This window comes from Gemella sp. 27098_8_92 (genome assembly GCF_041433685.1).
Lineage (GTDB): Bacteria > Bacillota > Bacilli > Staphylococcales > Gemellaceae > Gemella.
This window is the reverse complement of record NZ_JAPWBZ010000005.1, coordinates 115,343-162,007: the sequence shown is the minus strand read 5'-3', so window position 1 is coordinate 162,007 and position 46,665 is coordinate 115,343. Positions and strand designations below refer to the sequence as shown.

Genomic DNA, 46,665 nt, shown 5'->3' with positions numbered 1-46,665 from the left:
TAAATTTTTTAATTTTATATCTCTATTTCCTATAATCATCAATATTAAATAAAATAAAATAAAACCTAATATTAATATTCCTTTCTCTATATTTAAAGCTATTACTTCTCTATTTAATACATCATTAACTTTTTCATTTAATAAATATATAATCCTCCGTATTCTTGATGTTATTAATACAGTAGCAAAACAAGATATAAATAAAACAACTAATATTTTTAATAATCTATTACTATTTATTATTTTTTGAAACAATTTTTATCACCCTAAAATATTATAACATAATTTATATCAAGCTTCACTTCCTTACGATAGTAAATATACACAAAATAAAAGAAATTAAACTAATTACTATTAACACTAAAATCAATATTTTACCACTATACATATTATAAATAAGATTTATATTCATCAAAATATAAATATAAAATAATACGTAATATATAATAACTAAACATAACTTTATCTTATCGCTATTCTTCATTTTAAAACCTCTTAAGATACTAAGCATACCTTTCTTCTGCATAAGCAACTTCTGATTTTTCAACTGTTTTAAATGCTTGTGTCCACTCACTAAATAATGAATGTACGCTTAATTTTGCAACTCGACCGTATATATCTTTAAACAAACATTGTCCTTTTACCATGTTTGATAATATATCCATATTTACATTATTATTTTCTAATCCTAAATGTTCTAATATGTGTACTCTTTCTTGTTCTTCATCAAATGCAAATATACTACCATAGTTACCTGCTATATTATTTTCATCTTTTATATCAAATACTGATTGAGTAATAAATACTAAAGCATTATTCATACTTCTTCCTACACGTTCTAATGATTTTTTAGTTGCTTTACCTATTTTACTTGTATTAAGTACCCATGCTTCATCCGTATAAATTATTGTTTCTTCATCTGGATTACTTCCAAATAAAGACATGAATTTTCCTAATACTTGCATTACTACTAAACTTTTTTCTTGTGAATCCGTATATGTATCTTTACTATCTTTAGCATCAGGTAAATCTAAACCGTATACTTGTAATATTGTACTTTTATTATTTAATGATAATGTATTATTACTACCATCAAAAAATAGTAATTTTAACATTCCATTTTGTGTTTTTTCATATAAATTGTCTCCTGCCTCGACTATCTCAACATCTTCATTTTCTTGTAATTCTTTTATAATATGCAAACTTCCAACTGTTTCACCTTGTTGTTTTAAATCTACTATTTTTCTAATTGCCTTTAAAAGTGCAGTTTCTATTTTTCTATCATTAGTTAAATCTACTACTTCATCAAACATTGCTTTTGTTAATTCTACTGCTTCTGCTCCATCTAAAAATGTAACTGGGTCTAAAATTCCCCAATTCTCTTTTTTAGTATAATCTATTGTTAAATATTTTATACTGCTTAAAAGTTTTGCGAATAATGGATATAATCTATTATTTTCTTCACTTTCAGTTATTCTACTAAACCACTTTTGCATTTCACTTTTTGGGTCAAAATACAACGTTTTTACATCTAACATTAAACTTTGAATATATATTAATTTCGCTAAAAATGATTTTCCTTTTCCTGTTTTTCCTGTTATCGCTATATGTGGTGAATCTGTTTTTGTTCCTGCAATACCTTTATTAGCTATCATAGGGTGAAATAATACTATATCTCTTGAAGCATGGATATTATCTTCTAATAATTTTGCTGATTTTACAAATCTATCAATTCTACCAAGATAAAATCCTATTTCCATTCCCAAACTTTGACCTACTCCAAATAACACTTCTGATAGTGCTTCTGTTGTAGTTGTTTGAATCCAATTTCTATACATTCCAAGTTCGCTACCTTGCAGCATAAGATAAAATAATTGTAATTGATCCGCAACTGGGGCAATTACATTTACTTTTTGTCTTTTTAATTCTTTTTTTACAAGTCGAACTTGTCTTAATAATTCTTCTTTTCTAGTATTCGATAATGTTATTACTAACAACCATTCTACAAAATTTTTAGATTGTGAATGTTCATTATCTATCCTATCCATTAAAAAATTATTTCTCATACTTTCATCTTTTAATTTTTCATTACTCATAAATTCTTCTTTTACTTCATGAGCCTTTGAACGTATTTTATGTGATAATTTCATATCAAAAGTAGTTTTATCTACAGGCTTGAATTTTAAATCAACTTCTACAGGATAGCCTTGAGATTGTAAATTCTCAAAAATATGTAAATTATTCATTAAATAATCTGTACTTTCTAATACTAAATAACTTTTATAAATTGTTGTATCTTCTGTATCAATTTTAATAAGTCTCTTTTCTGTGGTATCTAATTCAGCATTTGCTATTTGATTACTACCTCTTAAAATACTTTCTTCATCTACATTATGATAAACATTGCCTAAAAAGTTATATCTTATTAAATAATTTAATTCATCTTCTGTACATCGTCTTATATCAAGTACCCTTAAACTATTAAATACACTTGCTTCTGCTTGTGTAAATTTATAAAAATACTCATCTGTTACCTCTATTTCAAATCCTAATGAACTTGCTAATTTATCAGTAACACCACTTACAGCATTTTTAACTGTATCTTTTATATCTTCCATTTCAGAATATATTCTATCTATTCTTACTCCGATATAAAATTCATATTTTGTTATTTGTCCTAATTCTCTTTCTAAAAGATTAATAGCTTCTCTTCCGTAATATTCAGCTACATCTTTATATCTAACATCATAATCATTAGCCAAAATATTAAGTCTTTCATCTAAATTCATGTTTTTAGGTAACATTTTTAAATGAATATCCTTAAACTTTACTACATCATCTAATAAACTTGTAAATCTACTTTTATATTCTTGTTTTTCATTTGTATTTGCCCTTGAAATTATTTCAGGACTTATTTTATAATAAGAATATATACTACCTGACTTTGTTAATAGTATATTTTGATATGTCCTTTTTAAAGGAAATTTAAACATTTATTTTCTCCTCTCTTTTGTAATAAAATATATTTCTCACGAAAAAAATTTTATTTTCATAAAAAAAAGACCCTGATATATTATTCTAAATTTATATTTAAAATAAAATATCTAGGGTCTATTTAATTAAATTTTATATGCTTACTTCTATATTTAATTTCTTCATCATAACTATATTTTTTATTCTTTATATTAATTCCTATTTTCCATTTAAGATAATCATATAAGTATATTATCATACTTTTACCATCAACATTTATATTAATTATTGCCCATGTTATAAGAATAGGAAAACCATAATACGCATATCCCATTACTTTTACCATTGGAATTATTTTATCTAATATATAAAAAATAAACGTTACTACAAAAAATATAGCTACTGTTACAACCCTAATTCCATTCCTTGATATTGTATATCCTTTTATTTGCCGAATTTTCATAGGTTCTTTTAATGCCTTTGTATAATTATATAAACTTTTCATAATCTAATTGAAAAATAGTTTAAAGAATCCAGAAATACCTTTTAATACTAATTCTGTTTCTATTACTACTAAATATACAAAGCCACCAGTTACTACTGTTCCTATCATTCCTTTCAAACCTATTTTAAACATTGCAATAATTGCTAATGCGATTATCGCCATTATTAAAATTGGACCTGCTACTCTCCTAAACTCTGATAATGCAGAATCTCCATTTATTGCCATTAATATTAAATCATTCATTTATTATTTACCTCTCTTTTTTAATTATGTTCTAATTTTTCTACAAAATATTTGTCATCTTTAACTATTACAGTTAATCTAAATTTTTCTCTAGTCGATAATTTAAAATCTTTTTCTTGAATAACTACTGTAGTTATTACTAGATATTTACCATTATCTTTATAGACTTCAAAATTTTCTAAAGTATTAAATTCTTTTCCTGATAAACTTTCAGGATTTTTCATTATATACTGCATTTCTTCTTTTTTATACGTTGTATATTTTTTAAAGAAATCTTTTGTAAAAGTTTCTAATTCCTGTCTTTTATCTTTTTCACTATCTAATTTTACTTCTTTTTCTTGATATGATCCTTTCGCTATATCTCTAGGAATATCAGAAAAATAAGGAAAATCACAAACTAAATAATTATTATCAATTATTTTTACTGGTATATTTAATACTTCTTGTTTATTTTTCTTATTATCTTTATTTTTTAATGAATAACTTACTATATACTTATAAATCTGTATATCTTTTTCCTTATCTTCTACAGAATATAATCTTATAGAATTTAAAGTACGTTCTACATCTGATGTATCAGCCATATTATCTTTTAAATTTTCTAAAGATAATAATTCTAATGCTTTCTTACGTTCCTGTTGCTTTTCTCTATCATAATTTATATATAATGTTGCAAAATTTTTAGCAAAATTATCTGTTCTAGCATTATATATAGGTATTCCTTGTATCTGATTTTCAATTTTTTCTATAGCATTTATATTATTAGATAATTTTATTTTATCCATTCCCTTAGTCGCTATAAGAAAAATACTCGATACCAATATTGAAAATACTATAAACCATACTGTAAATATTATAAACTTATTTTTTCGTTTATTTACTTCTAATTTTCGTGAAAATTCTTCTTGCTTTATATACTCTTTATTTTCACCTATCACTACATCTTTTGCTGTAGATATTATTTTATTAGGCTCTTGTTTTTTTCTTTGTTTAGATAAAATCTTCTCTTGCTTTTTAGCTTGCTTCAATGCTTGTTTTTCTAATTTTATTCGTTGTTTTTCTTGTTGTTTTTCTATTTTCTTTTGTAACTTCTCTAAACTTGCCATTATTAATACCTTATATAATCTTCCGCAAATCGTTGATTAAACGGATTTTCAATCTGTTCATTTTGCTTTTCTTTAAAATCAATTATTTTTACCTTATCAGCTACTACATTATAACTATATATTTTTATTCCGTTCTTCTCATAGTTATTATTTTGTAATGTACCTGTTATTGCTACTCTACCTTTTGACTTTAAATAATCAAATAAATACTTTGCACTATTCCCAAAAACAACTACATCTATAAAATTAGTTTTTTCTTTGTTTTCTTCTACTGCTAAAGAAAATCTTAACATCTCTTTACCTGCAGAAGTTAATTTCATCTCTAAATCTTTTGTAACTCTTCCCATTAAAATTACCTGATTCATCTTCTATCATACCCCTTTCATTTCCTAATGAATATTAATTAAACTCATGGCTTTTTTCCAGTTTTTAAAAACTTTAAAAATTGTTCTATGTTACTTATATTACTTTTTTTCAAATAATAAACTAATAAAATTACACTTAATATTATTAAAAAATAAACTATCAACTGTATTTTTTTATTACTTTGAAAAATTATAATTTTATTAATTAAACTATGCACTCTAACAACTCTTTCTGATATTTATTAATTATCATTTTACAATCTTCTTCATTATGAAAATATCCTAACTCACTAACTAAATTTTTATTTGATTTTACTAATATCATTTCTACTTTATTACTTTGAACTATTATGTAATATCTATATTCTTTTTCTGAACTTTTTAAATTTAATTTTTTACTTATTTGTCTTATGTGTTCTAATATGTTCATTCTTTTCAACTCCTAATCCCAATACCCATATTCATTTAATTCTAATATCTTCTTTTGAAATTTTTCCCTTGCTTTTTGACAATCTCCCAAACTATTAAAATACCCTAATAAAACAAATGTATTTGTTTCTTTATTTTCTATTTCTATTGATACTGTATTGTTTAATATTGCTAAATAATATTTACTGCTTTCTTTATATTTATGTTTTTCATTACAATTATTCTTATATTCTCTAAATTCTTTTATAAATTGCTCAAAATCATTTAATGTAGGTCTTTTCTTTCTCAAATTGTTCACTTCCATTTATCCGTTTTCTTTTTCTTTTTATCACTCCTCAAATTAAATATATCTAAAATAAAGATAGTTAGTTAAACCAACTACCTTTATTTCTATTTAATTTTTATTTCACTTTTCTTTTTATTCCAAAGAAACCTAATACAAATGTTAGTAAAGTCATTAAAATATAACCTAATATATTATTATACCCTCGTGAATTTTCTTTTACTGCTGATGTTTTAGGTAATATTTTTTCTTTTGGCTTCTCTTTTTCTTTTGGTTGTTCTGGTTTTGGTGGTTGTTCTTTTTTAGGTACATTATTTACTACTACCTCTGATTCATAACTATTACCAAAATCAATTTGATATGCTTTATTTTCATATTTACCACCATTCTCATTATAATCTTCTTTTACTTTCATTGGTGATGTTATATGAATACTATTACCTTTTACTACATATTTTTCAAAAAATTCTTCTGGATTATCTACTGTAAATAATTGATAAGCACCTTTAGGAGTTATTCCTGCTTTTTTAAGCATTTCTTGTACCTCTTTAGGTGATTTTTCTAAACTTGAATAAGATTTTACTGTAATTCCTTTTACCTCATTATTATTAGAATCTACAATTTTTACATCTTTTTCTAATAATTCTAATGCTTCTTCTGGATAATCATCTACATAATAAAAGCCTTTTTTAATATCTTCTTTTGTAGCTTTAATTCCTTTATATTGGTCTAAATCCCATAATAATTTATAATAATTTACTGAACCTCGTTCTACTTGTTTTCCGTCAATTAAAACTCCATCTTTATTATAATTATGTTTTTCAGGTTTGATTAAATTGTTATTAGGATTATCTTCGTCATTAGGTTTACCTGGTGTACTTACCTTAACAATATTAGAATATACTTCATAATCATTATTAATTGTTAAACTAAAATTATTTTTATGTGTCGCACCATCATTTGTTATTGTACCTACCAATGTTGGAATAGGTGCTAAAATAGATTTTGTTAAATCTTTATTCAACTGTTCTAATAATTTTGCTGTCGCTGTTAAAGTAACTGTATGAGTATCTTTATTATAAGATAAATCATAATCTTTACTTTCTTCTTTTGTTTTTTCTATATCCAAAACATATCCTTTAGGAAGATTATCAGTAATAACATATTTATCAATTTGTTTTCTTCCTGCTGGCAATTCTTTTGTTCTTAATTCCCATTTAACCGTACTTAATTTTGATACATACTGATTATTAATATCTTGATTTTCAACATTTTTTACTTGTTTTTCAATGCTAGGAACTACATTTACTTTATAAGTATTATATTTAACAATCGGCACTTCTGGTGCTTTTGGTACTTCTTTATAAACTGGTTGTTCTGGTTTTGGTGGCTCCACCTTTAATTCCTCTAAAGTTGGAACTTTAGGTGGTTGATTATAAACTGCGACTGGTGAAGCAACTCTAGAATTAATTGACATCCAAAATTGCGAATGTGTAGCTACATCACTAAAGAACGTCATTTTTATTGAATCAGCATTATCTAATCTTCCTGCTGCACCTAAATACCAATATAAAGGACTTCCCTCAAAATCAGTTTCTGTATGTTCATACTTCGCACCCTCTGACTTGAATTTATTATCCATTATTGAATAAATACCGTCAGCTTGTTCAGTTACAGATGAACCTGTTATTTTTACAAAAGAAAAATTATAATCTTTAATTACTTCTCTATAAAACGAACCATCAGGCATTGCATTTGTTGTTATACTTGAAATAGCCAATAGACCAGGATTTTCTTTTGTAAATCTTATTTGATTACCGTTTTCATCATAAAATGTAATTTCTACACTTAATTCTTGTCTTGGGTCTTTTGAACCAAAACCAATCCCTGTTGTTGGGTCATTAAACACAGACAACGATATATTATGATTCCCTCTAGTTTTTCTTTGAATTTTATAAACTACTTTTGAAATTTTACTATTTCCATAAGTAGAATTTTTTAAATTCGTATATGTTAAATAAATAGGTTTATAATCATTATATTCTATACGATATCCTTTAGCATAATATACTGATGTTAATCGTATATTGTCATCTTTAACGATATTTTTATTCTCACCTGCATTTATCTCCAAATGTGCATCTGGCTCATTTTTATAAACTAAAGACTGTAATTGAGAATTTGATAAATAACCATCTTTTCCTGAATTTTTCTTTAATTCTTCTAATCTTTTATTATGTTCTTCTTTTTGTTTCTCATATTCTAATAATTTTTTCTGATAATCCCTCTGTTTTTCTTCATTTCTTGTTTTTATCTTTTCATTTTCTGATTTTATTTCTTCTACCTTTTTATTATAATCAGATAAATCTTTTTCATATTTCTCTTTCTTTTCTTTGTTTTCTTCAATAATTCTCTGTAATTCTTGTTTATGTTCTTCTTTATCCTTAACATAAACTTCAGTTTTTTTATTTATTTCTTCTGCTTTCTTTTTATATTCTTCTTGTACTTCTTTTGTTACTTTAGACAATTCTTCAGTAGATTTAACTATACCTTTATCTACTATTTCTGATTTTTCTACTTTTACTCCACCACTAACAGCTTTCTCTACTGCTTTTTCTAATTCTGGAGATTTTAAATTTACTTCTACAGAACCTTTACTTTGATTCACCTTACCTTGTGAATTATTTGCTTCTGATGTAGATTCAGGTTGTTTAGTAACTGAATTTGTAGCAGGATTTTCTGTTTTATCTACATCACTAGCAAAGGCTTCATTATCTGTTGCCATTCCTATTGCTACTGCTGTTGCTAATCCTAATCCTATTGACACTAAATTTTTATATTTTCTGCTCTTTCTTAATGTAAATTTTTCTTCTGATTTTACCATTTTTTATCCTTTCTTTTTTACTTGATCACTCTCGTGACTAATTTAAAAAAAGGGTAAAATTTCTTCTACCCTTGTTCTAAACAAATACTAAATTCTATTTCTTCTATAAAGTCCAAATGTTAAAATCAACAATAATACACCTAAAATACTAGATGATGTTGTTATTCCTGTTTTAGCAAGAGTACCTACACTTAAAACATTATCATTTTCTAAATTACCTTTAGTTTTTAACTCTTTTGATAATTTTTCTAATTCTAATGACGTTTGTTGTCTATTATATTCTGACAATAACAATGAATATTTAGCTTGTAACTCTTTTTCTTGAACTTTTAATTGTTCTAATTTTGTTTTCTCTACCAATAATTTTTCTTCTAATACTTTTTGTTGTTTTGTTGCTTCTTCTAACAATACAGGAGCATTTTGTAATTTATTTAGATAAACTTTTGTTTCCTCTAATTTATTTTCTAAATTACTTATTACTTTTTGTTGGTCTTTTATTTCTTGTTGTTTTGATTTTAAATCTAAATCTATTTTATTAACATCAGAATTAAAATTATCATATACAACTTGTTTTGATAATTCTTGACCTTTTACTTCTTGTAATTCTTTTTCTGCTAATTTTACTGCCTGTTGTTTTACTTTAATATCTGCACTTAAATTATCATAATTTGACTGTGCTTGTTCCTGAATTTTAGTATCTCTTTCTAACTTTTGTTGTGCTTCTTGTAAATTTAATTGTGCTGATTGAGTTAGTTCTCTTATAGCCAATACCTTATCTAAATTATTTACAACATTTTTTAAAACATTTTGAGTACCACTTAATACACTTTGTGCAGTTTCTTTTTCTTGTTGTTTTTGAGAATTATTACTATCTTTTAAAGCATAATCAGATTTCGCTGTATCTAATACTACTCTTAATTGTTCTGGTGTACGAGTTTGAGGTATTTCTTTTGTATCAAAATTATTTTTAGTTGCATTATTTACTTCTTCTTCACTTACAGTTATAAAATGAACTCCTGTACCTTTTGACACAGAAAAATCAACACCTAAATAATCTTTTTGAGGATTATTATAATTAATACCTGCAATACTTTGAGCGTGTAACCATTCTGTACCATTTAACATAAACTTAACAATACCATTGTAAATCATGCTTTTTAAAGAACCTTTTGTTACTTGATTATTCTCTGAATATAATCCATAAAGATTTTCGTAAAATTGACCTTGACTTAATCCATATTCACTAGCTACTTTAGATATACCAGCTTCATTATGTCCATTCTGTATTCCAAAATTACTATTAACATATTCATCAGCAACTTTTTTAGCAAAATCTATAGCTGAACTTGTTACTACAGTATTTTTAGTACCGAATTGTTTTCTAATTTGATTAACTAAATCACTTGCAAATAATGATAATTCTTTTCTTACTTCATCTGATAAATTATTTACATCTAACAATGTATCATCATCATTTTTATTTTGTTTATAAGTATTTAATTTCAATAATTTTTCATTTTCTGATTTCAATACTTCTTTTGCTTTTTCTCTTGTAGATTCAGGTAAACTATAATCCATATAAGTTTTTAAAGCCTGTACATATTCATCACTTAAAACAATATTATTAATACTATCTACATCATTTTGAGCCTTAACTAACTCTTTTTTAGCTTCTTCTAATGCTTTTTGAGTTGCATCTGCTTCTTTTGTTTTTACTAATAAATCTTGTTTTTGCTCTGATACTTGATTTTCTAATTTATCTTTTTCAGAAGTTAAATTATCAATTTTATCTTGTCTTTCTTTATCAAGCTTTTTAGCTTCTGCTAATGCTTTTTCTTTATTTACAACATTTTCTTTTGCTAATAATAATTGCTTATTAGCTTCTTCTAATGCTTTAATCACTTTATCTGCATTAGTTCCATTTAAAACATCTTTTGCATTTTGTAAATTAGCTTCTGCTTCTTTTGTTTTACTTTTAGCTGATTCTAATTCTTTTTTAGCTGATTCTAATTTTTGTTGTGCTGATTGTTTTTCTTGTTGTTTTGATAATTCCTGACCTTTTAAAACCAATAATTTTTCATTTTCTGATTTTATTTCAGTATCCTTATTTTGTATTTCTTTATTTACCTTTTCTACATTTTCTGGTGTTGATTCTTTCGAAAGTTTTTCTAATTCAGCTTTTTCTTTCGACACTTTTGACAACTCACTACTAATACCATCTACAACGTTTGACTGTTCTTTTACTTGACCTTTTACAGTATCTAAATTCAATTTTGCTGTAGATACTTCTTCTTTAGTTACTACTTTAGATTCAGTTTTTTCGATATTTTGTTTAATACTCTCAACTGTAGAATTATTTACAACATCATTACTAGCAAAAGCTTCATTATCTGTTGCTAATCCTATTGCTACTGCTGTTGCTAATCCTAACCCTACTGACACTAAATTTTTATATTTTCTGCTCTTTCTTAATGTATATTTTTGTGTACTCATAATATTTTCTTCTAACTCCTATCATATATCTTTAAATTTTTCTTATTATTTAATTTTTTTTAAAAATCCTGCTACTGCTAATCCTAATGCACCTAAAATACTAGATAAAATATTAGTAGATTCTCCTGTTTTAGCAAGTTCTTTTACTTCTTTAATTTCCTCTGATGTTTTAGCATTTTGTAATTTTTGACCTAAAACTTGTTTTTGTTCTAGTGTTAAACGTTCTGTATTTTCAATAACACCTTTCAATTCTTCTTTATTTTTAGTAATATCTACCACATTATTAAATTCATTTAATGTTTTAGTATTATCTTTTTTATTTTCAAGAATATCTTTTTTATTTTCTTCTGCTTTCTTTTCTTCTTCTGGTTTTAATTCAGGCTTATTATCCTTTTCTTTATCTTTATTTTCTTCTGGTTTCTTTTCTTCTGTTGGTTTAACCTCATCTTTTGGTTTTTCAGTTTCTTTTTCCTTATCTTTGTTTTCCTCTGGCTTTGGTTTATCATCAACTACTGGCGGTTGTTCTGGTGTAGTTGGCTCTGTTGGTTTAACCTCATCTTTTGGTTTTTCAGTTTCTTTTGGTTGTTCTGGTACCACTGGTTTATCATCAACTACTGGTGGTTGTACATCTTCTACTGGTTTATTTACTACTTCATCATCAGAAGCTTTAACTTTTCCCGCTGTTCCCAAAACTGCACCTGCAATAACTGTTGTTAAAATAATCTTTGTTGCTTTATTCATATATTTTTCCTCACTTTTTCTTTTTCTTTTTTTATTTTTGCAAAAATAAAAAACATTAATATTATGTACCAATGTTTTTTTAATATAAATTTTCTATAACTTTTTGTTTTTTGTTTATATAATCTTCTATTAACTTTTCCTTTTCTTTTTCATTAATTTTTGCGAAAGATACTATTTCGCCTATCGTATCATAATCTTTATTTAACAATCCTTTTTCTTTAGCTTCTTGATCTGCCTGCAGAACTAATGCTAAAGAAGTAGAGGCTTGTGTAATTAAAAATGATTTTTTTCTTTCTATTGTTTTTTGTTTCTTAACATTTTCAAACTTAAATTTCATTGAACCTTGTATTAACTGTTCCCATTTATCCCAATACTTTAATTTTTCTTCTGTTTCAAATACTGAAAAATAACTATTTAATACTGATACTGATTTTTCTTTTAATTTTTTTGACTTTGAAATTTGCTTAAAAAATGAATTTGCCTTATCATCTCTCATTACTATTTCAAATCTGTTAAAGTTTAAATCAATATCTTCATTTTCTTGTTGTAATTGTATGCCTTTTTTATAAAAACGTAAAAACAAATTACTTTTCTTACTTCCGCAATAAATAGTCATTCCTTTTGAAACTCCATTTTTTGTTTCATGCATAAAATTAAAACTCTGAAATTTTGTAACAATCAATTCATTATGTTCACGGATTTTTTTTTCTAATTCCTCTAATTCAAATAAAGGTGAAAAATCATCAATAGCTATATCTAATCGAGTAATCTTACCTTTATAAGCTATTACTGTATTGAAAAAATCAAAATAATCTTCTTCCTTTTCAAATAATAACTCATCTAAAAGCTTGCAACCCTCACCTGTTATTTGTAAATTACAATGATTATATGTTTCATCACCAAAAAATAAATGGATTCCTTTATATTCTAAACAAAATTTATAATTATAAAATCGCTTTTCAGAATATACTATATCATTCTCACTTATTCTTAATAGTGTAGCAAACATATTAATAACATCTCTTTTTTCAAAATAACTTTTTCTCATTGCATAAAATGTACATTGAAACCAGTCCAAACCAATAAAAAGATTATCATTTACTTTATCAGCTGCATCTGTTACTTTAGATTTAACTGTTTTCTTTATTTTTTCATATCTTTTTTTTAGTATTAATTCAACAAACTCTAATCTATCAACAAAAATTATATTATTTTCTTTCTTAGTTGATAGATTAGACCTATCAATTAATTTTCTAAGTCCTATTTTTGATATTTTATAATTTATAAAACTACAAAAATCAGCACATTCAGAAATTGTAATATAATTTTTCATAAAGTATAAACCTTTTAAAGTAAAAATAGCTCTATATCAATGTTTTAATCAATCACCATTTATACTTTTTTTATTTTAACCCCCCTTATTAGTTAGTTGGGGGTTAAGCGTGCCTAAAGGCACGCCTGCCTAGTAGCTTTTTGCTTGTTCGTCTTTGTTGCGTGCGGGCTTAACGCCCGTACTCACAGCCTTACTCGCAAGCTACTATTCGGCAGATTTCTTACTTACCAACTAATAATTATTAATAAATAAGAAGTTATATCGTTGTTGTTCTAACTATATAACCTCTTATTTTAAATTAATTACTTTTTATCATTTCCAACCACTGCTGAACCTTTACGCTTAATATCTTCAGCAGAAATTTTATGCATAATATCGATTCTTTCTAAATCACCTTGTTTTAATTCTACTGCTGATACTTTCAATGTTACTTCACCAACTAATTCTACTGGTGTGTCAGGTTCAAAATTAACTTCTTTTAAAAATGGTACTTCAAAAGTTTCCCCTATTTTATCAGAATATAATGTTACTATATGTTCTTTTTGACCTGGAAAACCATATCTATCTTTAGTACGAACTTTCGTAAATTTTAAATTACCTAACATTTTTTCTACATCAACTACTATTTTATTAAATCTCATTATTTTTTAATCTCCTTTTTATTTTTAATTTTATTTTTCTAACTTGATTTTCTAATTTATTTCTCTTTTCACTCTTTCATCACAAATAAAAAATGCCTAAAATTTTATTTTAGGAATTTTAAAAGATATTCTTAATTTTATTAGTGATAAAAAGAAAAGAGTTTTTTTATTAATACATATTTGATATTTTATAACATCTTTGCGAGTAATTTTTGTCGCTAGTTTAAACATTACGGCGAATTACTTTATCGCTCAATTATAAACTACCGTTCGACCGATTAACGCACTTTAAAGTTATACAACCTATTCAAATAATTAAAACTATAGAACTAGCGTCTTCTCCGTCTGCAAGATTGATATAGGAATACTTGCTTTTCCTCATTACTAATGTTATATTAATAATATGTATTCATACCAGAGTACATAAGTTATCTCTTTATTAAACTTAAAATCAATTTTTATCCAATCGCTAAACTGATAAACATTTTATTTTAATAATCAGATAATCTTTATTTAAAAGTCTAATCTTTTATTGATTAGGCTTTTTTCAATAATTAAATGTACAATTATTTGTTTCTAATTATTCTTTACTAAAATAAAAAAATAATTAGCGTGGTTTTTATCTTTCCACACTAATTATTATACACCCAAATTTAACTGTGTCTTTTTTCTTTGAATTATAAATTATAATTTTTCTCTACTCTATAACCTCTTCGAAGTTTTTTATCATATCTTTTAACTCTAATTCAAGAATGTAACTTATTCCTTTTTCCTGCATTGTTACTCCGTACAATGTATCCATAGCTTCCATAGTACCGCGACGGTGTGTTATAACTAAAAATTGATTATCTTCTGAATAGAGTTTTAAAAACTTCGCAAAACGATTAACATTCTCTTCATCAAGTGCCGCTTCCACCTCATCAAGAACAACAAACGGTGGATTTTTCACTTGAAGAATCGCAAATAATAAACTTATTGCGGTAAGTGACTTCTCCCCACCCGATAATAGCGAAAGATTTTGAAGTTTTTTCCCTGGAGGTGAAGCCTCAATAACAATGCCGGTATTTAAAATATCATTTGGTGTTTCAAGCGTCATATCCGCATAACCACCTTTAAATAATTTTATAAATATTTTATTGAAGTTCTCAGCTACTTGAACAAACGTCTCTAAGAATCTTTCTTTTACCTCTTTGTCAATTTCTGCAATTGTTTCTTCTAGCTTAGCTTTAGCCTCTACCAGGTCTGTAATCTGTTCATTGTAGAAATCATAACGTTCTTTTACTTCATTAAACTCTTCGATGGCATTAAGGTTAACATTTCCTAACTCCATTATAGCTCGACGCAATCTAATTACATCTGATTTATATGAAGGAACTTCTGTGATTAGTTCTTCAGTTAATTTGTGAGCAACACTTTCATAGGTCACACTATAATTAGTAACTAAGTTTTCCAAATACTCATCAATCTTAACTTCAATCTTCGTCTGAGCTACTGTTAATTTCTCACACTCTGAAATTTTCAAACGTAATTCTTCATTACTATATTGCTGTGATGTAGTAATTTCTTTTTCACGTTTAAAAAGACCAGTTTTTTCGGCATCTAAATCTGATAAAAGATTTTTTAAAATACCTAGTCTTTCACTACATTGACTAATTACCCTTGTATTATTTTCAAGAATATTCTTTTCATCTTCTGCACTAAGGTTTTCTATACTTTTAGAAGCTTCTAACCTTTCTATTTGATTACATACATCATCAATATCGCTTTGATAATTTCCAATGCTTTCCGTTATATGTTTTAAAGTTTCTTCTAGCTTAGATTTTTCTATTTTTAGCTCTGCTATTTTCTCAACAAATAACTCTTCTGCACTCTGTGCACTTTGTTTTTTAGCAGTTTCTTCTTCTATTTTCTTATTCAAAATAGTTAATTCTTCACGAATTTTTTTAAGTCCATCTGTAAGTTCTGATATATTTTCTAAATTATTATCTTCTGTTCTATATACCTCTAATTTCTTCTCATTAGATGTGATATGAGCGGCTATATCAGTAAGTTCTGCATTTTTATGATTTATAGCTAATTCAAGTTCTTTTATATATAGAGTATTTTGTTCTTTAGCATTTTTCAACTCTACTATGTTTTCTACAGACTCTTTTCTTTTGACTTCAAACTTAGTTTTTTCAGTCTCTAGCTTAGATACTTTATCATTTATTTTTCCAAGGTTATCCTCAAGATTATCTAGCTCTGCCTTATGTTTAATAGAAGAGTTCGTATTTTTATTAATCGCCCCTCCTGTAATAGAACCTCCACTATTTATAACTTGTCCATCAAGAGTAATAATACGATTCCTGAAATTTATTCTACGCGCAATACGATTGGCATTATCCATATTATCAACTATAATCGTAAGTCCTAACAGATGTGAAATAATATTTTTATATGTTTCATTTACCGCTATTAGATTTTCTGCAATATTAATAAAACCTTCTTCTTTTACTAAAACACTATAAATATCACTGGCAATAGCTTTTGCTTTAATATTATTTAGTGGTAAAAACGTTACACGGCCTTTATTAGATTTTTTCAAATATTCAATACATTTTTTTGCAGTGGCTTCACTATCAACTACAATATTTTGTTGAGCTTGACCTAAGGCTATATCTAATGCAGTCGCATATTCATTACCAAAGTTTATTATATTAGCAACACTATCATGAACTCCACCAATAGTTTCCTTGTTAGCTAAAATCTCTTTAACACCTATGTTATAAAAACTCAAATTGTTAATTTGATCTTCTAGGAATTTTTTACGATTTTCTAAATTACTTTTGAAATTATAACCTGTACGTAGTTGCTCATCTATATTTTTTTCTTTAGATACTAATAAAACATCTTCTTCTAATAAAGCATTTAAGCTATTTTCCAATACTGTTAACTTAGAGCTCAACTCTTCTTTTTCTTTTGTAGCTTTATCTAACTCAGTAAGTTTAGTATTATATATTGATTTTTGACGCTCAATATTTTCTAACAACTCTTTATAGTTCTCATCTGCACTTTCTATATTTTTCTTAGCATATTCGATACCATTTTCTAATCTTGTTTCTTCTGTAATTAGCCCATAATACTCATCTCTTAGCTTGTCTATAGAGGCTTCAATTTTTTCTAAGTTATACTCTCCACCTTCTTCTAAGTCCGCTATTTCCTTTGTTAGAGATTTTATCTTAGCTCTATTAATACTATCTAACTCTTGACGTTCTATAAGCTTTTTAGTAAGATTTTCTTTTCTTTCTAACAAATATTTTAAATCTTCAGCTAACTTTTCGCTACGCAGATTCCTATTATTCTTACGTTCTTCTATTACATTAAGTTCTGATTGTAAACCTTCTTTTTTCTTAATCAGCTCTAATTCTTCATCGTGATACTTAAGATATGTTCTATCAAGAGTAACTAAACTATTCTTTATTTCCTCTAAATCCTTTATAAGTTCTTCCTGTTTAATTTCAAGAGCGGTTTTTTCCTGTTCTTTTATCCTTTTATCAGCTAATAAAACTTCTAATTTTTTTTGATACTCTGCTATATTATAAATATTAATAAGAATATCTTTTTCTTCTAGTTCTTTGGACCATTCCAAGTATTTTTCCGTTTTACTCTTTTGCTCTCCCAAAACTTCATAACGTGTAGAAATTTCTGAAAATATATCATTAAGACGAAGCAAATTATCATTTGTTTTTTCCAATTTTGAATTAGTTTCTTTTTTCTTATTTTTATATTTCAGTACACCAGAAGCTTCTTCAATAATGGCACGACGATCTACAGGTTTAGAAGAAATGATATCTTCTACCTTACCTTGAGTAATAATACTATAACTTTCTTTATTAATACCAAAATCAAGGTACATATTCGTAACATCTTTTAATCTTGCTTTTTTGTTATCAATAAAATATTCGTTATCACCATTTCGATAAAGACGACGTTTAATTTCGCATGACTCTTCTCCATTACTAAAAGTAACTGCTACTTCAGCAAAATTTTTTCTTTTCACATCTTCAGTCCCTGAAAAGATAACATCTTTCATACTACTACCACGAAGGTTCTTTGCAGACTGCTCCCCTAAAACCCAACGAATAGCATCAATTATATTACTTTTCCCCGATCCATTCGGTCCGACAACGCCAATTAAATTATTTTTAAATTCAAAAGTTGTTTTTTTCTGAAAAGATTTAAAGCCTGTTACTTCGACTTTTACTAATTTCATCTTATTCTCCTTTAAAATTTTCTTCTGATTACTTTAGATACCATCATATCCTAGTTTATCTAAAGCTTGTTTAGCTGATAATTGTTCAGATTCTTTTTTTGTTGCTGCTGTACCGCTACCATATTGTTTTCCGTCAATTTCAACAGCACTAATGAAAGTTTTTGAGTGTGAAGGCCCAATTGAATCTAGCACCTTATACTCTATCTCACCTAATTTGATTTTGAATACATACTCCTGAAGAATAGTTTTATAATCAACGAAGCTACTGTATTCATAGTCTTCGACTTCTGTAAATAAGGTATTATTTAAAAATATTTTTACTGTTTCTAAATTTGTTTCTAAGTACAAAGCTCCCGTGAAAGATTCAAAAATATCAGCAAGTAACGCAGCTCGTGAACGTCCACCCATTTTTTCCTCTCCACGCCCTAAATAAATACATTTATCTAGATTAAGTTGTAGTGCATATTTTACCAGTGTCTTTTCACAAACTATAGAGGCGCGCAGTTTTGTTAATTCACCTTCAGCTAGCTCTGGAAACTTTTTAAATAAAAATTCACTTGTTGTAAGCTCAACAACAGCATCACCTAAAAACTCTAATCGTTCATAATTCAAATGTTTAGCTATTTTTTTCTCATTTGTATATGATGAGTGTGAAAAAGCCATTTTAAAATTCTCACCAAATTTCAAATTAAATCCATATTCAGTATTTAGTTTATTTAGTAGTTTTTCTATATATGTTCTTTCCATAATGATTCTCCTTTCTTTTTATTTTTAATATTTTCTCGGAAATAATTTCGGAAGTATAGTTTTACAAAAATCAATTTTATCAAGCACAATCAGTTTACTAGATATCTAAAAAGTCCTTATAGAGTATTGTTAGATATCTAATAAACCCCCTGTGATTAAGTGATAATATTTAAAATTTACTATCATTAATCTAATAAAAACTCTGAGAATACTTCATTCCCATAAAATAACCCTTTTCTTGTTAAGCACAGCTTGTTATCATCTATTTCTAAATAGCCTATCTTTATGTTTTTATCGATTACTTCCTTGAAGATTTTTTCTGCTCTTTTTCCGTACTTTTCTTCAAAACTATTTAAATCTACACCTTTTAAAAGTCGTAGACCTAAAAACATTTCTTCTTCAATTTTTTCTTTATCTGTTACCGTATGTTCTTCACGTCTAGCATGCCCTTTTTCAAGCATACTATCAATATAAAATTTTAATGCTCCTTGATTAGCATAACGTACTCCATCAATATATCCGTGAGCACCTGCTCCAAGTCCATAATATTCTATATTTTCCCAGTAACTACTATTATGAACACTTTCATGCCCTGGCCTTGCAAAATTACTAATCTCATATTGATTATAACCATTTGCCGTCAAGAAGTTTATCACTTCATCATACATTTTTTCTTCTGTTTCATTTGAAGGTAAGGTAACTTTTTTATCTCGTACTTGATTATATAATTTTGTTTTTTGTTCTAATATCAATGAATAACACGAAACATGGCTAATATCGTACCCTACAACCTTTTTCATACTATCAAATAAATCTTCCATAGTTTGTTTCGGCAATGAAAACATTAAGTCTACATTAACATCTTTAATTTCATACTTTTTACAATTAGTAATAGCCCTATCTACATCTCCTGCAACATGACCACGTCCTAATATCTTAAGAAGTTCATCATTAAAAGTTTGAACGCCCATACTTATCCTGTCAACTCCGTACTCTTTTACCAAAGCAACCCGAGAATCAACAAGATCCTCAGGGTTTGCTTCAAAAGTAAATTCACGAAGTTGTTGTGGAATTTTTTTTCTAAGTGCTGTCAAAAGACGATGTAATTGCTCATCATTTAAAGCACTCGGTGTTCCTCCACCTATATAGATAGTTTCAATATTATCTATCTTATCCATACTATTTATTTCATCAATCAAACAATCAATATACTTATCTACTGGTTGTCTTTGGATATAAAATTTGTTGAAATCACAGTATGAACATATATATTTGCAAAATGGAATATGAATATATACTCCGCGAATTTCACCTTTCATTATTCGTCATCCATTTTTAGAACAGCCATAAAGGCATCTTGAGGGACTTCTACGCTACCTACAGCTTTCATTCTTTCTTTACCTTTTTTCTGTTTCTCTAATAGCTTACGTTTCCTACTAATATCCCCACCGTAACATTTAGCAAGAACGTTTTTACGCATCGCCTTAATTGTTTCACGAGAGATAATTTTATTCCCAATAGCTGCTTGAATTGGAATTTCAAACTGTTGTTTTGGAATAAGTTTTTTAAGTTTTTCAACGATAACTTTTCCTCGTTGATATGCAAACTCACGGTGAACTATAAAGCTTAATGCATCAACTTGTTCTCCATTTAATAAGATATCCATCTTAACAAGATTACTATCTTTGTAACCAGTTAATTCATAATCAAATGATGCATATCCTTTTGTATTAGATTTTAGCTGGTCAAAGAAATCAAAGACGATTTCTGATAAAGGTATATCATAAGTAATGTTTACCCTTGTATCATCGATATATTCCATATTTAAGAAAATACCACGTTTCTTCTGACAAAGATCCATAACAGCGCCCACATAATCGTTTGGTACCATAATACTCGCTTTAACAAAAGGCTCTGTAATTTTGTTAATTTTTTGTGGATCTGGCATTTCTGATGGATTCGATACATCTACCATAGTGCCATCTGTTTTTTCAACTTTGTAAATAACCGATGGTGCTGTTGCAATAATATCGATATTAAACTCACGCTCAATACGCTCTTGAATAATCTCCATATGTAACATTCCTAAAAATCCACATCTAAATCCAAATCCAAGTGCTTGAGAAGTCTCTGCTTCATATTGTAATGCAGAATCATTAAGTTCTAATTTTTCTAATGCTTCACGTAAATCGTTATATTTTGATGAATCAATTGGATATAATCCACAGAATACCATAGGGTTAAGTTTTCTATATCCAGGCAGTGCTTCTTTTGCTGGATTATTAGCAAGTGTAATAGTATCCCCCACTCGAGTTTCACTTACATTTTTAATAGATGCACAGATAAATCCTACATCCCCTGCAGTAAGTTCATCTACAATTTTTTCTTTTGGAGTGTGGATACCTACTTCAGTAACCTCAAATACTCCACCAGTAGCCATCATTTTAATCTTATCACCAGCTTTTACAGTTCCATTCTTAATTCGAACAGAAACAATAACACCACGATAAGCATCATATAATGAGTCGAAAATTAATGCTTGAAGTGGTTCCTCAGCATCTCCTGATGGTGCAGGAATATACTCAACAATTTGTTCAAGTATTTCATCAATACCAATACCTGCCTTAGCAGATGCAAGAACTATATCATCAGTTGGAAGGCCAATAACATCTTCAATCTCAATTTTAACTTTTTCAGGATCTGCAGCTGGTAAGTCAATCTTATTAATAATTGGAATAATTTCTAAGTTATTGTCTAATGCTAAGTAAACATTAGCTAATGTTTGTGCTTCAATACCTTGCGCTGCATCTACTACCAAAATTGCTCCTTCACATGCCGCAAGTGAACGCGAAACTTCATAAGTAAAGTCGACATGCCCTGGCGTGTCGATTAGGTGAAGGATATATTCCTCACCATTTTTTGCTGTATATTTTAGTTGTACAGCATTAAGTTTAATCGTAATTCCTCTTTCACGTTCTATATCCATAGAGTCAAGCAATTGTGCTTTCATTTCACGTTGCTCAAGAGCTCCTGTTTTTTCTAAAATTCTATCCGCAAGTGTTGACTTACCATGGTCGATGTGCGCAATGATAGAAAAGTTTCTTATTTTCTTTTGCCTTTCATTTCTTTTATTCATTTAATTCTTCCTTTACAAATCTTGTTTTTCAATAAAATCTTTAGCTGTATAGTATGAAAAACCATCTCTTATAAGTTTTTCAATTAGCTTTTGTTTCAATGCATATCCTTCATAACGACGACTATAAGAATGATAAGCTCTTCTAAAATGCTCTTCTAATATATCATCTTCATTCTCTTCCTCATAATCTTCGAAAAATATATCAAACACCTTTCTTATTATATCAGATGTGAAGCCATTTGTATAAAGTTTTTGCGTGATTTTTTGAACTTTTTTATTTTTTGATTCTCGTCTAACATTAAACTCACGCTCTATTATCTTATAAAGTATCTCTATCATAGCTTCTTTCGTGCATATTTTAGAAATATATTTGTCTATTATATCGCTATCTAAATCTTTTTCTTGCAGTTTTCTTTTTATCCAATATGGACCTTTATTATTTAGATTAAAATAATCCATTACAGCTGCTTCGATGTAATGCTCGTCATTAAGATATCCAATCTCCATCAATTTCTTAATTACTTCATTAATAACATTTGGTGCGATTTCTTTTTTTGTAAGATAGTCGACTATATCTTGTGTTGTACGCAATCCATACTGCAAGTAATGTACAGCTTTACTATAAGCACTCTCTATACTTTCATGTGAAATAATTTCTTTAAGTTGGTCATTAGTTAAATCAATTTTCTTTATTAGCCCATATTTTATAATCGTATCTTCAGAGGCATAAAAACACTTCCCATTTTCTAATTCAATTTTATACTTTACTTTTAGCTTTGTAATATTAGTAATTTTCACTTTTCCACCTACTTTCTAAAATTATTACGTTCATAAAATCTTCTCTTAATTTTAACAAAAAACATGAGAAAAATAAAGTTATTGCGGAAAAATAAAAACTCTTAAACGTGCTGTTTAAGAATTTCTATTTTTGTTGTAATATATTTAATTAACTTGGTAAATTATTCCTTAATAATTATTTGTTAGTTTATTTTTTTATTAAACCTTCTTTTTGTAAATATGCTTTTGCTACTTCATAAGCACTCTTACCTTCAATATCTACAGCATAATTCATCTTAGTCATCTCCTCAGTTGTTATTTTTCCAGCAAGTTTTCCTAGAATTTTTTCCAATTGAGGATATTTCTTCAATGTTTCTTCTCTAAGTAATGGAGCCCCTTGATAAGGTGGGAATAATTTTTTATCATCTTCTAATACTTTTAATTTGTTAGTAATTAATTTGCTATCAGTAGAAAATACTTCGATGATATTAACATCTCCATTTGCTATAGCTTGATATCTTAAAGCTGGTTCCATAGTTTTAATATTTAAGTTTAGTCCATAGAGTTTTTTTAGTCCTAGTACACCATCTTCTCTATCATTAAATTCTAGCGAGAATCCAGCTGTTAATGAAGATTCTACTCTCTTAAGGTCTGATATTTTTTGTATATTGTTATCTTTAGCGTATTTTTCAGAAACAGCAAGAGCATATGTATCTTGAAACTTACTTGGTTCTAAATATACTAATCTATCTTGAGTTAAAATTTTCTCTTTAGCAATCTCATATACTTCTTTTGGGTCATTAGAAATATTAGTCACCGGTTCTTTTAATAATGTTGTTGTAACAGTTCCTGTAAATTCTGGATAAATATCGATACTTCCACCTTTTAAAGCTTCATATAAAAAGCTAGTTTTCCCAAAATTAGGTTTCACTTCGACATTTATATCTGTTTCATTCTCAATTAAAATCTTATACATATTAATTAAAATCTCTGGCTCAGCACCTAACTTTCCTGCAATCACAAGTTTATCATTAGATGTCTTTGCTAATGGTGTAAAGCTTAAAGTAACAGCTACTACCGCCGACAATAAAGTTACAACAATTGTTTTTGGCTTTTTATTTTGTAACAATTTAATCAAGGCACCAAAAATAATTGCAAGTACTGCAGAAGAAATTGCTCCAATCAATATAAGTGCAGAATTATTTCTATCGATTCCTAGTAATATAAATGAACCAAGTCCTCCCGCCCCTATAAGTGCTGCAAGAGTCGCCGTACCTATAATCATAATACTAGCAGTTCTAACTCCCCCCATTAAGATTGGCATCGATAAAGCAAGTTGATATTTTTTTAATTTCTCCCACTTTGTCATACCAAATGCTGTTGCCGCTTCTTCTAAAGAAGAATCTATCTCTGACAGTCCCGTTAATGTACTTTGCAATATTGGAAATAGTGCATATATAACTAATGCCACTACAGCTGGAACTGTTCCTATTCCCATAAAAGGAATAAATAGACCTAAAAGGGCAAGCGATGGGATAGTTTGAAAGACCCCTGTAATCTGTAAAAACCACTCGCTGATTTTCTTATTATTTGACAAAATTATCCCAAGAGGTACAGCAATAATTATCGCAATAAGTAGAGATAGTAATGAAATTTGAAGGTGTTGAAAAAGAGCTGTTCCCCATTCACCTTTACGTTCAATAAATGTATCTGCTATATTCATTAATTACACCCCTTTACTTTGAAAAATTCTCGGACAAAATCATTAGCTGGATTATCTCGCATCTCTTTTGGTGTCGCAATTTGAACAACTTTTCCCTCCTGCAAGATACAAATTCTATCAGCTAGCTTCAAGGCTTCATCCATATCATGAGTAACAAAAACAGTCGTCATTTTATACTCATTATGAAGTTGCTTAATCAAATCTTGAAGCTGAGTGCGACTTATTGGATCTAAAGCAGAAAAGGGTTCATCCATTAAAAGTACTTTAGGATTAGCAATAATAGCTCTAAGTATGCCTATACGTTGTTTTTCTCCACCCGACAATTCATAAGGATATCTTTTCATATATAATTTTGGATTCAATCCAACTTTTTCTAGTAAATCTTTCGTTTTTTCAGCAATGAGTTTTTTATCAAATTTTTTCATTTCTGGTATAAGAGCAATATTTTCCTCTACCGTAAGATTAGGGAATAATGCTATTTGTTGTAAGACATATCCTGTTTCAAGGCGTAATTCTCTTAAATTATAGTCTTTTAATCTTTTATCTTCAAAATAAATATCTCCATCAGTTTGCTCTATTAACCTATTTATTAATTTTAAAGTTGTTGTTTTCCCACTACCACTTGGTCCTACAAGAACAAAAAACTCACCATTTTTTATTTCAAAACTTAAATTGTCTAATATTAAACCCTTAACTGAACAGCATAACGATACATTATCATACTTAATCATATTATTCCCCCTTACATCCTATGTTAAAACCTACAAATTCTCCTAACTATAATATAATTTTAACCCTATCATTACTAATTTTCAACAAATCAGCTTAAAACAGTGTACTCCTTTAATAGTTAAAAAGGCCTCTGACATTCAACATATAAATGTGTGAATGCCAAAAGCCTTTATAATTTTTATGTATTTAAATTGATTTTATTTTTCTGCAATTAGCGCAACATATCCACCTTTATCGTAACCTTCGATTGGCTCTTCGACGCTATCATTTGTATAAATCGGATGAGCAACAAGTGTTTGCATAAAACGAATATTTTTCATCATAAGCTCGTCTCTTACAATATTTAACTTCTCTAATGGAGAGTGAAATATTCCTGACTTCACTAGCTCAATAGGATATGGAAGTGCTGGTGCAAGTCTTGAAAAAAGTTTTTCATCATAACCATCAGCATAATTTGCAAAGCTATATAATATTCCATATGCACTTTCTACTGGAACATCTAAAAGAATAAGATGTCCCCCTTTTTTCAATGCATTATAGCAATTTTTATATGCTTTACCCAGGTCAGCGATATAAGTTGAACAACCATTCAGATAAATAATATCATATTCTTCATCTTTTAGTTGAGTAGTTTCAGCATCGCCTATTTCCACCTTAACACCTCTCTTTTCAGCAATTTCTGCCATATCAGTAGAGGGTTCCAAACCATATTCTACATTTATTCCATATTCGCTTTTTAAAGCTGATTCAAAAAGTCCACTTCCACAACCAACTGATAAAATTTTGTCTTTTTTTAGCGGGTTAAGACAAGCGTGAAGTAATTTCAGCTCACTTTCGAATACTTTATTATTAGTTAAAAACCACTGATCATATTTATCAGCATATCCATCAAACATTTTAGTATTAATTTCCATAAGATACTCCTTGTATAATTTTTTAGATTATCCTATATAAACTCTATCCCAAAATCGTAACTCGTAAATACTAGCTTCTTCGAATATTTTAATCAATTCATTTTTTTTATAATCTGAAATATCTCGATAAGCCTCATTTATATAATCTATCCATCCCCTATAGAAAGTTTTGTATTTCTCAGTAGTATAATCAGCTACAAAACTATAATATATATTTTGAGAACTATTCATTCGAGCTGCAGCTATAGTAAATATGTAATCATAACTCAACATACAGTTCATAAGAACAATCATTAATTTATAGTTATTCTTGTCATGAGAAAAACTCATTATATAATTGATATAATCTTCTGTTTCAGGAAATGCTTCTGTCTCTGTTGTCGAAATACTATCTGAATCTAAAGACTCTGCTCTAGTCTGAAGCTCTGTATCATTGGAAAACTCTATAAGAGAACAAATAACTTCTCGTTCTTTATTAGTTTTAGCTTTACCTATAGCAATTTTACATAGTTTCACATAATTTTCTAAATATATACTATCTTGCTGCAAGTATCTTTCAAAAGCTTCTTTCGACAAATCCCCCTTAATTAGTTCCTGAACAAAAGGCGTATTAAACCCCATCTCCCACAATGGAGAAATTTTTGATTTAATTTCATCAATAAACAAGTTCTACTCCTCCCCAAAATCAAGAATTAACAGACAGCTATATTTTTGCTGCCTAGTATTATAGTAACACAGAATATTCACAAAGTAAATAACGTTTTCATTTTGTAATTATGTAAATATTTTTTTAGCAAGTAACTCTTACACAAAGTAAAAAACTCATCCGAAGATGAGCTTTACTATAGAATATATTGTAAACCAAAAACTTTTAATTCTTTTATAGAAAAAATTAAATTTTACTAAAATATCTTACTGAAAAAATCATAGAATTCATTACTGTTATTATATATTTGAGAAATATTGTAGTAATTTATTACCTAACTTATATTAGAAACTGCTAAAGTATTACTTCGCTAACTTTTCTGCTCTTTCTAATGATGCATCTATATTTTCACAAATATTTTCAGCACCTATTTTTTCGACAAAACCAGCTTTTTCCATAGCATGATAAGGTTGTTCATTAACATGAGATAAAATAAGTGTTAAATTTCGTTTTTTACAAGTTTCTAATATTTCTTCTAATGCCTCTACCCCCGAAATATCCATTACTGGGACATTACGCATTCTAAGAATTAAAACATTCTTTCCTTCTTCATGTTTAAAACTAGTAAAAACATTAGCAGCGCCAAAGAAAAGTGCTCCAAAAACTTCATATACTATAGTATTTTTAGGAACATACTTCAAATCAATGTCCTCTGATAATTTTTCGTTTTCTGAAGACCCTATATATGTCCATTGTCGAACTTCTGCTATATCTGACATTCGTTTTAAGAAAAGGAAAGCTGCTAGTACCATGCCAAATTCTATAGCTATTACTAAATCAAAGAATAATGTTAATAAGAAAGTAATAATTAAAACTGCTATGTCACTTTTTGGGGCAGTTTTTATTATGCGTACAAAAGTACGCCACCCACTCATATTATAACCAACTATTATTAAAATAGCTGCTAGACAACTCATCGGTATGTAAGAGGCATACGGCATTAAAAATAATAAAATCAACAATAAAGTTAGCGCATGTACCATTCCTGCAACCGGAGTTCTTCCACCATTTTTTACATTCGCTGCCGTTCTTGCTATAGCCCCGGTTGCAGGGATTCCACCAAAAAGTGCAGATAAAATATTCCCAACACCTTGACCTACTAGTTCGGCATTCGATTTATGTTTACTTCCTATCATACCATCAGAAACTACTGCAGAAAGTAAAGACTCTATAGCTGCTAACATCGCAATTGTGAAAGCTGGTAATATCATTTCACGAACTAACGAGAATGACAATACAGGCATAGAAAAGCTTGGAAGTCCTGCTTTAATAGTATATAAATCCCCAATAGTTTTGACTGGTAGTTTAAATATTGCTACTAATAGCGTTGTAACTATAATTGCTACTAAAGAACCAGGTATTTTTTTTGATACTTTTGACCAAAAAATTTGAATTAATAATGCCAAAATACCAATTGCCAAAGTTATATAACTAATACTACCTAAATTGTGACTATATGCTACTAATTTAGTTAAAAATTCTGCAGGAACAGCTCCCATATTAAGACCTAAAAAATCTTTAATCTGAGCTACTACTATACCTATGGCAATACCCAATGTAAATCCAATAGTTATAGTTTTCGGAATAAATTTGATTAAATCACCAAAGTGGAATAATCCCATTAAAATTAACATAACTCCTGCTAACAAAGTAGCAATAATAAGTCCTGGAATACCGTGCTCTGCTATAATTCCATAGATAATAACAACAAAAGCGGCTGTTGGTCCCCCTATCTGAACCCTACTTCCTCCTAAAAATGAAATAAAAAAACCTGCAATAATCGCAGTATAAAGCCCTTGTTCTGGATTAACACCTGATGCTATCGCCAAAGCAATCGATAAAGGTAATGCTATAATAGCTACTATTAATCCAGCGATAATATCTTTTATAAATTGCTCTCTTGTATAGTTTTTCATCACGCTAAAAAACTTGGGCTTAATATATTTAAACGAACTCATTTTCTCCTCCTGATTTTTTGAGAATTAACAATACTAATAGTTTAGCATAGAAAAAACAAAAACTCTAGTTATATCAGAAATACTTAGTAAATAAATTATAATTAATTATTCAATACGACTATTCATTATAAAAAAAGAAAGGCTCGCCAATTGACGAGCCCCGATTTATTATGAAAAAAATATTATTGAGTTCTATATATTTATTATAAACATGATGCTTTATACAAAGTTAAAGCTATAATTAAATTTTACTTAAACTTTCTAGTTATTATATTTTAAAAAGTTCTCTATATCTTTTTCTACTTTCGTTAATAAGTCTGAATTCTGACTATCGTACCAAACTCCGTTCATCTTATTTCTAAACCATGTAAGTTGACGTTTTGCATATCGCCTTGAATTTTGAGAAATGGCATTGATTATATCTTCCTTAGAAACTAAACCTTCAAAATAAGGTATCATTTCTTTATAACCTATTGCTCCAAGTGGTTGTAAGTCTTTACCATACTCTGCAATTATTTCTTTAACCTCTCGTTCAAGACCTTGTTCAAACATTAGTTCAACGCGTTTATTAATTCTTTTATAAAGAATTTCACGGTCTGTATTTAAAACTATTAAATATGGATTATACTTCTCAAGAATAGTATCTCCATTATTATTAGTTGTCACCGATTTATTTTCATTTACTACATAATTATAAGCATTAATAACTCGGCGATGATTATCTAAATCAATACTATTATAAGTATCTGGATAGTTTCTCTTTAAATAGTCTCTCGCCATATCTACATCAACATCATAAGTCTTTTCTTCCAAATCAGTAAACTCATAATTATTAAGCACTGCATTCATATAAAAACCCGTTCCACCAATTAGCAATGGTATTTTCCCTCGTTTATGAATATCATCAATCAAGCTACGCGCCATTTTTTGAAAGTCATAAACCGAACAAGTAACTGTTGGCTCTAATTCATCAATTAAATAATGGACTACACCATCCATTTCTTCTTTGGTTACTTTGGCAGAACCTATATCAAATTTTTTATAAATTTGAACACTATCTATTGAAATAATTTCACAATTAAACTTTTTTGCTAGTTCAATGCTTAACGCCGTCTTCCCCACAGCTGTTGGTCCAACTATCGCTATTAAAGGTATCTTTTCCATTTTACTTCCTATACTATACGTTTAAACATTTTTTCTAAATCTTTTTTCTCCATTTTTGTTATAATTGGTCGCCCATGTGGACATGTAAATGGATTTTTGCATTTATAAAGATCACTAATTACTTTGTTCATCTCTACTTCACTTAAAATTTGATTAGCTTTTATTGACATTTTACAGCTCGCCATCGCTATTGCATCATTACGCAGTTCATTAAAAGTAATTTTATTATTATTTAAAACTTTCTCAACAATAATTTTAATCATTTCTTCTTCATCTTCTTCTATCCAACCTGGAAATTCTCGAACAACATAAGAATTATCACCAAATTCCTCAAAGTCTATACCTAGTTCTGTAAATTTTTCAAAATTATCTCTAATTTCTGCTGCTTCTTCTATTGAAAAATCAAACGTCATCGGTATAAGCATTTGTTTTTTATAGTTCTTTCTATCTATAAAATCTCGTTGAAGCTTCTCATAATTATAACGTTCTGCCGCTGCGTGTTGATCAATAAGATAAAGTTTATTATCAGCCTCTGATAAAATATATGTTTTAAATATTTGAGCAAGAACTTTTAAATCTGGTAAAGTCTTGACTTCCATACTTTCATCCTGAACAATTTTCAAATTCTTTATTTCATCAAAGTGGCTATTATCTTTTACTATTGTATCAGAGATTTCCTCTTTAGTCGCCTCTCCAATTTCTTCTCTTTTTGAGAAATTCATAAAGTTTTCAATTTCTTTTTTCGTTGGTTTACCACCATACTTATTATAATTTTCACGTGGACGTGTTGTATAACTTAAATCTGGTAAGCTACTCTCCATACCACTAATTTCTGTTTGTTGTCGTCTTATATGGCTTTCATTATTTGAATTTAGTTCTTCCTGTAACTTATGAATATCATTATCTTCTCCAAAAACAAGGTCATCTTCTTTTACAAAATTAGCCTCATTTTGTCCTTTATTAAAAAGAGATGTATTATTTTCTTCAGTCTGCATTCCAAATTTATTGTCAAGTTCATCTAAAAAATTAAATTTCTCTATATTTGCTTTTTCTTTTTTAGTTAGTACATTATTCATACCTTGAGGAATATATGTATAATTAGCTAATCTTTCTGAAATTGCTCCTTTTATAAGTGAAATTAACTCTGCTTCTTTTGATAATCTTACTTCTTGCTTTGTCGGATGAACATTAACATCTAACAAGATTGGATCCATATCGATATTAATTACACAAAGAGGATAGCGATTTTTCATAAGCAATGTTCCATAGGCATCTATAATAGAATTCTGAATTATATAATTTCGAATATAACGACCGTTTATAAAAATATTAATATAGTTTTTACTAGCACGTGTTTCATCTGGCACAGAAATATAACCATAAACTTTATAATCATCGTTATTGCCAGAAAAACTAATCATATTTCGAGCAACACTCATATTATATATTTTTGATAATATTTTATGAACGTCACCATCACCATAAGTTTTAAATGTTATTTTATCATCTACATGTAACTCAAATGAGACATTAGGATAAGATAAAGCAAATTTGTAAATAACATTTATTATATTAGCCTGTTCTGTATGTGCATTACGCAAATATTTTAGACGTGCTGGTGTATTATAAAATAAATTTTCTACGCTAAGGTCTGTTCCTTTTATCGGAGCGTAATACTCCTCGCTAGTGACTTTTCCTGCTTCTAGTACCAGCATCTTTCCTTGAGCTTCGCCAGCACAACTCTTAATAGTCACACGACTAACAGAGGAAATACTTGCCAAGGCTTCACCACGAAAACCAAGTGTTTTTATATGAAATAAATCATAATCCTCTCTTATCTTACTTGTCGCATGTCTTAAAAAAGCGCGTTCGAGATCGTCATTTGATATCCCGCTTCCATTATCTATAATCCTAATTTGTTCTATCCCGAATTCTTTTATTATAATTTTTATATTTGTACTACCCGCATCAAGCGAATTTTCTACTAATTCTTTAACAACAGAAGCTGGTCGTTCTACCACTTCTCCTGCTGCTATCTTATTAGATAATTCTGCAGATAATATATTTATTTTCCCCATTTAACTACCTCCCTTCATTGAGTTTTTGTTGTAGTTCATAAAGAAGATTAAATGCTTCTATTGGTGTTGTTTCTAAGAAATTCAAACCTGTTAATTTTTCTTTAATAAATTCAAATTTTTCATCATTATTATCAAAATCTAGTTGAAGCTTTTTGTAATTTCCATTAGTTTTTTCTTTTACCTTATTTTTAAGTTCTTTTTGAAGTTTTTCCTCGTACTCTAATCGTAGCTTTTCTTCTAATTCTTTTTGTACTTTCTTCTCTAAATGTTGTACTAATTGCATTTGGTTAGCTTTATCTTTTACCGCCTGAGTTTCCCCAGTATTTCCAATATTTTCATAATACCCTTTTCCGATTAAATCACCTGAGCCTATATTATGGCCTTCTAGTTCTTTTAAAATATTATTTGCCACTACTATTACTTCTTCAGGAAGATGTGCAAGTTGAGCAACATGAATACCATAACTCTTCTCTATAGGTCCATCATTAATCTTATAAAGGAATATTAATTTACCGTGGTCTTCCTTAGCAGACACATGAATATTTTTAATTCCATTCATTCTGTTTTCTAATTTCGTCAGTTCATGATAATGTGTTGAAAAAAGTGTTTTACATTTAATTTTTTCGTTAATATACTCCAAAATAGATTGTGCAAGTGCAATACCATCATAAGTAGATGTTCCGCGCCCAATTTCATCAAAAATAAGTAATGAGTTGGCAGTTGATTCAACAAGGGCGTTTTTCGCCTCAATCATTTCTACCATAAACGTTGATTTCCCCCCAGCAAGGTCATCGCTCGCCCCAATACGAGTAAATATCTTATCAAAAATCGGGAGATTAGCTGATGTTGCTGGAACAAATGATCCGATTTGGGCAAGTATAACTATAAGTGCAAGCTGACGCATATAAGTAGATTTCCCAGACATATTCGGTCCTGTTATTAATAGAATATTATTATCTTTATCTACCTTGCAATCATTACTAATATACCCATCATTACTTACATTACGCTCTACTATCGGATGTCTACCTTCAATAATATCAATTATATTATCATTATTAAATTTTGGTTTTGTATAACTATATTCTTCTGCTACATCTGATAATGAAACAAATACATCAATATCACTAAGAATATTAGCAACTCGCTGTAATCTCGGAATAAAGCTATGTATTTTCATCTTAACTTCTTGGAATAACAGTAATTCTAACTCTTCAATTTTCGCTTTAGAATTAACGATATGTTCTTCTACTTCTTTTAATTCTTCTGAAATAAATCTCTCACAGTTAGATAAAGTTTGTTTCCTATGGTAACCAAGTTCTGTTGGATCTATAGTTTTCAAGCCTACTTTAGAAATTTCTATGAAATAACCAAAAATTTTGTTGTAACCTACCTTTAGGTTTTTAACACCTGTTCTATTTTTTTCACGTTCTTCTATTTCTAGTAAAATTCTATTACCATTTTTACTAGCATTTTTATAACTATCTAATTCTGAGTTGAAACCTAATTTAATTACATTTCCTTCTTTAACAGTTTGTCCAGCTTCTTCGTTAATAGTAACTTCTAGATATTCATGTAAATCTTCTAATTCATCAATATTATTCGCAATTTCTACTAATTTTTTCGAATTAAAACTTAGTAATATATTCTTTATACTTGGAATTTTTTCTAAAGTTTTCTTCAGATTCAATAACTCTTTAGGGCTTACTATATTATATGAAACCTTTGTTGATATACGTTCAAGGTCATAAACCTCTTTTAGATTTATTTTTACGTCTGCTTTTTCAAAATAATGTTTAACAAAATCTCCAACAATTTCTTGTCGATGTTCAATCTCTTTTAGATTTAAAAGTGGATTTTCTAACCATTTTTTTAGTTTTCTAGCACCTGCAGCTGTCGAAGTTTTATCAATGATACTCAATAAAGAACCTTTTTTCCCACCATTCGCCATATTTTGTGTTACTTCTAAGTTCTTTAGTGAATAGTTTGTCATATAAACAAACTTATCTTTAAAATATACTTCAAAGTTTTTTAGACTGTTAACATCTTTATTTTGTGTTTTTTCAATATAATCTAACAAGATATTGCAGCAAATACGAAGATTACTGTCACTTAGATTAGATGTTTTCTCTTTTTCTATATTTTCGTCTACTTCTACTTCTGTAATGTATGCACTAACGTTTAGTTCTTGGTCTTTAATAGTAATTATTTCTTTAATATTATTTCTCAAAATTTCATCTTGCAAATCATCCATTGTTTTCAAAATTGTGCAACGGCTATCCCCTGTCATAATATCACAAAATGCAAAATAAATATTACCATCTTTTTTATATACACTGGCTAAAAAATTATTTTCATCATAGTTTTTATAGTTCATGTATGTTCCTGGCGTAATTACTTGAACTACTTTTCTTTCAACAATCTTTCCTTGACCAGGTTCCGAAACTTGCTCACAAATAGCTACTCTATAGCCATTATTGACAAGCACATCTATATAATTAGCTGCAGCGTGAAATGGTACTCCACACATTGGGACTTTTTCTGCACCACCATCACGTGCTGTCAAAGTTATTTCCAAAATTTTTGATGCACGAGTTGCATCTTCAAAGAACAGTTCATAAAAGTCACCAAGTCGATAAAATAAAAACATATCTTGATAATCTTTTTTTATTTTTAAATACTGTTCAATCATCGGCGTATATTTCATTTGAAAATTTCCTTCCTTACAAATTTTTCCTATATCAATTCTATAACATAATAATTTTATCATAATATTAAAGAAAATAGTAGCCTCATACATGTAGCTCATATATAAACTTATCTTTATTAAAAAAAAATATAGATATATCAGATATCTTTAATTTAAGTTGCTTATATTACTCTGTTATTGTATAATTACTTCAAAGGAGTTGAATTATGTTAAATTTTATAAAAAATAAAACTAATTTATCAATAATGATTTTTTATTTTATATTTGCGATTACTAGCCTTACATTAATAATGCTAGCACAATATAATAATAATCAAACACCAAAATTATTTATTAAACAATTCATCTTTTATCTATTAGGATTTTTGGTAATATATATATTTCAAAAAATTCCAGTTGACTATATAGAAAAATTCTCTATATTTTTCTATTTGCTTGGTTTAACTTTATTGATAGGTATATTTCTAGTTCCAACTTCTATAGCACCCATTGTTAATGGGGCACGTAGTTGGTATAACCTTGGATTGTTTACTTTACAACCATCAGAATTTGCCAAAGTATCAACAGTAGCTATGATTAGCTTACTAATAAAAGAAAAAAGTTTTAGAGAAAATACCGATTCTATTAAACTCATAAAATTACTGTTAATTATCGCGATCCCCTTCATTTTGGTTCTTCGTGAAAATGACTTAGGTAATGGATTATTCTTTATTTTTCTATTTTTAGGATTAGTATTTCTAGTCAGTATCCATAAAAAAACTTTATTAAATATCTATTCAGTTGTTCTTGTTGGTATAGGAATAATTATTTTAGGTGCACTATATTTCCCAAGAGTTCTTGGTTTAGTAGGACTTAAAGGATATCAATTAAAGAGAATATTATCTTGGTTAAATCCTGAGGCGTATAAACTAGATTATTCGTATCAGATTACTCAGGTACTTTCCGAAATAAAACGAGGTGGATTAACAGGAACCTTTGCTAAAAATAAGAATTATATCGATGAGCAATTCAATGATTTTATCTTTTCTATTTTGGCAAAGAATTTTGGATTTATCGGTGCCTTTTTCTTCTTAGTATTCTTCTTTATTTTTATACTAAGATTATTTAGTATAGTGAAAAAATGTGAACAAGGTAATTATAGCTACTACTTTATTTTATTAGCAATGTGTAGTTTTTGTTTTTCATTTTTCATCAATATCTTCTCTACTCTTAGCATAATCCCTGTAATTGGAATTAGTATGCCATTTGTAAGCTATGGGGGAAGTTCCCTTATTGCTAATAGTATTCTATTTGGAATAATTGTTAAAATAAACGCTACTATTCACGAAGAATACTTAGAAGATGAATATTATGAGAATTATGAGAAGGAACCATATATTGATGAATACGACTATCAAGAAAGTAATTATCAATATGAAGAGCCCTACGACAATCAAAAGGAATATCGTCGTAGTAGAAAATTTAAAAATAGATAATAACAAAAAATCGAGGTATGTATAATCATATCTCGATTTCTTATTTCATATAGTTTACTTTATGATAACCTATTTTTCTTATTTTCTTACGTCTTCAATAAATTTATCATCTATTGTTTCAATTAGTTTTCCTAAAATAGCTTTTGCTGCATAGTAATCACGGATATCAAAAACTGCATTATGTGTATGAATATATCTTGCACAAATACCAATTACTGCAGTCGGTACACCATTTAATGCTTGATGAATCTCCCCAGCATCAGTGCCACCAGGTGATGTAAAGTACTGATATTTGATTTCATTTTCTTCTGCAAGTCTAATTAATTTTTCACGCATATTTGGACGAAGAACCATTGTTCTATCAACTAAACGTATTAAAAACCCTCCTCCTAAACGTCCGTTACTTGTCGCTGATCCGTCCATATCATTGGCTGGACTACAATCAACTACAAAGCATACATCTGGTTTAATCATATTAGCTGCTATTTTAGCTCCACGAAGTCCTACTTCTTCTTGAACTGTTGCGCAAACTACTAAATTAATATCTAACTCTTTATCTGCAAATTGTTCAAGAATTTCTGTAATAATTACACATCCATATCTATTATCAACAGCTTTTGACATAATTCTATTTTCTGTAAGTTGTTCAAAAGTTGTTTTCGGCGTAACAAATGCTCCTTCATGAATCCCCATTTTTAGAACTTCTTCGCGATTTTCTGCACCTACATCAATCGTCATATCACTAATTTTCACATTTTGAGCAACTCCTGCTGTGAAATGTTTTGGAATAGAGCCTATTACTCCAGTAAATTTTTTACCATCATACGATGTTACAGTATAAGTCTGAGCTAATAACACATCTTCACGGAATCCACCTAATGTTTCAAATTTTAAAAATCCATTTGGTAAAATTTTCGTAACTACAAATCCTACTTCATCCATATGAGCCGCAATCATAACAGTCTTAGCATTTTCTTTTTTTGATTTTTTGATTGCGTAGATTCCACCTAAGTTGTCAAACCTGATTTCATCCGCATATTTAGATAATTTCTTTTCTAAATAATTTGAAACTTCTCTTTCAAAACCAGATGTTCCGTCTAACATTGTTAATTCTTTGAATCTTTCTATTGATTTATTCATTACTTATACCTCTTTAATATATTCTATAGTATCAGTATGTTTATCAAAACGCACTTCGTAATCTTTTCCATTATCTCTAAAATAAAACATTAAATACTCATTTTCTATTAAGTTTAATGTATAGCTATCTAGTACTGTATATCCTTCTGCTATTAAACTATTACGACATCTATCGATATGCTCATTATTTAATTCTTGCTCTTCTGATTTTTTATAAATATAATACATTGTTCCAGCTACTGCTAGTGGTAATAAAAATTTTCTTAATTTCATATTCTACCTCTTTATCTAAATTCATCACATAGATTTTTAAACATTTCTTGATCAAATTCCAAATTCTGATGTGCCAATGGTTTAGTCTGATCATAATTTTTTAGTATTGATTCATACTTTGGTTTATTATTGTTTTTATATATAACCCCTGTTACTAAATCATTATACTCCTCTAAAATTCTATATGCTTCCAGTTTATTAGTATTATCATATCCTTCAATATCGTCAAGGTTTATTAAATTCTCTTTATACCATTCTGGAGTATTATAATAATTATATGTTTTACATGGACTGAAAACATTGACTAATGAGAATCCATCATGTTTAACAGCTTCCTCAAAAATGGCCATCATACCTTTCATATCTCCTGTAAATGCTTGAGCCAAGAAAGTTACTTCACAAGATAAAGCCACTTTCAATGCTGATAATGGTTTTTCCATTACACCTTCAAGTGTAGTTGTAGTTACTAACCCTTCTGCCGATTTAGGTGACATTTGTCCCTTTGTTAAAGCATAAAGTTGATTATCCATAACAATATAGGTCATATTTACATTACGTTTCATGGCATGAACAGCATGACCTATACCAATAGCGTATCCATCACCATCACCACCCATTGCAAAAACTGTTAAATCTTGATTTGCTAGTTTTACTCCTTGGGCTACCGGCAGGCTACGTCCATGAAGTCCTTGAACACCATATGCTTTTGTATATCCACTTATTTTCCCAGAACACCCAATTCCTGCCGAGATTACAACATTTTCTGGTCTTATACCAAGATTTACTACCGCCCTTTGGATTCCGGCCAAAACGGAAAAGTCTCCACATCCAGCGCACCAATCTGGTTTTTCATTATTTTTATAATCTTTCATTGTTACTTTCATATTATCTCTCCTCCTCTAATAGTTGCTCTATAAGTTCGTGAGTATAATATATATCACCATTATATTTCAATAAGCTCGAAATTTTCTCTGAATTATGATACTTACTTGAAATTACTGTTCGTAATTGTTTATTAGAATTATGTTCAACAATATAGATTTTTCTATATTTATCAAAAGTATCTTTAACCTTCTGAGCAACTGGATAAATTTGACGTAAATGCATAGTATCAATGTTCATCTCTTGCTCTTTCAACTGTTTAGCTGCTTTATTTAATACTCCATAAGTAGAATTTATACCAACTAAAAGAATATCCTTTTCCTCATTATATTCGTTTAAAATAAATGGATTTTCAATAAATGCTGTTTCAATTTTTTCTGAGCGTTTATCTTTTTGTTTTATTGTATTTTTCTTAACTTCTGATGGCAATCCTACAACTGAGTGTTCGTAACTATTAGCGTTATGAATTCCACCCTTTTGTCCTGGAATAGTACGTTCAGATACAAGTGAATCAAGTCCATAACGTTTGAAATAAATAATATCCTCTTCTGTAATTTCTTCTTGTTTTAGAAGTTTACCACGATCGATTTCTACTTTGCTAAAATCAAAATCGGAAACAGTTTGTTTATTCATACCTAGTTGCAAGTCCATCAATACAATAACTGGTGTTTGATATTTTTCTGCCATATTAAATGCATCAATCATAGTATAAAAACAATCTTCTACAGTAGTTGGTGCTAAAACAATTCGCGAAGCATCACCAGTTCCGCCATAAACAGCATGGAAAATATCAGATTGTTCAACTTTTGTTGGTAGACCTGATGACGGACCTCCTCTTTGAACATCTACAATAACAACTGGTTGTTCAGACATAACTGCCATACCTAAAAATTCAGTCATAAGAGAAATCCCCGGACCAGACGTTGCTGTCATAGCACGTACACCGGCAAAGTTTGCCCCAATAGCAACTCCAAGAGCCGCAATCTCATCTTCTGTTTGAATATATGCACCATTTACAGTTGGTAATTTTTCAAATAAATATTCCATAATCTCTGTAGCTGGTGTAATTGGGTATCCAGAATATAAACGACATCCTGCAACTAGAGCACCTAATCCTGCTGCATGGTTCCCTATTAGCCACATATTATTTTTCTCTTTTTTGTCTAATTTTTTAAGATAATACTTTTCTCCTAAGTTATTTTCTGCCATAAAACTTTGCATTACCTCATGCCCTTTATTAAAGGCTTGAATATTTATCGCAACAATTTCTTCACCTTTTGAAGAGAATTTTGCTTCAATCATATTATAAAAAATATCTTTATTTATATTTAATAATGCTGAACAAATACCTAGTGTTATTATGTTTTTAATGATTGGTGCTGATATTTCTTTTGCAAGTTCTGTAATTGGAAAAACTGCTACTAATCCAGTAACTTCCTCTGAAATTTCTGGCTTTATCTTTTCATCAACAATAATAATACTATTCTCATCTAATTCATCAACATAACTATCTAATGTTGTTTGATCAAAAGCAATAAGAATATCTGTTTTATAGTCAATAACGTCTATTTGCTCTTCTGAAATACAAATTTTACTATTACTATGTCCACCTTTAATTCTACTTGCAAAATCCCTAGTAGAATACATATAGTAACCTAGCGAGTTTAGAACTGTAGAAAATACTTCAGTTGTTGCTTCAAGCCCTTCTCCCTGCTCTCCGCCAATTTTCCATCCTAGTTTATTTATCATGTTAATCTCCTTTAATCTCCTTCAAGAGAAATTTTTTAGTTGATTTATCAATACTTTATTCTATCATATTTTAAGCTATTTTACCATTTAAACAGCGGGGGAATCTTTTATATAATTATGTGGAAAAAATAAATATTTCTACAAATATTATTTTTGTAGAAATATTTATTGACTCCATTTTTTATTTAAACATACTTAATAATATTTTATCACTTAATCTTGGAAATAATTGACTTAACTTAACTCCTAATACCAACTTAAGTGGTAAATTAACTTCACGTTTTCTCTTTTCTATACCTTTTATAATTTTTCTAGCAACAACTTTTGGTGTTAGTGGTTTATCACCCATTGCTTTTAAGTAACTTTTATCTTCATCGGCTATATTAAAGAAGTTTGTTGCGACTGGTCCAGGATTTACAGTCATAACATGAACATTATCCTTTTTAACTTCTAAACGTAACGCATTAAAATAACCAATAAGCGCAAATTTTGTTGCTGAGTACACAGATGTTTTTGGCGTTGCTATTTTTCCTGCTAGTGAAGCTATTGTCACAATTGTCCCTGATTTTTTTTCACGCATTCTTTTAGCTATTTCTGTTGTAAGCTGAATAGTTCCAATAACATTTGTATCAATCATCTTCACTACTTCATAATCGGTAAACTCACTAAAATCTTTCATAATACCATAGCCAGCAGCATTTATCAAAATATCCAAATTATCCGTTTTTTCTATTAATCCTTCTACTTGATCTTGAGCCCCTATATCTACTGAGTAAATTTTCACCTCCACTGAATTATAGGCTTGGCACTTTTTAGCTACTTTATCTAATGCCTCTTTTCTACGAGCTACTAAAATTAATTTTACATTTCCCTTTTGAGCAAACTGATATGCTAACTCACGACCTAATCCACTAGATGCTCCTGTTATTAAAATCTTTTTTTTAATTATTTCCATAATAAACCTCTCTAATTACTTAATTTTAGCATTTCCACAAGTACATTGACCTTTTATACAGTTGCATTTAACTATATCTTTGGCATTTTTGAGTTTTTCTGTAAGTATTACTAGTATTTCTTCAATATCATCTTTACTTAAATTATCCTGCTCTATTGCATACTCAATAATTCGTTTTGTTTTTTTATTACAAAATTTTCCTACAAAATTTTTTGTTAAAGTTTCAAGACAATCGTTTTCTGAATAAATAGCTTTGTAAATATACTTATTACCAATCTTTTTTGTTTGTAAAATATTTTTATCTACAAGACGAGAAAGCAATGTTTTTATAGTTGAAGCTGACCATTTTTTTTCTTCACTAAGGGTTTCAATAACCAATTTACTGGTCACATTACTATTACTCCAAAGTACACGCATAACTTCCCACTCGGCTTCTGAAATGTTTATTTCCATAGAATATAATCTCCAAATTTCATTATAATACTTTTCTCTTAAATTTCCTTTAAATCCATCATCTACATCTGTAATTATAATACTATGTAACTATTGTTATGTCAATGATTTTAAAAAGCCCAATTCAAATATTAATTTTGAATTGAGTTTAAATTTTATTTTTTCTTAATTGGGTGTCTTAATACTGTTTTTAACTTTTCAGGAGAAATTTTTCTAACATCAGAAATATAAATTTCATGATGAAACCTTTTATCTGTAATATCCAACTCATACCCTTGTTTAATCATATACTCATGCATTGCCTCTACTGTTATCGGTTCATTATCATACGGCCCAATGTGCATACATTGCACACATAAACCTTCATCATAAGTAAAAAACTCTACTTTCGAAAAATCCTCTTTTTTCTTACGAGTCATTTCTTCAATCGCCTATTCGAAAACTTCTTTAGTAACAAAGTCAGGCATACGTATTAAAGAAATAAAATTGAAACTATCTTTATTAGCATAGTCTACTCCTTTAATTCCTTCTTGCCACCAAAAATCTTCTAGTGGAGGAATAACAAAATCAAAATAACCATCAATTTTGTAATCACCTTTTTTACTCATTTTAATTGCATAAGCAATAGGATATAAAAGACTTATTGACTGTTTATATTCACTATTTTCTTCATTAGGATCTCCTACTCCTCTTACAGCAATAAAATTTGCTTTTTCTACATTTATTATACTAGGTTTAGCCTTTGGTTTATATAACTCTTTATATTCTTTTTTAAAATCAAATACCATATTATTTATCCAATATAAAAATTATTCTATCAGAATTTTCATAATCTTTATTATCTAGTTCAAAGTCACAAAAATATTTATTAATTTTAAAACCTATTTCCTTAGCTGCTGAAATGATATCTTCTATTTCATATGTACGTTGTGTATGAAACTGTTCAAGGCGACGATAAAGTCCATTTTTCTGCTTAATAAAAAATGTCAATTCACTTTCCACCTCTAATTCTTTACCTGTTCCATAGGCAAACCAAAGATAGCTAATTTCATCAGTTTCGTAAGCAAACACTTGATTATCTATCATATTCTTCATTTTTTTAGGGGTATGAATATCAAAAATAAATTTTCCACCCGATTTCAATGAACAATAAACCTCTTTTAGACCATCTTTAAAACTTGTAAAATCAGGTAAATAATTAAAGACATCAAATGCGCTAAGAACGAAGTCAAATTCATATCCCAAGTTAGAAATTTCTAATAGGTCCATAGCAAAAAAATTACTATCCGATGATTTTGAACTCGCTATAGAAAGCATTTGTTCGCTATTATCCACTGCAAATACTTCACCATATTTTTTTAGATAAGGAATCATCGTTCCGCTACCACAACCTAAATCAAGAATTAGAAGACCTTTTTTATCCTCTAATTCTTGATTTATTATATTCGCATAAGTATCATAATCGACATCCATTAATTTATCATAAACAATACTTAAATTTTCGTACATATTATACCTCTTTAAGTGGGTATTTCTCGAATAGAGCATCTAATTCATAGTATTCTCTATCATCACGCGTCATAATATTTACAATGATATCTCCTAAATCCATAAGAACCCATTTAGCTTCTCTTTGTCCTTCTGTACTATGAATTTCTGCACCATATTCCAACACTTTTTCTCGCACTTCTTCTGCGATTGCTTCTACTTGTCTACTAGTTGGAGCATGACAGATTACTGAATAATCATATAACACTCCCGTACTTGTTAAGTCGTATGCCACAATATCATACCCATGTTTATCATCGCAAGCATCTACGACAACTCTTAATAATTCTTCTATTTGCATTTTTATCCTCTTTCTTATTTTTTTATTATATGGAACATAACAACGTATAATACATCATCATCTGGATATCTTTTAGCTAATTTATCAATTAGTTCATCCAATGTTACACCATAATATTTTGCATAACGCTCTGTTAAAGTATCTCTAGTTACAGGTTTTACCAAATCTACTTCTAATGTGGCAAACACCGTATCCGGATCTTCATAAGTTGTTGCTTCTAATAAATCACCTTTTTTAAAGTGAGCTTCACTCTTATTACGAATTGTTATAGTTTTTTCATCTGATAAAATCTTTTCTTTATTCTTTTCTTTGAATCCAACACGATAATTTTTAATATTATAGTAATTATAACATTCTAATAATGATGGATAAATTCTTTCATCATTATCAATTAAATATACTAATGTATATTTCGCAGAAAGCCTAACCGCCTCATCTAAATCATACTGTGCTACTTCTGTTACTTCTTGTAGGTGTGGATGTTTCCTTTGAGGATCAATATAATCTGCAATAAAAATAATTTTTTCTAAAAGCGTCATATGCTTTCTACCAAAAGTATGATTTGCTACTGCAAGTTTAACCTCTTCATCTGCTATATCAAATGCCTCTTCAATGTAGGCACTTCCCACTGGCCCATGAAGAACCTCAACAGGATAATCCAATAATTTTACATCTAAATTATGAAGTATTACATATTTTTTCATAAGTACTTCATCCATAGGTTTGCATACATCATGAACTAATGCCGCAAGAGCAGCGCGCTCAATATTTGCGCCATGTATTTTCGCAAGATTTTTTGCCACTTCCACTACCCTAAGTGTATGCTCATATCTTTTTTGTGGTAATATCTCTTTTACTTTATTTTGAATTTCTTGAAATTCCATATAAACCCAACTCCTCTATATATGCCTTACATTCATCTGTAACCATATAATCTATACTTTTATTATTTTTTATATTATCCCTTATTAAACTCGAACTAATTTCTATAATGGGTGAGGTCATAACTTCATAGCTAATAGTTTTATAAAACTTATCACAAGCTATTACCTCTTCTAAACTTTCTTCATTTCTCGCTGTAAAAATAAATGTTACTAGTTCCGATAGTTCTTTTATATTATACCACTTTTTTAAATCTTTCGCTCTATCTGTTCCAACAATAAAATAAATTTTTTCATCTGGATAAATTTCTTTAAAATATTTTAGAGTATTGTAAGTATAACTGATATTATCTTTTTTTAATATTTCATAATCGCTTACGATAAATTTATTGTTATTTTTTGTGCTAATATATGTCATTTTTAACCTATCTTCATCACTAGCTTCTAATTCCCGATTTTTAAGAGGTGTAACATGTGATGGAATAAAAATTACTTTTTCTACATCGTAGTTTTCTATAACATTTTGTGCTGTAATCAAATGACCAATATGAATTGGATCAAAGCTTCCTCCATATAGGGCTATTGCCATATTATTTCACCAACTCTATTTTGCGATATTTTTCTTTTGAGCTTTGCTTATACAATACAATAGTATGCCCAATTACTTGAACTAGTTCTGATGAAGTGCGTTCTGACAAAACTTTTGCAACTTCGTCTTTATCTTCTTCACAATTTTGAAGGATACTTACTTTTAACAATTCACGCTTTTCCAATGCATCTCGAATACCTTGAACCATCTCACTGTTAACCCCTGATTTTCCCACTTGAAAAATAGGTGTTAAATGATGTGCCAACGCTCTTAATTGTCTTTTTTGTTTTCCTTTTAACATTTCGTCCTCTTTTCTTTAATTATTATTTTTTATATAATCGATTCTCTCACAAACACTTCGATTTCTTCCGGAACATAAATATCTATTTCACAACCACTATCGCTGTTAACAGTTATCCAGCCAAGTCCAGAAATAACAATATCTATCTTCCTATCCTCAATCTTGAAATTTTTCTTAACTTGGTTTTTAAAAATAGATATATTATCTTCGAATGGTGGTTTCAACAATGTTCCTAAATGTTTTTCAAAAAGCGCATCTGCTTTACTTAGTTTTGTTCTATGAATATCAACTAAATTAGATGCATATAGAGTAAAGCTTTGACGTTCACCTTTTATAAAATCAACTCTTGCCATACCACCAAAGAATAAACTTTGTTCAGCATTAAGCTGAAATACACGTGCCTTAATTTCTTTTTTTGGCATAACTAATTTTAAACTCTTAGCATCTAAATAATGAGCAATGTCGTAATCTAAGATTATACCCGGTGTATCATAAATACTTGTTGCTCGATCTAAAGGAATCTCTATCATTCCCAAAGTTGTTCCTGGAAAATGAGAAGTCGTAATGACGTTCCTATCTCCTGTAGTAAGCTCTATTAATTTGTTAATAAAAGTAGACTTACCAACATTAGTTGCGCCAATAATATAGACGTCTTTTCCATTACGCAATTCATCAATACGCGCTGCCGCTTCCTCAATCCCATGATTTTTAATAGCACTTATTAATAAGATATCTTTAACTTTGATACCTTTTGCCTTCAACATTTTAAACAACCATTGCTTAATTTTGTTTTGTTTAACAGATTTTGGTAATAAATCTAGCTTATTAGCAACTAATACAATATCTTTATTATTACCAACAATATCTATAACGTCTTCTATCCAACTTCCCGAAAAATCAAAGATATCAACGACCTTAACTATAAGGCCATCTTTTTTAGATAAAGTTTTTATAAGTTTATAAAAATCTTCTGCTCCAAGCTCTACATCAGAAACTTCATTATAATTTTTTAAACGAAAACATCTTTTGCAAACTAGATTATTTTCTTCAATACTTTTTTCAACCACACTTTTTGGTAAATAACCTTGTTTATTTTGATTTTCACTTTGTATTTCTGCACCACAGCCTATACAATAAATTTTATTATCCAATATGGCCTCCATCTTTCTCTTTTTTTAATTTTAATTTATAATTAACTTTCTTCATTTTTGGAAATAGTTTTCTA

General features: G+C 28.5%; 40 protein-coding genes and 1 pseudogene (1 of these 41 running past the window's edge). 1 reads left to right on the top strand and 40 read right to left on the bottom strand.

From position 1 onward, the window contains the following. The 26 genes from O3802_RS05190 to mutS all read right to left on the bottom strand — a co-directional run. A partial coding sequence (locus tag O3802_RS05190) for a hypothetical protein (protein WP_371458589.1) occupies nucleotides 1-255 on the bottom strand: 255 nt, incomplete at its 3' end. A gap of 248 nt (nucleotides 256-503) precedes the next feature. Next, nucleotides 504-2,993 carry an ATP-binding protein gene (locus O3802_RS05185; RefSeq protein ID WP_371458588.1) on the bottom strand — a complete coding sequence of 830 codons (2,490 nt, stop codon included), beginning with the start codon at nucleotides 2,991-2,993 and terminating at the stop codon, nucleotides 504-506. A gap of 122 nt (nucleotides 2,994-3,115) precedes the next feature. Then, a complete protein-coding gene (locus O3802_RS05180; protein WP_371458587.1) occupies nucleotides 3,116-3,478 on the bottom strand; it encodes a TcpE family conjugal transfer membrane protein in 363 nt (120 codons plus the stop codon). Between the two features lie 3 nt (nucleotides 3,479-3,481). Then, nucleotides 3,482-3,721, bottom strand: coding sequence for a hypothetical protein (locus O3802_RS05175; protein ID WP_371458586.1), 240 nt, complete (start codon nucleotides 3,719-3,721; stop codon nucleotides 3,482-3,484). 20 nt (nucleotides 3,722-3,741) lie between these two features. Continuing rightward, the gene (locus O3802_RS05170; RefSeq protein ID WP_371458585.1) at nucleotides 3,742-4,827 is read right to left on the bottom strand and encodes a conjugal transfer protein; all 1,086 of its coding nucleotides are present in this window, start codon (nucleotides 4,825-4,827) and stop codon (nucleotides 3,742-3,744) included. Between the two features lie 2 nt (nucleotides 4,828-4,829). Then, entirely contained in the window at nucleotides 4,830-5,192 is a 363-nt protein-coding gene (locus O3802_RS05165; RefSeq protein ID WP_371458584.1) for a single-stranded DNA-binding protein, read from the bottom strand. 205 nt (nucleotides 5,193-5,397) lie between these two features. Further along, a complete protein-coding gene (locus O3802_RS05160) occupies nucleotides 5,398-5,622 on the bottom strand; it encodes a hypothetical protein (RefSeq protein ID WP_371458583.1) in 225 nt (74 codons plus the stop codon). Nucleotides 5,623-5,634: 12 nt separating this feature from the next. After that, nucleotides 5,635-5,925, bottom strand: a complete 291-nt coding sequence (locus O3802_RS05155) for a hypothetical protein (RefSeq protein ID WP_371458582.1) — start codon at nucleotides 5,923-5,925, stop codon at nucleotides 5,635-5,637. A gap of 97 nt (nucleotides 5,926-6,022) precedes the next feature. After that, entirely contained in the window at nucleotides 6,023-8,788 is a 2,766-nt protein-coding gene (locus O3802_RS05150) for an SspB-related isopeptide-forming adhesin (RefSeq protein ID WP_371458581.1), read from the bottom strand. An 87-nt stretch (nucleotides 8,789-8,875) separates the two neighbouring features. After that, nucleotides 8,876-11,281 (bottom strand): SEC10/PgrA surface exclusion domain-containing protein, encoded by a 2,406-nt coding sequence (locus O3802_RS05145; RefSeq protein ID WP_371458580.1) that lies wholly within the window; start codon nucleotides 11,279-11,281, stop codon nucleotides 8,876-8,878. Between the two features lie 45 nt (nucleotides 11,282-11,326). Then, on the bottom strand, nucleotides 11,327-12,022 hold the full coding sequence (locus tag O3802_RS05140) for an LPXTG cell wall anchor domain-containing protein (protein WP_371458579.1): 696 nt from the start codon (nucleotides 12,020-12,022) through the stop codon (nucleotides 11,327-11,329). A 79-nt stretch (nucleotides 12,023-12,101) separates the two neighbouring features. After that, on the bottom strand, nucleotides 12,102-13,355 hold the full coding sequence (locus tag O3802_RS05135; protein WP_371458578.1) for a replication initiation factor domain-containing protein: 1,254 nt from the start codon (nucleotides 13,353-13,355) through the stop codon (nucleotides 12,102-12,104). 302 nt (nucleotides 13,356-13,657) lie between these two features. Beyond that, a complete protein-coding gene (locus O3802_RS05130) occupies nucleotides 13,658-13,996 on the bottom strand; it encodes a hypothetical protein (RefSeq protein ID WP_371458577.1) in 339 nt (112 codons plus the stop codon). Between the two features lie 697 nt (nucleotides 13,997-14,693). Further along, nucleotides 14,694-18,248 (bottom strand): chromosome segregation protein SMC, encoded by a 3,555-nt coding sequence (smc, locus tag O3802_RS05125; RefSeq protein ID WP_371458576.1) that lies wholly within the window; start codon nucleotides 18,246-18,248, stop codon nucleotides 14,694-14,696. Nucleotides 18,249-18,281: 33 nt separating this feature from the next. After that, entirely contained in the window at nucleotides 18,282-18,995 is a 714-nt protein-coding gene (rnc, locus tag O3802_RS05120) for a ribonuclease III (RefSeq protein WP_281665982.1), read from the bottom strand. 185 nt (nucleotides 18,996-19,180) lie between these two features. Beyond that, nucleotides 19,181-20,314, bottom strand: a complete 1,134-nt coding sequence (gene hemW, locus O3802_RS05115) for a radical SAM family heme chaperone HemW (protein WP_371458575.1) — start codon at nucleotides 20,312-20,314, stop codon at nucleotides 19,181-19,183. Further along, complete coding sequence (lepA, locus tag O3802_RS05110) at nucleotides 20,314-22,131, bottom strand: translation elongation factor 4 (RefSeq protein ID WP_371458574.1); 1,818 nt, start codon at nucleotides 22,129-22,131, stop codon at nucleotides 20,314-20,316. Before lepA ends, hemW begins: the two co-directional genes overlap by 1 nt. A gap of 12 nt (nucleotides 22,132-22,143) precedes the next feature. Continuing rightward, nucleotides 22,144-22,929, bottom strand: a complete 786-nt coding sequence (locus tag O3802_RS05105; RefSeq protein WP_371458573.1) for a RecX family transcriptional regulator — start codon at nucleotides 22,927-22,929, stop codon at nucleotides 22,144-22,146. A 187-nt stretch (nucleotides 22,930-23,116) separates the two neighbouring features. Beyond that, nucleotides 23,117-24,631, bottom strand: a complete 1,515-nt coding sequence (locus tag O3802_RS05100; protein ID WP_371458572.1) for an ABC transporter permease/substrate-binding protein — start codon at nucleotides 24,629-24,631, stop codon at nucleotides 23,117-23,119. Further along, complete coding sequence (locus O3802_RS05095) at nucleotides 24,631-25,362, bottom strand: ABC transporter ATP-binding protein (RefSeq protein ID WP_371458571.1); 732 nt, start codon at nucleotides 25,360-25,362, stop codon at nucleotides 24,631-24,633. The genes O3802_RS05100 and O3802_RS05095 overlap by 1 nt, the downstream gene beginning before the upstream one ends. A gap of 198 nt (nucleotides 25,363-25,560) precedes the next feature. Beyond that, entirely contained in the window at nucleotides 25,561-26,277 is a 717-nt protein-coding gene (locus O3802_RS05090) for a class I SAM-dependent methyltransferase (RefSeq protein WP_371458570.1), read from the bottom strand. Nucleotides 26,278-26,304: 27 nt separating this feature from the next. After that, nucleotides 26,305-26,943, bottom strand: a complete 639-nt coding sequence (locus O3802_RS05085) for a thiaminase II/PqqC family protein (protein WP_371458569.1) — start codon at nucleotides 26,941-26,943, stop codon at nucleotides 26,305-26,307. 342 nt (nucleotides 26,944-27,285) lie between these two features. Then, on the bottom strand, nucleotides 27,286-28,941 hold the full coding sequence (locus tag O3802_RS05080) for a SulP family inorganic anion transporter (RefSeq protein WP_371458568.1): 1,656 nt from the start codon (nucleotides 28,939-28,941) through the stop codon (nucleotides 27,286-27,288). A 261-nt stretch (nucleotides 28,942-29,202) separates the two neighbouring features. Beyond that, nucleotides 29,203-30,105 carry a tRNA (adenosine(37)-N6)-dimethylallyltransferase MiaA gene (gene miaA, locus O3802_RS05075; protein ID WP_371458567.1) on the bottom strand — a complete coding sequence of 301 codons (903 nt, stop codon included), beginning with the start codon at nucleotides 30,103-30,105 and terminating at the stop codon, nucleotides 29,203-29,205. A gap of 8 nt (nucleotides 30,106-30,113) precedes the next feature. After that, the gene (gene mutL / locus O3802_RS05070) at nucleotides 30,114-32,183 is read right to left on the bottom strand and encodes a DNA mismatch repair endonuclease MutL (protein ID WP_371458566.1); all 2,070 of its coding nucleotides are present in this window, start codon (nucleotides 32,181-32,183) and stop codon (nucleotides 30,114-30,116) included. Nucleotides 32,184-32,187: 4 nt separating this feature from the next. Further along, a complete protein-coding gene (mutS, locus tag O3802_RS05065) occupies nucleotides 32,188-34,953 on the bottom strand; it encodes a DNA mismatch repair protein MutS (RefSeq protein ID WP_483299426.1) in 2,766 nt (921 codons plus the stop codon). A 146-nt stretch (nucleotides 34,954-35,099) separates the two neighbouring features. Here mutS and O3802_RS05060 point away from each other — a divergent pair, with 146 nt between their 5' ends. After that, a complete protein-coding gene (locus O3802_RS05060; RefSeq protein WP_371458565.1) occupies nucleotides 35,100-36,368 on the top strand; it encodes an FtsW/RodA/SpoVE family cell cycle protein in 1,269 nt (422 codons plus the stop codon). A gap of 78 nt (nucleotides 36,369-36,446) precedes the next feature. Here the strand turns inward: O3802_RS05060 and O3802_RS05055 are convergent, their stop codons facing one another. From O3802_RS05055 to O3802_RS04990, 14 genes and pseudogenes are all read right to left on the bottom strand, one after another. After that, complete coding sequence (locus O3802_RS05055; protein WP_371458564.1) at nucleotides 36,447-37,508, bottom strand: M42 family metallopeptidase; 1,062 nt, start codon at nucleotides 37,506-37,508, stop codon at nucleotides 36,447-36,449. A gap of 3 nt (nucleotides 37,509-37,511) precedes the next feature. Next, entirely contained in the window at nucleotides 37,512-37,781 is a 270-nt protein-coding gene (locus O3802_RS05050) for a hypothetical protein (protein WP_371458563.1), read from the bottom strand. An 11-nt stretch (nucleotides 37,782-37,792) separates the two neighbouring features. Then, a complete protein-coding gene (locus tag O3802_RS05045) occupies nucleotides 37,793-38,665 on the bottom strand; it encodes a 2-oxoacid:ferredoxin oxidoreductase subunit beta (RefSeq protein WP_371458562.1) in 873 nt (290 codons plus the stop codon). A gap of 1 nt (nucleotide 38,666) precedes the next feature. Further along, entirely contained in the window at nucleotides 38,667-40,412 is a 1,746-nt protein-coding gene (locus tag O3802_RS05040) for a 2-oxoacid:acceptor oxidoreductase subunit alpha (protein ID WP_371458561.1), read from the bottom strand. Nucleotides 40,413-40,593: 181 nt separating this feature from the next. Next, on the bottom strand, nucleotides 40,594-41,367 hold the full coding sequence (locus O3802_RS05035) for an SDR family NAD(P)-dependent oxidoreductase (RefSeq protein ID WP_371458560.1): 774 nt from the start codon (nucleotides 41,365-41,367) through the stop codon (nucleotides 40,594-40,596). 15 nt (nucleotides 41,368-41,382) lie between these two features. Next, nucleotides 41,383-41,820 carry a CopY/TcrY family copper transport repressor gene (locus O3802_RS05030; RefSeq protein WP_371458559.1) on the bottom strand — a complete coding sequence of 146 codons (438 nt, stop codon included), beginning with the start codon at nucleotides 41,818-41,820 and terminating at the stop codon, nucleotides 41,383-41,385. A 155-nt stretch (nucleotides 41,821-41,975) separates the two neighbouring features. Next, a pseudogene (locus O3802_RS05025) lies at nucleotides 41,976-42,608 on the bottom strand (GyrI-like domain-containing protein). Nucleotide 42,609: 1 nt separating this feature from the next. Continuing rightward, a complete protein-coding gene (locus tag O3802_RS05020; RefSeq protein WP_371458558.1) occupies nucleotides 42,610-43,329 on the bottom strand; it encodes a class I SAM-dependent DNA methyltransferase in 720 nt (239 codons plus the stop codon). A 1-nt stretch (nucleotide 43,330) separates the two neighbouring features. Further along, nucleotides 43,331-43,669 (bottom strand): ribosome silencing factor, encoded by a 339-nt coding sequence (gene rsfS, locus O3802_RS05015; RefSeq protein ID WP_371458557.1) that lies wholly within the window; start codon nucleotides 43,667-43,669, stop codon nucleotides 43,331-43,333. A gap of 14 nt (nucleotides 43,670-43,683) precedes the next feature. Further along, nucleotides 43,684-44,553 carry a bis(5'-nucleosyl)-tetraphosphatase (symmetrical) YqeK gene (gene yqeK / locus O3802_RS05010; protein ID WP_371458556.1) on the bottom strand — a complete coding sequence of 290 codons (870 nt, stop codon included), beginning with the start codon at nucleotides 44,551-44,553 and terminating at the stop codon, nucleotides 43,684-43,686. Then, entirely contained in the window at nucleotides 44,528-45,139 is a 612-nt protein-coding gene (gene nadD / locus O3802_RS05005) for a nicotinate-nucleotide adenylyltransferase (protein WP_371458555.1), read from the bottom strand. Before nadD ends, yqeK begins: the two co-directional genes overlap by 26 nt. A gap of 1 nt (nucleotide 45,140) precedes the next feature. After that, nucleotides 45,141-45,440: a ribosome assembly RNA-binding protein YhbY gene (gene yhbY / locus O3802_RS05000; RefSeq protein ID WP_004632985.1), complete on the bottom strand. Its 300-nt coding sequence runs from the start codon at nucleotides 45,438-45,440 to the stop codon at nucleotides 45,141-45,143. 29 nt (nucleotides 45,441-45,469) lie between these two features. Continuing rightward, entirely contained in the window at nucleotides 45,470-46,591 is a 1,122-nt protein-coding gene (yqeH, locus tag O3802_RS04995) for a ribosome biogenesis GTPase YqeH (protein ID WP_371458554.1), read from the bottom strand. Continuing rightward, nucleotides 46,584-46,665: the 3' portion of a YqeG family HAD IIIA-type phosphatase gene (locus tag O3802_RS04990; RefSeq protein ID WP_371458553.1), read on the bottom strand. It continues 494 nt past the right edge of the window; the window shows 82 of its 576 coding nt (coding positions 495-576); its start codon lies beyond the right edge, outside the window; the stop codon is at nucleotides 46,584-46,586. Before O3802_RS04990 ends, yqeH begins: the two co-directional genes overlap by 8 nt.

Excerpts from the sequence above, each read along its gene's own strand:
- O3802_RS05185 (WP_371458588.1), bottom strand. The coding sequence starts at position 2,993 with ATGTTTAAATTTCCTTTAAAAAGGACATATCAAAATATACTATTAACA.
- O3802_RS05180 (WP_371458587.1), bottom strand. The coding sequence starts at position 3,478 with ATGAAAAGTTTATATAATTATACAAAGGCATTAAAAGAACCTATGAAA.
- O3802_RS05175 (WP_371458586.1), bottom strand. The coding sequence starts at position 3,721 with ATGAATGATTTAATATTAATGGCAATAAATGGAGATTCTGCATTATCA.
- O3802_RS05170 (WP_371458585.1), bottom strand. The coding sequence starts at position 4,827 with ATGGCAAGTTTAGAGAAGTTACAAAAGAAAATAGAAAAACAACAAGAA.
- O3802_RS05165 (WP_371458584.1), bottom strand. The coding sequence starts at position 5,192 with ATGAATCAGGTAATTTTAATGGGAAGAGTTACAAAAGATTTAGAGATG.
- O3802_RS05160 (WP_371458583.1), bottom strand. The coding sequence starts at position 5,622 with ATGAACATATTAGAACACATAAGACAAATAAGTAAAAAATTAAATTTA.
- O3802_RS05155 (WP_371458582.1), bottom strand. The coding sequence starts at position 5,925 with ATGGAAGTGAACAATTTGAGAAAGAAAAGACCTACATTAAATGATTTT.
- O3802_RS05150 (WP_371458581.1), bottom strand. The coding sequence starts at position 8,788 with ATGGTAAAATCAGAAGAAAAATTTACATTAAGAAAGAGCAGAAAATAT.
- O3802_RS05145 (WP_371458580.1), bottom strand. The coding sequence starts at position 11,281 with ATGAGTACACAAAAATATACATTAAGAAAGAGCAGAAAATATAAAAAT.
- O3802_RS05140 (WP_371458579.1), bottom strand. The coding sequence starts at position 12,022 with ATGAATAAAGCAACAAAGATTATTTTAACAACAGTTATTGCAGGTGCA.
- O3802_RS05135 (WP_371458578.1), bottom strand. The coding sequence starts at position 13,355 with ATGAAAAATTATATTACAATTTCTGAATGTGCTGATTTTTGTAGTTTT.
- O3802_RS05130 (WP_371458577.1), bottom strand. The coding sequence starts at position 13,996 with ATGAGATTTAATAAAATAGTAGTTGATGTAGAAAAAATGTTAGGTAAT.
- smc (WP_371458576.1), bottom strand. The coding sequence starts at position 18,248 with ATGAAATTAGTAAAAGTCGAAGTAACAGGCTTTAAATCTTTTCAGAAA.
- rnc (WP_281665982.1), bottom strand. The coding sequence starts at position 18,995 with ATGGAAAGAACATATATAGAAAAACTACTAAATAAACTAAATACTGAA.
- hemW (WP_371458575.1), bottom strand. The coding sequence starts at position 20,314 with ATGAAAGGTGAAATTCGCGGAGTATATATTCATATTCCATTTTGCAAA.
- lepA (WP_371458574.1), bottom strand. The coding sequence starts at position 22,131 with ATGAATAAAAGAAATGAAAGGCAAAAGAAAATAAGAAACTTTTCTATC.
- O3802_RS05100 (WP_371458572.1), bottom strand. The coding sequence starts at position 24,631 with ATGAATATAGCAGATACATTTATTGAACGTAAAGGTGAATGGGGAACA.
- O3802_RS05095 (WP_371458571.1), bottom strand. The coding sequence starts at position 25,362 with ATGATTAAGTATGATAATGTATCGTTATGCTGTTCAGTTAAGGGTTTA.
- O3802_RS05090 (WP_371458570.1), bottom strand. The coding sequence starts at position 26,277 with ATGGAAATTAATACTAAAATGTTTGATGGATATGCTGATAAATATGAT.
- O3802_RS05080 (WP_371458568.1), bottom strand. The coding sequence starts at position 28,941 with ATGAGTTCGTTTAAATATATTAAGCCCAAGTTTTTTAGCGTGATGAAA.
- miaA (WP_371458567.1), bottom strand. The coding sequence starts at position 30,105 with ATGGAAAAGATACCTTTAATAGCGATAGTTGGACCAACAGCTGTGGGG.
- mutL (WP_371458566.1), bottom strand. The coding sequence starts at position 32,183 with ATGGGGAAAATAAATATATTATCTGCAGAATTATCTAATAAGATAGCA.
- mutS (WP_483299426.1), bottom strand. The coding sequence starts at position 34,953 with ATGATAAAATTATTATGTTATAGAATTGATATAGGAAAAATTTGTAAG.
- O3802_RS05060 (WP_371458565.1), top strand. The coding sequence starts at position 35,100 with ATGTTAAATTTTATAAAAAATAAAACTAATTTATCAATAATGATTTTT.
- O3802_RS05055 (WP_371458564.1), bottom strand. The coding sequence starts at position 37,508 with ATGAATAAATCAATAGAAAGATTCAAAGAATTAACAATGTTAGACGGA.
- O3802_RS05050 (WP_371458563.1), bottom strand. The coding sequence starts at position 37,781 with ATGAAATTAAGAAAATTTTTATTACCACTAGCAGTAGCTGGAACAATG.
- O3802_RS05045 (WP_371458562.1), bottom strand. The coding sequence starts at position 38,665 with ATGAAAGTAACAATGAAAGATTATAAAAATAATGAAAAACCAGATTGG.
- O3802_RS05040 (WP_371458561.1), bottom strand. The coding sequence starts at position 40,412 with ATGATAAATAAACTAGGATGGAAAATTGGCGGAGAGCAGGGAGAAGGG.
- O3802_RS05035 (WP_371458560.1), bottom strand. The coding sequence starts at position 41,367 with ATGGAAATAATTAAAAAAAAGATTTTAATAACAGGAGCATCTAGTGGA.
- O3802_RS05030 (WP_371458559.1), bottom strand. The coding sequence starts at position 41,820 with ATGGAAATAAACATTTCAGAAGCCGAGTGGGAAGTTATGCGTGTACTT.
- O3802_RS05020 (WP_371458558.1), bottom strand. The coding sequence starts at position 43,329 with ATGTACGAAAATTTAAGTATTGTTTATGATAAATTAATGGATGTCGAT.
- rsfS (WP_371458557.1), bottom strand. The coding sequence starts at position 43,669 with ATGCAAATAGAAGAATTATTAAGAGTTGTCGTAGATGCTTGCGATGAT.
- yqeK (WP_371458556.1), bottom strand. The coding sequence starts at position 44,553 with ATGGAATTTCAAGAAATTCAAAATAAAGTAAAAGAGATATTACCACAA.
- nadD (WP_371458555.1), bottom strand. The coding sequence starts at position 45,139 with ATGGCAATAGCCCTATATGGAGGAAGCTTTGATCCAATTCATATTGGT.
- yhbY (WP_004632985.1), bottom strand. The coding sequence starts at position 45,440 with ATGTTAAAAGGAAAACAAAAAAGACAATTAAGAGCGTTGGCACATCAT.